The organism is Streptomyces sp. NPDC042100 (assembly GCF_055582325.1).
In genome coordinates, this window is record NZ_JBVJDK010000014.1 from 1 (window position 1) to 56,446 (window position 56,446).

At 73.6% G+C, this 56,446-nt stretch carries 49 protein-coding genes and 2 pseudogenes (1 of these 51 cut by a window edge); 26 read left to right on the forward strand and 25 right to left on the reverse strand.

What is annotated here, in order from left to right:
• Window positions 1–42: 42 nt before the first annotated feature.
• Together ACZ6J5_RS28080 and ACZ6J5_RS28085 are read right to left on the reverse strand one after the other, a co-directional pair.
• Window positions 43–1,371: an ATP-grasp domain-containing protein gene (locus ACZ6J5_RS28080; RefSeq protein WP_469396087.1), complete on the reverse strand. Its 1,329-nt coding sequence runs from the start codon at window positions 1,369–1,371 to the stop codon at window positions 43–45.
• Window positions 1,368–1,874, reverse strand: a complete 507-nt coding sequence (locus ACZ6J5_RS28085; protein ID WP_469396088.1) for a hypothetical protein — start codon at window positions 1,872–1,874, stop codon at window positions 1,368–1,370. Before ACZ6J5_RS28085 ends, ACZ6J5_RS28080 begins: the two co-directional genes overlap by 4 nt.
• A 340-nt stretch (window positions 1,875–2,214) precedes the next feature.
• Between ACZ6J5_RS28085 and ACZ6J5_RS28090 the strand changes: the two genes are divergently transcribed.
• Window positions 2,215–3,861 carry a molybdopterin-dependent oxidoreductase gene (locus ACZ6J5_RS28090; protein WP_469396090.1) on the forward strand — a complete coding sequence of 549 codons (1,647 nt, stop codon included), beginning with the start codon at window positions 2,215–2,217 and terminating at the stop codon, window positions 3,859–3,861.
• Here ACZ6J5_RS28090 and ACZ6J5_RS28095 read toward each other — a convergent pair.
• Window positions 3,785–4,873, reverse strand: coding sequence for a DmpA family aminopeptidase (locus ACZ6J5_RS28095; RefSeq protein ID WP_469396092.1), 1,089 nt, complete (start codon window positions 4,871–4,873; stop codon window positions 3,785–3,787). The genes ACZ6J5_RS28090 and ACZ6J5_RS28095 overlap by 77 nt on opposite strands.
• Before the next feature lie 63 nt (window positions 4,874–4,936).
• Between ACZ6J5_RS28095 and ACZ6J5_RS28100 the strand changes: the two genes are divergently transcribed.
• From ACZ6J5_RS28100 to ACZ6J5_RS28125, 6 genes are all read left to right on the forward strand, one after another.
• Complete coding sequence (locus ACZ6J5_RS28100) at window positions 4,937–6,082, forward strand: sulfite oxidase (RefSeq protein ID WP_469396093.1); 1,146 nt, start codon at window positions 4,937–4,939, stop codon at window positions 6,080–6,082.
• A 141-nt stretch (window positions 6,083–6,223) separates the two neighbouring features.
• A complete protein-coding gene (gene nadE, locus ACZ6J5_RS28105; protein ID WP_469396095.1) occupies window positions 6,224–7,054 on the forward strand; it encodes an ammonia-dependent NAD(+) synthetase in 831 nt (276 codons plus the stop codon).
• Between the two features lie 104 nt (window positions 7,055–7,158).
• Complete coding sequence (locus ACZ6J5_RS28110; RefSeq protein WP_469396097.1) at window positions 7,159–8,460, forward strand: alpha/beta fold hydrolase; 1,302 nt, start codon at window positions 7,159–7,161, stop codon at window positions 8,458–8,460.
• A gap of 121 nt (window positions 8,461–8,581) precedes the next feature.
• The gene (locus ACZ6J5_RS28115) at window positions 8,582–9,475 is read left to right on the forward strand and encodes an SIS domain-containing protein (RefSeq protein ID WP_469396099.1); all 894 of its coding nucleotides are present in this window, start codon (window positions 8,582–8,584) and stop codon (window positions 9,473–9,475) included.
• A 21-nt stretch (window positions 9,476–9,496) separates the two neighbouring features.
• Window positions 9,497–10,258 (forward strand): PIG-L deacetylase family protein, encoded by a 762-nt coding sequence (locus ACZ6J5_RS28120; protein ID WP_469396100.1) that lies wholly within the window; start codon window positions 9,497–9,499, stop codon window positions 10,256–10,258.
• A 74-nt stretch (window positions 10,259–10,332) separates the two neighbouring features.
• Complete coding sequence (locus tag ACZ6J5_RS28125; RefSeq protein WP_469396102.1) at window positions 10,333–11,166, forward strand: enoyl-CoA hydratase/isomerase family protein; 834 nt, start codon at window positions 10,333–10,335, stop codon at window positions 11,164–11,166.
• Window position 11,167: 1 nt separating this feature from the next.
• On the opposite strand, the gene ACZ6J5_RS28130 is transcribed toward ACZ6J5_RS28125, so the two are convergent.
• The 3 genes from ACZ6J5_RS28130 to ACZ6J5_RS28140 form a co-directional block, all read right to left on the reverse strand.
• Complete coding sequence (locus ACZ6J5_RS28130; protein WP_469396103.1) at window positions 11,168–11,947, reverse strand: VOC family protein; 780 nt, start codon at window positions 11,945–11,947, stop codon at window positions 11,168–11,170.
• 140 nt (window positions 11,948–12,087) lie between these two features.
• Complete coding sequence (locus tag ACZ6J5_RS28135; protein ID WP_469396105.1) at window positions 12,088–13,008, reverse strand: SDR family oxidoreductase; 921 nt, start codon at window positions 13,006–13,008, stop codon at window positions 12,088–12,090.
• A 153-nt stretch (window positions 13,009–13,161) separates the two neighbouring features.
• The gene (locus ACZ6J5_RS28140; RefSeq protein ID WP_469396106.1) at window positions 13,162–14,145 is read right to left on the reverse strand and encodes an NAD(P)/FAD-dependent oxidoreductase; all 984 of its coding nucleotides are present in this window, start codon (window positions 14,143–14,145) and stop codon (window positions 13,162–13,164) included.
• A gap of 64 nt (window positions 14,146–14,209) precedes the next feature.
• On the opposite strand from ACZ6J5_RS28140, the gene ACZ6J5_RS28145 reads away from it, so the two are divergent.
• The 11 genes from ACZ6J5_RS28145 (at window position 14,210) to ACZ6J5_RS28195 (ending at window position 24,583) form a co-directional block, all read left to right on the forward strand.
• Window positions 14,210–14,800: a helix-turn-helix domain-containing protein gene (locus ACZ6J5_RS28145; RefSeq protein ID WP_469396107.1), complete on the forward strand. Its 591-nt coding sequence runs from the start codon at window positions 14,210–14,212 to the stop codon at window positions 14,798–14,800.
• A 143-nt stretch (window positions 14,801–14,943) separates the two neighbouring features.
• Window positions 14,944–15,912 carry an NADPH:quinone oxidoreductase family protein gene (locus ACZ6J5_RS28150; protein WP_469396109.1) on the forward strand — a complete coding sequence of 323 codons (969 nt, stop codon included), beginning with the start codon at window positions 14,944–14,946 and terminating at the stop codon, window positions 15,910–15,912.
• Window positions 15,909–17,117, forward strand: a complete 1,209-nt coding sequence (locus ACZ6J5_RS28155) for an acyl-CoA dehydrogenase family protein (protein ID WP_469396111.1) — start codon at window positions 15,909–15,911, stop codon at window positions 17,115–17,117. The genes ACZ6J5_RS28150 and ACZ6J5_RS28155 overlap by 4 nt, the downstream gene beginning before the upstream one ends.
• A complete protein-coding gene (locus ACZ6J5_RS28160) occupies window positions 17,114–18,217 on the forward strand; it encodes an acyl-CoA dehydrogenase family protein (protein ID WP_469396113.1) in 1,104 nt (367 codons plus the stop codon). The genes ACZ6J5_RS28155 and ACZ6J5_RS28160 overlap by 4 nt, the downstream gene beginning before the upstream one ends.
• A gap of 133 nt (window positions 18,218–18,350) precedes the next feature.
• Complete coding sequence (locus ACZ6J5_RS28165; protein WP_469396114.1) at window positions 18,351–19,946, forward strand: ABC transporter substrate-binding protein; 1,596 nt, start codon at window positions 18,351–18,353, stop codon at window positions 19,944–19,946.
• Complete coding sequence (locus ACZ6J5_RS28170; protein ID WP_469396116.1) at window positions 19,943–20,935, forward strand: ABC transporter permease; 993 nt, start codon at window positions 19,943–19,945, stop codon at window positions 20,933–20,935. Before ACZ6J5_RS28165 ends, ACZ6J5_RS28170 begins: the two co-directional genes overlap by 4 nt.
• Window positions 20,928–21,824, forward strand: a complete 897-nt coding sequence (locus ACZ6J5_RS28175; protein WP_469396118.1) for an ABC transporter permease — start codon at window positions 20,928–20,930, stop codon at window positions 21,822–21,824. Before ACZ6J5_RS28170 ends, ACZ6J5_RS28175 begins: the two co-directional genes overlap by 8 nt.
• A complete protein-coding gene (locus ACZ6J5_RS28180; RefSeq protein ID WP_469396120.1) occupies window positions 21,821–22,846 on the forward strand; it encodes an ABC transporter ATP-binding protein in 1,026 nt (341 codons plus the stop codon). The genes ACZ6J5_RS28175 and ACZ6J5_RS28180 overlap by 4 nt, the downstream gene beginning before the upstream one ends.
• Window positions 22,839–23,522, forward strand: a complete 684-nt coding sequence (locus ACZ6J5_RS28185) for an ABC transporter ATP-binding protein (RefSeq protein ID WP_469396122.1) — start codon at window positions 22,839–22,841, stop codon at window positions 23,520–23,522. Before ACZ6J5_RS28180 ends, ACZ6J5_RS28185 begins: the two co-directional genes overlap by 8 nt.
• Window positions 23,519–24,184 (forward strand): hypothetical protein, encoded by a 666-nt coding sequence (locus ACZ6J5_RS28190; RefSeq protein WP_469396124.1) that lies wholly within the window; start codon window positions 23,519–23,521, stop codon window positions 24,182–24,184. Before ACZ6J5_RS28185 ends, ACZ6J5_RS28190 begins: the two co-directional genes overlap by 4 nt.
• 204 nt (window positions 24,185–24,388) lie before the next feature.
• A complete protein-coding gene (locus ACZ6J5_RS28195; protein ID WP_362469943.1) occupies window positions 24,389–24,583 on the forward strand; it encodes a hypothetical protein in 195 nt (64 codons plus the stop codon).
• Window positions 24,584–25,246: 663 nt separating this feature from the next.
• Here the strand turns inward: ACZ6J5_RS28195 and ACZ6J5_RS28200 are convergent.
• From ACZ6J5_RS28200 to ACZ6J5_RS28230, 7 genes and pseudogenes are all read right to left on the reverse strand, one after another.
• A complete protein-coding gene (locus ACZ6J5_RS28200) occupies window positions 25,247–26,275 on the reverse strand; it encodes an iron-siderophore ABC transporter substrate-binding protein (RefSeq protein WP_469396126.1) in 1,029 nt (342 codons plus the stop codon).
• A gap of 61 nt (window positions 26,276–26,336) precedes the next feature.
• Complete coding sequence (locus tag ACZ6J5_RS28205) at window positions 26,337–27,146, reverse strand: ABC transporter ATP-binding protein (RefSeq protein ID WP_469396128.1); 810 nt, start codon at window positions 27,144–27,146, stop codon at window positions 26,337–26,339.
• Window positions 27,147–27,205: 59 nt separating this feature from the next.
• Window positions 27,206–28,282, reverse strand: coding sequence for a FecCD family ABC transporter permease (locus ACZ6J5_RS28210; RefSeq protein ID WP_469396376.1), 1,077 nt, complete (start codon window positions 28,280–28,282; stop codon window positions 27,206–27,208).
• Between the two features lie 47 nt (window positions 28,283–28,329).
• Window positions 28,330–29,406 (reverse strand): FecCD family ABC transporter permease, encoded by a 1,077-nt coding sequence (locus tag ACZ6J5_RS28215; RefSeq protein ID WP_469396378.1) that lies wholly within the window; start codon window positions 29,404–29,406, stop codon window positions 28,330–28,332.
• A 748-nt stretch (window positions 29,407–30,154) separates the two neighbouring features.
• The gene (locus ACZ6J5_RS28220; RefSeq protein ID WP_469396129.1) at window positions 30,155–30,838 is read right to left on the reverse strand and encodes a trimeric intracellular cation channel family protein; all 684 of its coding nucleotides are present in this window, start codon (window positions 30,836–30,838) and stop codon (window positions 30,155–30,157) included.
• Window positions 30,839–31,043: 205 nt separating this feature from the next.
• A complete protein-coding gene (locus ACZ6J5_RS28225; protein ID WP_469396131.1) occupies window positions 31,044–32,333 on the reverse strand; it encodes a M20 metallopeptidase family protein in 1,290 nt (429 codons plus the stop codon).
• A gap of 256 nt (window positions 32,334–32,589) precedes the next feature.
• Window positions 32,590–33,483, reverse strand: a pseudogene (locus ACZ6J5_RS28230) (IS5 family transposase).
• A gap of 385 nt (window positions 33,484–33,868) precedes the next feature.
• Here ACZ6J5_RS28230 and ACZ6J5_RS28235 point away from each other — a divergent pair.
• Window positions 33,869–35,110, forward strand: coding sequence for a phospholipase D-like domain-containing protein (locus ACZ6J5_RS28235; protein ID WP_469396133.1), 1,242 nt, complete (start codon window positions 33,869–33,871; stop codon window positions 35,108–35,110).
• Here the strand turns inward: ACZ6J5_RS28235 and ACZ6J5_RS28240 are convergent.
• The 4 genes from ACZ6J5_RS28240 to ACZ6J5_RS28255 form a co-directional block, all read right to left on the reverse strand.
• Window positions 35,101–36,021: a YihY/virulence factor BrkB family protein gene (locus tag ACZ6J5_RS28240; protein WP_469396135.1), complete on the reverse strand. Its 921-nt coding sequence runs from the start codon at window positions 36,019–36,021 to the stop codon at window positions 35,101–35,103. The two genes, ACZ6J5_RS28235 and ACZ6J5_RS28240, sit on opposite strands and share 10 nt — an antisense overlap.
• Window positions 36,022–36,198: 177 nt before the next feature.
• The gene (locus tag ACZ6J5_RS28245) at window positions 36,199–38,355 is read right to left on the reverse strand and encodes an MGH1-like glycoside hydrolase domain-containing protein (protein WP_469396136.1); all 2,157 of its coding nucleotides are present in this window, start codon (window positions 38,353–38,355) and stop codon (window positions 36,199–36,201) included.
• 182 nt (window positions 38,356–38,537) lie between these two features.
• Complete coding sequence (locus ACZ6J5_RS28250; RefSeq protein WP_469396137.1) at window positions 38,538–38,930, reverse strand: STAS domain-containing protein; 393 nt, start codon at window positions 38,928–38,930, stop codon at window positions 38,538–38,540.
• A gap of 80 nt (window positions 38,931–39,010) precedes the next feature.
• Complete coding sequence (locus ACZ6J5_RS28255; RefSeq protein ID WP_469396139.1) at window positions 39,011–39,406, reverse strand: STAS domain-containing protein; 396 nt, start codon at window positions 39,404–39,406, stop codon at window positions 39,011–39,013.
• A gap of 690 nt (window positions 39,407–40,096) precedes the next feature.
• On the opposite strand from ACZ6J5_RS28255, the pseudogene ACZ6J5_RS28260 reads away from it, so the two are divergent.
• Window positions 40,097–40,210 (forward strand): annotated as a pseudogene (locus ACZ6J5_RS28260) (IS110 family transposase); the annotation flags it as partial.
• Window positions 40,211–40,311: 101 nt separating this feature from the next.
• Here the strand turns inward: ACZ6J5_RS28260 and ACZ6J5_RS28265 are convergent.
• A complete protein-coding gene (locus ACZ6J5_RS28265; RefSeq protein WP_469396141.1) occupies window positions 40,312–42,267 on the reverse strand; it encodes a beta-N-acetylhexosaminidase family protein in 1,956 nt (651 codons plus the stop codon).
• A gap of 348 nt (window positions 42,268–42,615) precedes the next feature.
• Here ACZ6J5_RS28265 and ACZ6J5_RS28270 point away from each other — a divergent pair, with 348 nt between their 5' ends.
• Window positions 42,616–42,885 (forward strand): hypothetical protein, encoded by a 270-nt coding sequence (locus ACZ6J5_RS28270; protein ID WP_469396143.1) that lies wholly within the window; start codon window positions 42,616–42,618, stop codon window positions 42,883–42,885.
• Window positions 42,886–43,262: 377 nt separating this feature from the next.
• Window positions 43,263–44,855, forward strand: coding sequence for a hypothetical protein (locus ACZ6J5_RS28275; RefSeq protein WP_469396144.1), 1,593 nt, complete (start codon window positions 43,263–43,265; stop codon window positions 44,853–44,855).
• A gap of 80 nt (window positions 44,856–44,935) precedes the next feature.
• Here ACZ6J5_RS28275 and ACZ6J5_RS28280 read toward each other — a convergent pair whose 3' ends face one another.
• The 4 genes from ACZ6J5_RS28280 to ACZ6J5_RS28295 form a co-directional block, all read right to left on the reverse strand.
• Window positions 44,936–45,733: a VOC family protein gene (locus tag ACZ6J5_RS28280; RefSeq protein ID WP_469396146.1), complete on the reverse strand. Its 798-nt coding sequence runs from the start codon at window positions 45,731–45,733 to the stop codon at window positions 44,936–44,938.
• Between the two features lie 117 nt (window positions 45,734–45,850).
• Window positions 45,851–46,720 carry a DUF6585 family protein gene (locus tag ACZ6J5_RS28285; RefSeq protein ID WP_469396148.1) on the reverse strand — a complete coding sequence of 290 codons (870 nt, stop codon included), beginning with the start codon at window positions 46,718–46,720 and terminating at the stop codon, window positions 45,851–45,853.
• A 47-nt stretch (window positions 46,721–46,767) separates the two neighbouring features.
• Window positions 46,768–47,262, reverse strand: a complete 495-nt coding sequence (locus ACZ6J5_RS28290) for a nucleotide triphosphate diphosphatase NUDT15 (protein ID WP_469396150.1) — start codon at window positions 47,260–47,262, stop codon at window positions 46,768–46,770.
• Between the two features lie 87 nt (window positions 47,263–47,349).
• On the reverse strand, window positions 47,350–48,522 hold the full coding sequence (locus ACZ6J5_RS28295; RefSeq protein ID WP_469396151.1) for a YncE family protein: 1,173 nt from the start codon (window positions 48,520–48,522) through the stop codon (window positions 47,350–47,352).
• Window positions 48,523–48,682: 160 nt separating this feature from the next.
• Here ACZ6J5_RS28295 and ACZ6J5_RS28300 point away from each other — a divergent pair, with 160 nt between their 5' ends.
• Both ACZ6J5_RS28300 and ACZ6J5_RS28305 read left to right on the forward strand, forming a co-directional pair.
• The gene (locus tag ACZ6J5_RS28300) at window positions 48,683–49,267 is read left to right on the forward strand and encodes a Type-2Aa cytolytic delta-endotoxin (RefSeq protein WP_469396153.1); all 585 of its coding nucleotides are present in this window, start codon (window positions 48,683–48,685) and stop codon (window positions 49,265–49,267) included.
• A 105-nt stretch (window positions 49,268–49,372) separates the two neighbouring features.
• Window positions 49,373–50,539 (forward strand): alpha-hydroxy-acid oxidizing protein, encoded by a 1,167-nt coding sequence (locus ACZ6J5_RS28305; protein WP_469396154.1) that lies wholly within the window; start codon window positions 49,373–49,375, stop codon window positions 50,537–50,539.
• 74 nt (window positions 50,540–50,613) lie between these two features.
• Here ACZ6J5_RS28305 and ACZ6J5_RS28310 read toward each other — a convergent pair whose 3' ends face one another.
• The 3 genes from ACZ6J5_RS28310 to ACZ6J5_RS28320 all read right to left on the reverse strand — a co-directional run bounded on the left by ACZ6J5_RS28310 (window position 50,614) and on the right by ACZ6J5_RS28320 (window position 54,054).
• Window positions 50,614–51,015, reverse strand: a complete 402-nt coding sequence (locus tag ACZ6J5_RS28310) for a GlcG/HbpS family heme-binding protein (protein WP_469396156.1) — start codon at window positions 51,013–51,015, stop codon at window positions 50,614–50,616.
• A gap of 50 nt (window positions 51,016–51,065) precedes the next feature.
• A complete protein-coding gene (locus ACZ6J5_RS28315) occupies window positions 51,066–52,292 on the reverse strand; it encodes an MFS transporter (RefSeq protein WP_469396158.1) in 1,227 nt (408 codons plus the stop codon).
• 103 nt (window positions 52,293–52,395) lie between these two features.
• Window positions 52,396–54,054, reverse strand: coding sequence for an aspartate-alanine antiporter-like transporter (locus tag ACZ6J5_RS28320; protein WP_469396160.1), 1,659 nt, complete (start codon window positions 54,052–54,054; stop codon window positions 52,396–52,398).
• Between the two features lie 301 nt (window positions 54,055–54,355).
• Here ACZ6J5_RS28320 and aspT point away from each other — a divergent pair, with 301 nt between their 5' ends.
• Window positions 54,356–56,056: an aspartate-alanine antiporter gene (gene aspT, locus ACZ6J5_RS28325; RefSeq protein WP_469396162.1), complete on the forward strand. Its 1,701-nt coding sequence runs from the start codon at window positions 54,356–54,358 to the stop codon at window positions 56,054–56,056.
• Window positions 56,057–56,142: 86 nt separating this feature from the next.
• On the forward strand, window positions 56,143–56,446 hold the 5' portion of the coding sequence (locus ACZ6J5_RS28330) for a bifunctional aspartate transaminase/aspartate 4-decarboxylase (protein WP_469396164.1). 1,343 nt of this gene lie beyond the right edge of the window; 304 of the gene's 1,647 nt are visible here — the first part of the coding sequence; its start codon is at window positions 56,143–56,145; its stop codon lies beyond the right edge, outside the window.

The following is a 56,446-nucleotide window of genomic DNA, read 5'->3' on the forward strand; positions in this document are numbered from 1 at the left end:
TGCGCGGGGCCCCGGGCCGACCGGCCCGGGGCCCCGCGCACGTCAGCCGCGCCGCTCGCGTCCTCCGGGCTCCTCGCGCTCCCCGGGCCCCGCCGCCGCGTACTCCACCCGGACCGTCCGCGCCAGCAGCGCGTGGAACCCGGCGGCGTCCTCGGGGCCGTCGTGCCGGGACAGCACGAACGCCGGATAGCCGGTGAAGTCCGGGTACGGGCGCACCACGTCGCCCGGGAACAGCATCTGCACCACGTGGTCCACCCGCGGGTCGGCCCGCACCTCGTCCAGGCCGTGGACCGCCGTGACCCTGCCGTGCCCGCCGCACGGCACGATGTAGTTGGCCGCCGCCCCGACCGGGGCCGCGAGCCCCGCCGGGCCGTCCGACTCCGGCGCCGCGCCGACCGCGATCCGCAGCGCCTCGGCCGCCAGGTCCGTCCCGCTGACGTGGGAGGCCACGTAGTGCGAGGCGCCCGAGCCGCCGATCCGGGCCCCCAGCTCCAGCAGGTACGGCGTCCGCCCGCCGCGCAGCCGCAGCTCGGTGTGGGTGGGGCCCTCGGTGACCCCGAGCGCCGCGTGCGCCGCCGTCACCTCGCGCACCATCGCCGCCCGGACCTCCGCCGGCAGGGTGTCGGGCGCCCGGTAGACGCTCTCCTCGAAGTACGGGCCGGCCGGCTCGCCCTTGTAGCCCACCGAGAGCACCCGCACCCCGCCCCCGTACGCCAGGGACTCGACGGCGAACTCCGGCCCGTCCAGGTACTCCTCGACCACCAGCGCCGCCGCCGGGTCGGCCAGCTTCTCCGCGCACACCCGGCGCACCCCGGCGACCGCCTCCCGCAGCGCGGCGGGCGAGTCGGCCCGGGTCACGCCGAGGCTGGAGTAGCCGTGCGCGGGCTTCACCACCACGGGGAAGGCCAGCCGCGCCGCCTCGGCCAGCCCCGGCTCCGGGTCCGGCCCCTCGATCCGTACGAAGCCGGGGACGTTCAGCCCCGCCTCGGCCAGCCGCTCCCGCATCAGCCGCTTGTCCTGCGCGCCCCGCGCGGTGTCCCGCCCGATGCCCGGCAGGCCGAGCAGCTCGGCCGCCTCGGCGACGAACGGCACCATCGGGTCGTACAGCGTCGTGATGCCCTGGAAGGGCCGCGCCGCGTGCCGGGCGCGCAGCGCCGCCAGCGCCCCGGCCGGGTCCCGGTCCGGCGCCAGCGGCAGCAGCTCCACGACCGAGGGCGGCAGCCGGTCGGCCCGGACCTCCTCGTCGGGCCGAGGCACCAGCACCAGGTCGATGCCGGCCCGCTCGGCGGCCTCGAAGACCCAGGGGAGCCCGGCCCGCTGGTAGACCAGGACGAGGACCGGACGGCCCGGGTCCGCTCCGGTGGCCGTCACGAGGCGGTCCCGTCGACGGCCGGGGCGGCGAAGAGGCCCGGGCGGGCGCCCGCCGCGCAGCCCGCGCTGCCCGCGACGGTCACGAGGGCGGACCGGCCGCCCGGGACACGCAGGGCGAAGAGGCAGTCGAGCCGCTCGCCCGCCGCCCCGCCCGGGGCCAGCAGGAACACCGTCTCGCCCGGGGCGGGAGCCGGGGCGGCGTCCAGGGAGCGCCAGCGGCCCGGCCGGGTGTCGAGCCCGGCGGCCAGCCAGGCGGCCACGTCCGCCTCCAGGGCCTCCGCCTGCCCGTCCAGCGCGTGCCGCCGGCACCAGGCGACGCCCTCCCGGCCGATCCGCCGCAGCAGCGCCCGGTCGGCGCCGTCGGGCCGGGCCACCGTCCCGTCCTCGCCCTGCCGGGCCCGGAACCTGTCCACCAGCGGGATCAGCGAGTCGGTGAGCACGGCGCCCTCGGCGCGCAGATGCTCCGGTACGGGCGGGAAGTCGTCCGGTCTCGTGTACGTCACCTTGCGGCGCCTCTCCGTGGGCGTGCGGCCTGTGGGGGCGCCGGCGGAGCCGCGCGCCCGCCCGGAACGCTCAAGATCCAAGCAACCCCCGCCGCCCCGGGGCAAGGCCCACGACCGCGCGTCCCGCATGACGGGACGCCGCCTGGCCGCCCACCCGCCTGGCCGCCCACCCGCCTGGGCCGCCCGCCCGCCTGCCTGGCGCCCGCCCCCCCCGGGCCGCCCGCCCGCCGGCCTGGGTGCCCGCCTGCTCGGGCCGTCTGCCCGCCCACCCGCCCGCCCGGCCGGGCCCCGCGGTGGCGGGAGGCTCAGCTCCGGGGCGCCGCCTGCCGAAACCCAGGGCATGACCTTCACGTCCGCGCCCCGGGGCCCGGTCCGCGCCCCGGCCCCCTTCGACCGCCTGCTCGCCGCCCTCGGCGGGCTCCTCGCCGGATTCGCCGGTCTCGCCGTCGCCGCGCTCGTCTCGGTCGTCGTGCGCCCCGAGGCGGCCCCGGTCGCCGCCGTCGGCGGCTTCGTCGTCGACCACACCCCGGCGGGCGTCAAGGAGTGGGCCATCCGCACCTTCGGCGAGAGCGACAAGACGGTCCTGCAGACCGGCGTCCTGATCCTGCTCGCCGTCCTCGCCGCCGTCCTCGGACTGCTCGCCCCGCGCCACCGGGCCGCCGCGCTCACCGGCGTGGGGCTGCTCGGCGCGGCGGGCGCCGTCGCCGCCGTCACCCGCCCCGACTCGGCCTCCTGGACGGACGCCCTGCCCTCGCTGGCCGGCGCCGCGACCGCCGCCGCGCTGCTGCACCTGCTGGCCCGGCGGCTCACCGGCACGCCCACGACGGCGCCCGCGCAGGCCCGCCGCCGCTTCCTCGTCGCCGGGGCGGGCACCTTCGCCGGGGCGCTCGGCGGGACCCTCCTGGCCCGCTCGGCGGGCGCCGACCTGTCCGCGAACGCCACCGCCTCCCGGGACGCCCTGCGGCTGCCCCGCCCCGCCTCGCCCGCCCCCGCCGTGCCACCGGGCGCGCAGCTCCCGGTGCCCGGGATCAGCCCGTTCCGCACGCCGAACGGGGACTTCTACCGGGTGGACACGGCCCTCGTCGTCCCCCGGATCGACGCCGACGCCTGGACGCTGCGGATCCACGGCCAGGGCGTGGCCCGCGAGCTGACGGTCACCCTGAGGGACCTGTTCCGGCGCGAGGTGATCGAGCGGGACATCACCCTCAACTGCGTGTCCAACGAGGTCGGCGGACCGTACGTGGGCAACGCCCGCTGGCTGGGCGTCCGCCTCGCCGACCTGCTGCGCGAGGCCGGGGTGCGCCCGCCCTCCGCCGGCGGGCCCGCCGACCAGCTCGTCGCCCGGTCCGTCGACGGCATGACCATCGGCAGCCCCGTGGAGACCGTCATGGACGGCCGGGACGCGCTGCTCGCCTTCGGCATGAACGGCGAGCCGCTGCCCTTCGCCCACGGCTTCCCGGTGCGGATGCTCGTGCCCGGTCTGTACGGCTACGTCTCCGCCTGCAAGTGGATCTCCTCCCTCGAACTCACCACCTTCGCCGCCTACGACGCCTACTGGGTGCCCCGAGGCTGGGCGGCGCGGGCGACCGTCAAGACCCAGTCCCGGATCGACACCCCGCGGGACGGCGGGAGCCCCCGGGCGGGCACCGTCGCCGTGGCCGGGGTCGCCTGGGCGCAGCACCGGGGCGTCTCCCGGGTCCAGGTGCGGGTCGACGACGGCCCCTGGCAGGACGCCGAGCTGGGCGCCGAGGACAGCCGCGACACCTGGCGCGAGTGGGTGTACCGCTGGCCCGCGGCGCCCGGCCGGCACACCCTGACCGCCCGGGCCACCGACGGGACCGGAGCCCCGCAGACCGAGCAGCAGGCCGGGACCATGCCCGACGGCGCCACCGGACTGCACTCCGTCACCGTCACCGTCGAAGCCGCTCCAGGGGGAGCGCCGGCACATGGTGCCCGGCCCGCCCCGACATCGGCCGGGCGGCGGTGAGCGCGTTCAGCACGGCCTCCTCGACCGCCTCCACCACCGCCGTGCAGAACGGGTCGATCCGGCCCCACGGCACGAACCGCAGCGTCTCGTAGGGGGCCGGGCCGTCCTTCTCCGCGTCGGGGAAGGTACTGGTCAGCGCCGACTCGTTGGCGGTGGAGAAGGCGAGGAACAGATCGCCGGAGAAGTGGCTGCCGGTGGTGCCCGTGCGGGCCAGCCCCAGTGGCACGCGCCGGGCCAGCGCCTTGCACTGGCCCGGCAGCAGCGGCGCGTCCGTCGCGACGACCACCACCACGGAGCCCGCGCCCGGCGGCACCCCGCCCGCCTCCGGGGCCGCCGCCGGGCCCGGCGGCAGGTCCCGGCCCACCGGGACCCCCGCCACCACCAGCTCGTGCCGGGCCCCGAAATTGGCCTGGAGGTGCACCCCGACCGTGTAGCGGGCGTCCCCGTAGGGCACGACCCGGGACGCCGTGCCCACCCCGCCCTTGAAGCCGTAGCAGCGCATCCCCGTCCCACCGCCGACACAGCCCTCCGCCACCGGGCCCGAGGCCGCCGCCTCGATCGCCTCCGCCGCGTGCTCCGGCCGCACCGCGTCGCCGTGGATGTCGTTGAGGTGCCCGTCCCAGGTCTCCGTCACCACCGGCAGCAGCCACTCGGCCGCCCCGTCCGCGCGGTGCCGGGCCAGCCAGTCGACCACCCCCCGGTGCACGGGACCGACCGCGTACGTGTTGGTGAGCAGCACCGGCACCGCGAGCGAGCCGGTCTCCTCCACCCACGTCGTACCGGTCATCTCCCCGTTGCCGTTCAGCGCGTACCAGCCCGCCGCGCACGGCACCCCGACCCCGTCGCGGCCACGCGGCAGGACCGCCGTCACCCCGGTGCGGACGTCGTCGCCCTCGATCAGGGTGACGTGGCCGACCCGGACGCCCGGCACATCGGTGATCGCGTTCCAGGGCCCCGGCTCGCCGGTCAGCGGAACGCCCAACTCGCGTACTCTCGCGCGTACTTCCGTCATGGGCCGCACCGTACCGCCCGGCGCCCGGGTGCCGGGGGCGGACGGACGGAGCACCATGGACCCATGGACGTCACGTCCGCCTCCGCCACCGCGCCCACGCTCGGCGAGGCCAGCGCCCCGGGCCGGCTCGCCGGACCCGACGAGGGCATCGGCGCCGCCGAGCTCGCGCTGGCCGCCCGCAACCACGGACTGCCCCTCGAAGCGCTGCGCTACGACACCACCCCGCCCGGGCTGCACTACGTCCTGGTCCACTACGACATCCCCGTCGTCCCCGCCGCCGACGCGGGGGAGTGGCGGCTGGACCTCGGCGGGCTGGTGCGCCGCCCGCTGCGCCTGGACCTCGCGGAGCTGCGCGCCCGCCCGGCCGTCACCCACCGGGTCACCCTGGAGTGCGCGGGCAACGGCCGGGCCCGGCTCAGCCCCCGCCCGGTCAGCCAGCCGTGGCTCGTGGAGGCCGTCGGCACCGCCGACTGGACGGGCGTCCCGCTGGCCGGCCTGCTCGCCGAGGCGCGGCCCGCCGACGGCGCCGTCGAGGCGGTCTTCACCGGCGCCGACCACGGGGTGGAGCGCGGCACCGAGCAGGACTACCGGCGCAGCCTGCCGCTCGGCCACGCGGCCGACCCGGCGCGCGGGGTCCTCGTCGCGTACGCCATGAACGGCGCCCCGCTGCCGCCCCAGCACGGGTACCCGCTGCGGCTGGTGGTGCCCGGCTGGTACGGCATGGCCTCGGTGAAGTGGCTGCGCGCGATCACCGTCACCGACACCCCCTTCACCGGCTTCCAGCAGGCCGTCGCCTACCGCTACCGGCAGGCGCCCGGCGAGCCCGGCGAGCCCGTGGACGTGATCGCCCCGCGCGCCCTGATGGTCCCGCCCGGCTTCCCCGACTTCATGTCCCGGGTCCGGGTCGTCCGCCCCGGCCCCGTCCCGCTCACCGGCCGCGCCTGGTCGGGCGCCGGGCCGGTCGCCCGGGTCCGGGTCAGCGCCGACGGCGAGCGCACCTGGAGCGACGCCGAGGTGGCCGCCGACCCCGGGCACCCCTGGGCCTGGTCCGCGTGGCACGCCTCCTGGACGGCGGTCCCGGGCCGCCACCTGCTCACCGTCCGCGCCACCGACGTGGCCGGCCGCACCCAGCCGCTGACGGCGCCGTGGAACCGGGGCGGCTTCGGGAACAACCTGGTCCAGCGGGTCGAGGTCCTCTGCGTCCCCTGAGGCGGGCAGGCGGGCAGGCGGCCCGGCCGGCGGGCGGCCGGGCCCGCCCGGGGCCGGGCGACACGCCGGGCGCCGGGCGCATAGAGTCGGACCCGGACGTCAGCGCACACCACGCGTCACCGCATCATCGAGGAGCATTCCGTGACCGACCCGGAGACCATCGCCACGCAGCAGCGGATCGCCCGTGAGCTGGAGGTCGGCGAGACCTTCGACCCGCGCGCGGAGATCGAGCGCCGGGTCGCCTTCCTCGCCGAGCGCCTCACCTCCACCGGCCTGGCCTCCCTGGTCCTCGGCATCAGCGGCGGCGTGGACTCCACCACCGCCGGACGGCTCTGCCAGCTCGCCGTCGAGCGGGCCCGCGCCGCCGGCCACGAGGCCGTCTTCTACGCCATGCGGCTGCCGTACGGCGTCCAGGCCGACGAGCGCGACGCCCAGCTGGCCCTGGACTTCATCCGCGCCGACCGGGTCCTCACCGTGGACGTCAAGGCGGCGAGCGACGCCGCCCTGGACGCGGCGATCGCCGCCGGGACCGCCTTCCGCGACCCGCACCACCAGGACTTCGTGCAGGGCAACATCAAGGCCCGGCAGCGGATGATCGCCCAGTACGCGGTCGCGGGCGCCCACAACGGCCTGGTCGTCGGCACCGACCACGCTGCTGAGGCGGTCTCCGGCTTCTTCACCAAGTACGGCGACGGCGCCGCCGACCTCGTCCCGCTGACCGGCCTCACCAAGCGCCGGGTCCGCGCCGTGGCCGCCGAGCTCGGCGCCCCCGCCGAGCTGGTCTGGAAGGTCCCGACCGCCGACCTGGAGACCCTCGACCCGGGCAAGCCCGACGAGGACGCCCTGGGCGTGACGTACGACGAGATCGACGACTTCCTGGAGGGCAAGCCGGTCGGCGAGGCCGCCTTCGCCGCGATCGTCCGCCGCTACGAGCTCACCGACCACAAGCGCCGGCTGCCGATCGCGCCCTGATCCCCCCTGCCCCGCGCGACGGCACCACCCGCACCGCCCGCACCCTCGCACCGCCCGCAGCGAACGCGTACCACCCGCACCACCGCACGAACAGGAACAGCCAGGTGTCCACCTTCCGGCAGCCCGGACTCGTCCTCACCGACCACCGCTTCAGCGTCCCCCTCGACCACGACGTCCCCGACGGCGAGCGGATCGAACTGCACGCGCGGGAGGTCGGCGCGGCCGACCGGGCCGACCGGAGCGGGTTGCCCTGGCTGCTCTACCTGGAGGGCGGGCCCGGCTTCGGCGCCCGCCGCTCGGTGGGGCCCGAGGGCTGGCTGGGCCGGGCGGTGCGGGAGTTCCGGGTGCTGCTGCTCGACCAGCGCGGCACCGGCGCCTCCACCCCCGCCAGCCGGCAGACCCTGCCCCTCCGCGGCACCCCGCGCGAACAGGCCCGCTACCTCGCCCACTTCCGCGCCGACTCCATCGTCAAGGACTGCGAGCTGATCCGCCGCGGCCTGACCGGCGGCGCCCCCTGGACCGTGCTCGGCCAGAGCTTCGGCGGCTTCTGCGCCGTCCACTACCTCTCCGCCGCGCCCGAGGGCCTGGAGACGGTGCTCATCACCGGCGGCCTGCCCTCGCTCACCGCCACCGCCGACGAGGTCTACCGGGCCGCCTACCCGCGCGTCCTGCGCAAGAACGAGGCCCACTACGCCCGTTATCCCGACGACGTCGAGCGGGCCCGCCGGATCGCCGCCCACCTCGCCGCGCACGAGGTCACGCTGCCCGGCGGCGGGACGCTGACCCCCGAGGTCTTCCAGTCCCTCGGCATCCTGCTCGGCGGCGGCGACGGCACCCACCGCCTGCACCTGCTCCTGGAGGACGCCTTCGTCCCCACCCCGGCGGGCCCCGCGCTGGCCGACGCCTTCCTCGAAGCCGTCCAGGGCACGCTCTCCTTCGCCGGGCACCCGCTCTACGCCCTCCTCCACGAGGCCATCTACGCGCAGGGCCGGGGCCCGACCGGCTGGGCCGCCGAGCGGGTCCGGGCGGAGTTCCCCGCCTTCGACGCCGCGCGCTCGCTCGCGGGCGACGGCCCGCTGCTGTTCACCGGCGAGACGATCCACCCCTGGCACTTCACCGCCGACCCGGCCCTGCGCCCGCTGCGCGAGACCGCCGGACTCCTGGCCGCCCGCGCCGACTGGGCCCCGCTCTACGACCCGGCCCGGCTCGCCGTCAACGAGGTCCCGGTCGCCGCCGCCGTCTACCACGACGACATGTACGTGGACACCGCCCACTCCCTGGAGACCGCGCGGGCCGTCCGGGGGCTGCGCACCTGGGTCACCGACGAGTTCGAGCACGACGGCGTACGGGCCGGCGGCCCGCGCGTCCTGGACCGGCTGCTCGCCCTGGCCCGCGGCGAGCTCTGAACCCCGCCACCGGGGCGGTGCGCGAGGCTGAGCGTTTACCGGCGGAACGCTCATTAAAATCCAAGTGGCGCTCACCGAATGCGCATTGCCCGCCGTCGGCTCCCACGGTAGAACAACGCGCATGACCAGCCACGTGGACATCGAGATCGCGAGCCAGCCGGACTGCTGGCGGCGCGCCGCCGAGCTCGCCGGGGAGCGGGCCGCGCTGCTGCCCCGCACCGGCGAGCGGGTCGCCGTCGTCGGCTGTGGCACCTCGTACTTCATCGCCCGCGCCTACGCGGGGCTGCGGGAGTCCCTCGGCGGCGGCGAGACCGACGCCTTCCCCGCCTCCGACCCCACCCCGCTCGGCCGAGGCTACGACCGGATCGTCGCCCTCACCCGCTCCGGCACCACCACCGAGGTCGCCGAACTCCTCGCCCGGGCCGCCGGCCGCGTCCCGACCCTGGCCCTCACCGGCGTGCCCGGCGGCCCGGCCGCGCGCCTCGCCGACGCCGTCCTCGACCTCGGCTTCGCCGACGAACGCTCCGTCGTGCAGACCCGGTTCCCCACCAGCGCCCTCCAACTCCTGCGCGCCGGACTGGGCGTCGACCTCGGCCCCTCCATCGCCGACGCCGAACTCGCCCTGTACGAGCCGCTGCCCGCGAGCTGGACCCGGCACGGCCAGTTCACCTTCCTCGGCACCGGCTGGACCGTCGGCCTCGCCGACGAGGCCGCGCTCAAGCTGCGCGGGGCGGCCCGCGCCTGGACCGAGTCGTACCCCGCGATGGAGTACCGCCACGGGCCGATCGGCATCAGCGATCCCGGCAGCCTGGTCTGGTGCCTGGGCCCCGTCCCGCCGGGCCTCGCCGACGAGGTCGCCGCCACCGGTGCGCGGTTCGTCGCCGACGCCGTCGACCCGGTCGCCGCCCTCGTGCGCGCCCAGCGGCTCGCCGTCGCCCTCGCCGACCGCCGGGGCCTCAACCCCGACCGGCCGCGCCACCTCACCCGCTCGGTGATCCTCGCCGGGGCCCGCTGACCGCCCCCGTATCCTGCGCCCATGACCGACACCGCCGGGCCCGTCCCGCCGCAGCTCGCAGAGATGCCCGCCGACTGGAGCCGCGCCCTCGCGGTCGTCGCCCACCCCGACGACCTGGAGTACGGCTGCGCCGCCGCCATCGCGGGCTGGACCGACGCCGGCAAGGAGGTCGTCTACGTGCTCGCCACCCGGGGCGAGGCGGGCATCGACGGCCTCGCGCCGGAGGTCTGCGGCCCGCTGCGCGAGCGCGAACAGCGGGACAGCGCCGCGGTGGTGGGGGTGCGGACCGTCGAGTTCCTGGACCACCGGGACGGCGTGATCGAATACGGGCTCGGGCTGCGCCGCGACATCGCCGCCGCGATCCGCCGCCACCGCCCCGAACTCGTCCTCACCCTCAACCACCGCGACACCTGGGGCCCGGAGCCCGGCGGCGCCTGGAACACCCCCGACCACCTGGCCGTCGGGCGCGCCACCCTGGACGCGGCGGCCGACGCGGGGAACCGCTGGATCTTCCCCGAGCTGACCGAGCGGGGCCTGGAGCCCTGGGGCGGGGTGCGCTGGGTCGCGGTCGCCGGTTCGAACCTGCCCACCCACGCCGTCGACGCGCGGCCGGGCCTGGAGCGCGCCACCCGCTCGCTGCTCGCCCACCGCAGCTACATCGAGGCGCTGACCGACCAGGACGCCGACACGTACTGCCGGGACTTCGTCACGATGGCCACCGGCCGCGCCGCCGACCGCTTCGGGGGCCGCCCGGCCGTGGCGTTCGAGGTGTTCCCCCGGTAGCGGCGGGGCGCTAGGCTCCGGCCCCGGACGAGAACTGACGCACAGTCAGGCCTGGAGGAAGCGGGGGCGGCCCGGTGATCGACACGCTCGACCACTCCGTCCCGGAGGGCGCGGAGCGCCTGACCCTCCGGGTCGAGGACGGCATCGCGGTGGTCACCCTGTGCCGCCCGGAGAAGCTCAACGGCTGGAGCTGGGAGGCGAGCCGCCAGCTCGGCCTGGCCGCCGACCGGATCCGCTTCGACGAGCGGGTCCGGGCCGTGCTGCTGCGCGCCGAGGGCCGGGCCTTCTGCGCGGGCATCGACGTCACCGCGCCCGGCGGGGACATCACCGGGCGCTCGGCGGCCGAACGCACCGAGAACTACGCGGAGGGCGTCCGCTGGGCCCACGAGCGCTTCGCCGCCTTCGCCCGGCTGCCGCAGCCCGTCGTCGCCGCCGTCCAGGGCTACTGCCTCGGCTTCGGCTTCGAACTCGCCCTCATGGCCGACATCCGGATCGCCGCCGACGACGCCGTCTTCGCGCTCCCGGAGACCGGCATCGGGGTCGCCGTGGACGCGGGCGGCGATCTGCGGATCGCCCGCGAGGCGGGCGCGGGCTGGGCCAAGTACCTCGCGCTCACGGGCCGTCGGATCGACGCCGCCACCGCCGAGCGGCTCGGCCTGGTCCAGCGCGTCACCGCCCCCGGCGAGCTCGCCGCGGCGGCCCGGGAGACGGCCGAGGCCATCGCCGGGCGGGCCCCGCTCGCCGTCCGGGCGGTGAAGCGCAACATCGACGCCTTCGCCGACCAGGGCCTCGCCGCCGCCCTCGACCGCACCGCGCTCGCCGCCGCGCTCACCCTCACCTCCGAGGACGCCCGCGAGGGCTACGCGGCGGGCGCGGCCCGCCGCCCGCCCCGCTTCGAGGGCCGCTGACTCAGGCCCGGGGAGCGGGCTTCAGCACCGCGAACGGGGCCCCGAAGGGGTCCGCGAGCCACGCCATCCGGCCCACGTCCGGCACATCGGCCGGCGGCATCAGCACCGAACCGCCGCTCTCCTGCACCGAGGCGGCGACGACGTCGGCGTCCTGCGTCGCGAAGTACGGGATCCAGCGCGCCCGGTCCGCGCCCGGCTGGAGCGGCGCCACCCCGCCGAATGAGGCGTCCTGCTGGTCGCCGACGGCCGTCGAGACCACCCGGTAGGTCATCCCCGGGGCCTCCATCTCCGCCCAGCGCCAGCCGAACAGCTCCCGGTAGAAGCCGAGCACCCGCTCCGGGTCGGCGACGTGCAGCTCCGCCCAGAGCAGGGTGTGCTCCGCGGAGGTGCGCTCCAGGCCCTTCACGGCGTGCGGCTCCCACACGGCGAACTCGGCGCCGCCCGGATCGGTCAGGGCGGCCATCCGCCCGGCGTCCATCACGTCCATCGGCGCCATCCGGACCCGCCCGCCCGCCTGCTCGGCCGCCCGCGCCGTGACCTCGGCGTCCGGGGTCTCGAAGTACACCGTCCAGGCGCTCTCCGCGCCCTCCTCGGTCAGCGGACCCAGCGCGGCCACGGTCTTGCCGTCCTGCTGGAAGAAGCCGTAGCCGCCGGCCTCGGGTCCGGCCGAGACGAAGTCCCAGCCGAAGACCCGGCCGTAGAACACGGCGGCGGCGCCGGTGTCGGGGCTGCCGAGGTCGAGCCAGTCGGGCGAGCCCGTGGTGAAGTCCGTACCGAGCATGGGGTGAGTCCCGTCCTTCCGGGTGGGGCGGCCGTGCGGAGCGGGCGGCCGGATCCCGGCCACCGCGCCCGATCCTCACCCGCCGCCCCGGCCCGCCGGGACCCCGCCGCCCCGGTTTCCGCCACACGGCCCAGCCCGCTTCAGCCCCCGGGCGGCGCGAACGGCCCCCGCCCGAGCTGCTCCCGCACCGGTATGACCGGCTCGTTCACCAGCGACCTGCGCTGCCAGTTGGCCCCGTCGACGACCAGCGTGTGCCCGCTGACGAACCGGGCGTACGGGGAGGCCAGGAAGGTCGCCGCCCAGCCCAGCTCGCGCGGGTGCCCGACCCGCAGCGCGGGCTGCCGGGCCCCCGGCCGCCCGGCCCGGTCCAGGGTGGCCCGGACCGCGGGGACCATGTCCTCGTGCGGCATCAGCCCCGGCACCAGGCCGTTCACCTGGATCCCGTACGGCCCCCACTCCACCGCCAGGGTCTCCGTCAGGTTCTTCACCCCGGCCTTCGCCGCCGCCGAGTGGGCGTGGCCGGGCCCGCCCGTCCAGGCGTAGGACGCGCCGACGTTGACGACCGAGGCGGGCGTCCCGGCGGCCAGGTGCCGCGCGGCGAAGGCGTGGGTGGCGAACCAGGTCCCCGAGAGCGTGATGTCCACCACCGCCCGCCAGCCGCCCGGCGACAGCTCCTCCGCCGGGACCGGGAAGTTGGCCGCCGCGCAGTTCACCAGGACCTCCGGCCGCAGGCCCAGCTCCGCCTCGCAGGCGTCCAGCGCCCCGGCGATCCGCTCCGGGTCCCGGACGTCGCAGACCGCGGTCGCCACCGGGGTCCCGGCGACCGCCGCCAGCTCCTCGCGCGCCGCCGCGAGCCGCTCGGGCGTGCGCCCGAGGACGGCCAGCCCCGCGCCGAGCCGGGCGAACTCGGCGGCGATCGCCTTGCCGAGCCCCGAGCCGCCGCCGGTCACCACGACCGCCCGGCCCGCGAAGGTGCCGGCGGGCAGCGCGCTGGCGCCCAGCGGGGGAGGGGCGGGCAGCCCCGGGGTGGCGGCGCGGTCCTCGTGCGTCATGTCCTCCATGCCGTATCGATAGCGCGCCCCGCGCGAGAACTGAAGACCCGTCAGTTCTTCTCGTCAGTTCTTCCCGTCAGTTCTCCCCGTGAGTTTTCCCCGTGAGGTCGTCCCGTCGGGTCCTTGCCGGGCCCCCGGGCACCGGGCGCCCCACCGGTCCCGTCAGGCTCCTCCGGCCGAGGCTCCGGCCGCCGCCCTCGGGTCCGGGCCGGCCGCCCTCCGGTCCAGGTCGGTGAAGAGGAGGTCGGCGTTGACGTCGGCCGCCGCCCGGTAGCCGCTGCTCGCCGCGTGCACCAGCTGCTCGTGCGGGCCCGTCGCGTTGCCCGCCGCCCAGACACCCGGGACGCTGGTGCGCCCGGTCTCGTCCACGGCGGTGAAGGCGCCGAAGGGCGTCTGGCGGGTCGCCGCGCCCAGCGCGGTGAGCAGCCCGTCGCGGGGCACCGGGCGCGGGCCGGTGAACAGCACCTCGCGCGCCACGGTCCGCCCGTCGGCCAGCCGTACGCCGGTCAGCCGGTCGTCCTCGACCACCAGCCCCGCCACCTCGCCCGCCACCACGGTCACACCGGCCGCCGCCAGGCGCGCGGCGTCCTGCCCGGCGGGGGCCGGGGCGGTGTGCAGGAAGAGGGTGACGTCGGCGGACCACTGGGAGACCATCAGGGCCTGGTGCGCGGGGAGCTCGGGGTGGGCGAGCACACCGAAGGCCCGGTCGCGGACCTCCCAGCCGTGGCAGTACGGGCAGTGGAGCACGTCCCGGCCCCAGCGCGCGGCCAGCCCGGGCACCTCCGGCAGCTCGTCCACCAAACCGGTGGTCACGATCAGCCGCCGGGCCCGCGGGCGCCGACCGTCCGCGAGGGTGAGCGCGAAGCCCCCGTCCCCGTCCGGCGCCGCCGAGGTGACCAGCCCCTCGGTCAGCTCCACCCCGTAGCCGGCGACCTCCCGCCGCCCCGCCGCCAGGAAGCCGGCCGGGCTCATCCCGTCCCGGGTCAGATAGCCCTGGAGGTGTGCGGCGGGCGCGTTGCGGGGCTCGCCCGCGTCGACCAGCAGGGTCCGGCGCCGGGCCCGCCCGAGCACCAGGGCCGCGCTCAGCCCCGCCGCGCCGCCGCCGACCACCACGGCCTCGTACGTCTCGTGCTTGTTGTCGTCCATGCCGCGAGGGTCACGCGGGCCGTGCGGACTTGACAAATCAACTTGCCGTTTCTGCAATGAACCCATGACCGCAGAAGACGACGACCGCATCGAGGCCGTGCTGACCGGGGTGGGCCCCCGGCTGCGCCGGATCCGCCGCGACCGGGGAGCCACCCTCGCCGAGCTCTCCGCCTCCACCGGCATCTCCGTGAGCACCCTCTCCCGCCTGGAGTCCGGGCAGCGCAAGCCCAGCCTGGAGCTGCTGCTGCCGATCGCCCGTGCCCACCAGGTGCCGCTCGACGAGCTGGTCGGCGCCCCGCAGGGCGGCGACCCCCGGGTGCGGGCCAAGCCGATCGTGCGGCACGGGCGCACGATGTACCCGCTGACCCGCCAGCCCGGCGGGCTCCAGGCGTACAAGATCGTCCAAGAGCCGGTGGCGGAGCCGGGCGAGCCCCGGGTCCACGAGGGGTACGAGTGGCTGTACGTGCTCTCCGGCAGCCTGCGGCTGGTGCTCGGCGAGCACGACGTGGTGCTCGGCGCGGGCGAGGCGGCCGAGTTCGACACCCGGGTGCCGCACTGGTTCGGGCCCGCCGGGGACCGTCCGGTGGAGTTCCTGAGCCTGTACGGGCCACAGGGGGAGCGGATGCACGTGAGGGCACGCCCGAAGAAGTCCTGACCGCCTGGTTCCGCCAAGCCAAGCGACCGCTTAGTATGCCGATCGGCGGGCGGTGCCTCGACGTGTCCCGACGTACCCCCGATGTATCCCCGACGTACCCCCGACGTACCGCGCAGGACCGACGACGGCTGCTGGAGGCCCGGATGCAGGCATGGCGAGTGCACGAGAACGGCGAGCCGGGCGAGGTGATGCAGCGCGACGAGGTCGCGGTCCCCGAGCCCGCCGCCGGGCAGGTGCTGCTCAAGGTCCGCGCCACCGGGATCAACTTCCCCGACGCGCTGCTGTGCCGGGGCCAGTACCAGGTGCGGCCCCCGCTGCCCTTCACGCCCGGCGTGGAGGTCTGCGCCGAGACCGAGGACGGGCGCCGGGTCATCGCCACCCCGGCCCTGCCGTACGGCGGGCTCGCCGGGTACGCGGTGGCCGACGCCGCCGCCCTGCTGCCCGCCCCCGAGGCGCTGGACGACGCCGAGGCCGCCGCCCTGCACATCGGCTACCAGACCGGGTGGTTCGGCCTGCACCGCCGGGCCGCCCTCAAGGAAGGCGAGACGCTGCTGGTGCACGCCGCCGCGGGCGGCGTCGGCAGCGCCGCCGTCCAGCTCGGCAAGGCCGCCGGGGCCACCGTCATCGGCGTCGTCGGCGGCGCCGACAAGGCCGCCGCCGCCCGCGCGCTCGGCTGCGACGCCGTCGTCGACCGGCACGCCGAGGACGTCGTCGCCGCCGTCAAGGAGGCCACCGGCGGCCGGGGCGCCGACGTGGTCTACGACCCGGTCGGCGGCGCCGCCTACCAGCAGTCGGCCAAGCTCGTCGCCTTCGAGGGCCGGATCGTCGTCGTCGGCTTCGCGAGCGGCACCGTCCCCGCGCCCGCCCTCAACCACGCCCTGGTGAAGAACTACGCGATCCTCGGCCTGCACTGGGGCCTCTACAACCTCAAGGACCCGGCCGCCGTGCTGCGCTGCCACGAGACCCTCACCGAGCTCGCCGCCAAGGGCCTGATCAAGCCGTACGTCAGCGAGCGCGTCCCTTTCGAGGGCGCCGCCGACGCCGTGCAGCGGGTCTCCGAGGGCGTCACCACCGGTCGCCTCGTCGTCCTCCCGGCGGGAGCCCGCGCATGACGGACACGCCCACCGGAGCCGCCGCGCCCGGCGCCGCCGAGCTGACCGAGCGCACCCGGCGGCTGCTCGCCGCCCACCCGCCCGCCGCCACCGCCCGCGCCGACTTCCTGCGGGCCCGTTTCGACGCCGGCCTCGCCTGGGTGCACTACCCGGTGGGCCTCGGCGGGCTCGGCGCCCCGCGCGCCCTCCAGGCCGTCGTGGACGCCGGGCTCGCCGCCGCCGGCGCCCCCGACAACGACCCCCGCCGGATCGGCATCGGCCTCGGCATGGCCGCCCCCACCCTCCTCGCCTACGGCTCCCAGGAGGTCAAGGAGCGCTTCCTCAAGCCGCTCTGGGTCGGCGACGAGGTCTGGTGCCAGCTCTTCAGCGAGCCCGGCGCGGGCTCCGACCTCGCCGCCCTCGGCACCCGGGCCGTCCGGGACGGCGACGGCTGGGTGGTCACCGGCCAGAAGGTATGGACCTCCAGCGCCCACCTGGCCCGCTGGGCCATCCTCATCGCCCGCACCGACCCCGAGGCGCCCAAGCACCGGGGCATCACCTACTTCGTCTGCGACATGACCGACCCCGGCGTCGAGGTCCGGCCGCTGCGGCAGATCACCGGCGAGGCCGAGTTCAACGAGGTCTTCCTGACCGGGGTGCGGATCCCCGACGCCCACCGGCTCGGCGAGGTCGGCGACGGCTGGCGGGTCGCCCGCACCACCCTCATGAACGAACGCGTCTCCATCGGCGGCGCCCGCCTCCCGCGCGAGGGCGGCATGATCGGCAAGGCCGCCGCCACCTGGCGCGCCCGCCCGGAGCTCCGCACCCACGCGCTGCACCGGCGGCTGCTGGAGCTCTGGGTGGACGCCGAGGTCGCCCGGCTCGCCGGCGAGCGGCTGCGGCAGGGCCTCGCGGCCGGCCAGCCCGGCCCCGAGGGCAGCGCCATGAAGCTCCTCTTCGCCCGGCTCAACCAGGAGATCAGCGGCCTGGAGGTGGACCTCCTGGGCGACGAGGGCCTCGGGTACGGGGACTGGGAGATGGTCCGGCCCGAGCTCGTCGACTTCACCGGGCGCGACGCGGGCTACCGCTATCTGCGCTCGAAGGGCAACTCGATCGAGGGCGGCACCAGCGAGGTGCTGCTCAACATCGTGGCCGAGCGGGTCCTCGGGCTGCCCGCCGAGCCCCGCGACGACAAGGACGTCCCCTGGAAGGACCTGGCGCGATGAGCGACCTGCTGTACTCCGAGGCCGAGGACGACCTGCGCGCCGCCGTCCGCGCGCTGCTGGCCGACCGGGCGGACCCGCGCACCGTGCTCGCCCGGATCGAGACCCCGGACCCCTGCCCGCCGGGCCTGTGGGCCGCGCTCGCGGGCGGCATCGGCGCCGCCGGGCTGCTGGTGCCCGAGAAGCTCGGCGGACAGGGCGCCGGGCCGCGCGAGGCGGCCGTGGTCCTGGAGGAGCTGGGCCGGGCGGTGACCCCGGCCCCGTATCTGACGAGCGCGGTGGTGGCGACCGCGACGCTGCTCGCGCTCGCGGCGGAGAGCGCCCCGGCGGCCGAGCTGCTGGGCGCGCTGGCGTCCGGCGAGCGGACCGCCGTCCTGGCCGTGCCCTTCTCCACCGCCCCCGACGGGCGTCCGGCGGGAGCCGTGTCCGGGCCGCCCGGGGATGTCGCCGCCCCCGTCCCCGCCGTGGCCGACGCGGGCGCGGCCGACGTCCTGCTGGTGCCGCGCCCGGACGGGCTGTACGCGGTGGCGGCGGCGGACTCGGTGATCATCCGCACCTCCTCGCTCGACCTGACCCGGCCGCTGGCCACCGTGGACGCGAGCGGCGCGGCGGGCACCCGGCTCGCCGGTGCCGACGCGGCGGCCGGGGCGGTCCGGCACGGGCTGCTCACCGGCGCGGGACTGCTCGCCTCCGAGCAGCTCGGGCTCGCCGAGTGGTGCCTGGAGGAGACCGTGCGGCACACCCGCGAGCGGCACCAGTTCAACCGCCCGATCGGCTCCTTCCAGGCGCTGAAGCACCGGATGGCCCAGCTGTGGCTGGAGCTGGTGGGGGCCCGGGCGGCCGCCCGCGCCGCCGCCGACGCGCTGGCGACCGGTGCCGGGGACGCGGCCCTGACGGTGGCCGTCGCCCAGGCGTACTGCTCGAAGGCGGCGGTGCGCGCGGCCGAGGAGTGCGTACAACTGCACGGCGGCATCGGCATGACCTGGGAGCACCCGGCCCACCTGGCCCTGAAGCGGGCCAAGTCCGCCTCGGTCGCACTGGGTTCGGCCGGGCGGCACCAGGACGCGATCGCGGCCCTGGCGGACCTGCCGGCCCCCGTGTGAGGTCCCGGGCGGGCCGGGCGGGGAGCCGAACCGGCCATCCGTAGGGAGCCCGCTTTGTCCGCACCCCTTTGCCTGCTGTTTAATTGCGAGTTGTTCGCAATAACAGTTGATCTTCAAAAGGGGTGTGGGCACCATGACCGCCCGATCCATACGCGGCGCCGCCGCCGCGACGCTGGCCGGCACCCTGGCCCTCACCGCGGCGGCCTGCTCGACCCCCGGCGGCGGCGCGGGCAAGGGCGGCGCCACGGATTCCGCGGTCGTCGGCATCGCCTACGAGCCCGAATCGCTCAGCCCCCTCCTCGGCTACGGCAAGGACGGCAACTCCAAGATCTTCGACGGGCTGCTCACCCTCGACGCCGACATGAAGCTGCGGCCCGCCCTCGCCACCGCGCTGCCGACGGTCAGCGCCGACGGCCTCACCTACACGTACCGGCTGCGCCAGGGCGTGAAGTTCAGCGACGGCAAGCCCTTCACCGCCAAGGACGTCGTCTTCACCTACCGCACGGTGCTCGACCCGAAGACCAACAACCCCTCGCGGACCGAGCTCGACGCCCTCAAGGACGTCAAGGCCGAGGGCGACGACACCGTCGTCTTCACCCTCAAGTACCCCTACGCGCCCTTCGCCCAGCGCACCGTGCTCGCCATCGCCCCCGAGCACGTCGCCGGCCGCCAGGACGTCAACACCGGCCCCTTCACCACCCGGCCCATCGGCACCGGACCGTACGTCCTCACCGGCTGGTCCAAGGGCGAGAAGCTCACCTTCAAGGCCAACCCCGGCTACTGGGGCGGCGAGCCCGCCGTGAAGAAGTTCACCATGGCGGTCATCAAGGACGACGACGTCCGCGCCACCCGGCTGCGCGCCGGCGACCTCGACGGCGCCATCCTGCCGCCCGCCCTCGCCGCCGGATTCAAGCGGGACGAGGACAAGAAGACCTACGCGGCCACCACCTACGACTACCGCACGGTCACCCTCCCCACCCACCACCCGGTGACCGGCGACACCGCCGTCCGCCGCGCCCTCGACATCGCCGTCGACCGCCAGGCCATGGTCGACAAGATCCTCGAAGGCGCCGGCAAGCCCGCCTACGGCCCCGTCCCCACCGACAGCCCCTGGTTCGCCAAGGGCACCGAGCGCCGTCACGACCTCGCCGGAGCCGGGAAGATCCTCGACGAGGCCGGCTGGAAGCCCGGCCCCGACGGCGTCCGCGTCAAGAACGGCGTCCGCGCCTCCTTCCCGCTCTGGTACCTCTCCGGCGACAAGATCCGCCAGGACCACGCCCTCGCCTACGCCTCCGACGCCAAGAAGGCCGGCATCGAGATCAAGGCCCAGGCCGGCACCTGGGAGGTCATCGAGCCCCGCATGAAGACCGACGCCGTCCTGGCCGGCGGCGGCTCGCCCGGCGACCCCGACTTCGACCAGTACCTGCTGCTCACCTCCTCCCTCGGCGGCGACGGCTTCAACAACATGGCCTGGTACGACAACAAGACCGTCGACAAGGCCCTGGAGGACGGCCGCCGCACGAACGACCCGGCCGCCCGCCGCGCCGCCTACGACACCGTCCAGCGCGAACTGGTGAAGAACCCCGGCTACACCTTCCTCACCCACATCGACCACCTGTACGTCGTCGACAAGCGCTTCGGCGCGCTCAGCACCCAGGTCGAGCCGCACGACCACGGCCTCGCCTCCGGCCCCTGGTGGAACGTCGAGAGCTGGAAGCCGAAGCCGTGAGCCGCCGCCTCCCCTGGGGGGCCATGGCCCGCATGACCGGACGGCGCGCCCTGGCCGCCGTCCCGGTCCTGCTCGGCGTCACCCTCGCCGTCTTCGCCGTCGCCGAAGCCTCCCCCTTCGACCCCGTCAAGGCCTACGCCGGCACCGCTGGACTCACCGCCTCCCAGGAGAACCTGGACCAGCTCCGCGCCAACCTCGGCGTCGACCGGCCCCTCCTCACCCGCTGGTGGGAATGGCTCGGCGGCGCCGTCACCGGCGACCTCGGCCAGTCCGGCACCATGCGCCAGCCCGTCGCCGACGTCATCGCCGAACGCCTCGGCTGGTCCGTGCTCCTCGCCGCCACCGCCTTCCTCGTCGCCGTCGCCCTCGGCACCGCCCTCGGCGTCCTCGCCGGCCGCCGCCGAGGCGGCTTCCTCGACCGGGCGGTCAGCTCCGCCGCGTACACCCTGGAAGCCGCCCCCGCCTTCTGGCTCGGCCTCCTCGCCATCTGGTTCTTCGCGCTGCGGCTCGGCGTCCTGCCCGCCGGCGGGCTCACCGACACCGGCAGCGACACCGTCACCGCCGGACAGGTCGCGAGCCACCTCGTGCTCCCCGCCCTCGTCCTGGGCGTCTCCCAGCTCCCCTGGTTCTTCCTGTACGTGCGCCAGGGCGTCGGCGACGCCCTGGAAGAGGACCCGGTGCGCGGCGCCCGCGCCCGCGGCCTCGCCGAACGCACCGTGCTCACCGGCCACGCCCTGCGCTCCGGGATGCTGCCCATGCTCACCCTGATCGGCTCCCGGGTCCCCGAGCTCATCACCGGCGCCCTGCTCGTCGAGACCGTCTTCAGCTGGCCCGGCATCGCCGCCGCCACCGTCCAGGCCGCCGTCTCCGTCGACTTCCCGCTCCTCGCCGCGCTCACCGTGCTGGCCACCGCCGCCGTGCTGCTCGGCAACCTCCTCTCCGACCTGCTCTACGGACTCGCCGACCCCCGGGTGGGATTCGATGGCTGACACCGCGCTCACCCCCCGCCCGACGCCCCGCCCGGCCCGCCGCCGCGCCGCCGCCCCCGCCGACCGCACCCGGCGGCTGCGGCTGTGGAGCTCCGCCCTCGTCACCGGCGCCGTCGTCCTCGCCGTCCTCCTCGTCCCGCCGCTCGTCCAGCTCGACGAACAGGCCGTCGACCTGGGCAGCAAACTGCTCCCGCCGTCCTGGCAGCACCCCTTCGGCACCGACGACCTCGGCCGCGACCTGCTCCTGCGCTGCGTCTACGGCCTGCGGATCTCGCTCCTCGTCGGCCTGGTCGCCGCCCTCGTCGCCACCGTCATCGGCACCGCCGTCGGCGCCACGGCGGGCGCCCTCGGCGGACGCTTCGACCGCTTCGCCATGCGCGTCGTCGACGCCTTCTCCTCCGTACCGCACCTGCTGCTCGGCATCTTCATCGTCGCCATGTTCCGGCCCGGCGTCTGGCCCGTGATCGTCTCCGTGGCGCTCACCCACTGGCTCTCCACCGCCCGGATCGTGCGCTCCGAAGTCCTCTCGCTGCGCTCCCGCCCCTTCGTGGACGCCGCGATCTCCGGCGGCGCCTCCCGGTGGCGGGTCGCCGTCCGGCACCTGCTCCCCGCCGTCCTGCCGCAGGCCGGACTCGCCGCCGTCCTCATGGTCCCGCACGCCATGTGGCACGAGTCGGCCCTCTCCTTCCTCGGCCTCGGCCTGCCCAGCCACCAGGCCAGCCTCGGCAACCTCGTCCAGACCGCCCGCTCCTCGCTGCTCGCCGGCGCCTGGTGGCCGACGCTCTTCCCTGGCCTGCTGCTCATCGTGCCGACCCTCGCCATCGCCGGACTCGCCGGGATCTGGCGCGACCGGCTCAACCCGCGCCGCCGATCGGAGCTGAGCCTGTGACCGCCGAGCCCGCGCCGCCCGGCGCCGTCGCCCCCCGGCTCGCCCGCGCCCTCGCCGCCGTCGACGCCGAACGGGCCGAGACCGCCGTCCTCAGCGTCCGAGGCCTCACCGTCCGCTTCCGGCTGCGCGGCGGCCGGCACGTCGCCGCCGTCACCGGCGCCGACTTCGACCTCGCGGCGGGGGAGTGCCTCGCCCTCGTCGGCGAGAGCGGCTGCGGGAAGTCCGTCCTCGCCTCCGCCCTCCTCGGCCTCCTGCCCGGCAACGCCGAGACCGAGGGCAGCGCCCTCCTCGACGGCACCGACCTGCTCGCCGCCGGCGAACGCACCCTCGCCCGCACCGTACGGGGCCGCCTCGTCGGTCTCGTCCCGCAGAGCCCCGCCGCCCACCTCACCCCGGTCCGCACCGTCCGCGCGCACCTGGAGGAGACCGTCCGGGCCCTCACCGGCACCCCGAGGCGCGCCCGGCGAGCCGCCGCCGAGGCCGCCGCCGACCGGGCCGCCTTCCCCGCCGGGCACCTCGACCGCTATCCCCACGAGCTCTCCGGCGGCCTCGCCCAGCGCGCCGCCACCGCCCTCGCCCTCATCGGCGACGCGCCCCTGCTGCTCGCCGACGAACCCACCACCGGACTCGACCGCGCACTGGTCGACCGCACCGCCGACGAACTGCGCCGCCACGCCGACGAGGGCAAGGCCCTCCTGCTCATCACCCACGACCTGGCCGCCGCCCGCCGGGTCGCCGACCGGGTCGCCGTCATGTACGCCGGACGGATCGTGGAGATCGCCCCCGCCGCCCGCTTCTTCGGGACGCCCGGACCCCGCCACCCGTACGCCCGGGGCCTGCTCGACGCGCTCCCGGAGCGGGAGTTCACCCCGATCCCCGGGATGCCGCCCGAGCTGTCGAACCTGCCCGAGGGCTGCGCCTTCGCCCCGCGCTGCGCCCGCGCCACCGCCGCCTGCGCCGTCCGGCCGGAGCCGCTCGCGGGCACCGCCTGCCACCACCCGTGGGGAGCCCAGGATGCTTGAGCTGCACGGCGTCACCGCAGGCTACGAGCGCCGCGCCCCGGTCTTCCGGGACGCCTCGCTCACCGTGGCCCCCGGCGAGGCCCTCGGCCTGCTCGGCCCCAGCGGCTGCGGCAAGTCCACCCTGGCCCGGGTCGCCGCCCTGCTGCACCGCCCCGACGCGGGCACGGTCCGCGTCGACGGCACGGAGATACGGGCCTGGCGGCACCGCGCCCCGCGCGACCTGCGCACCGCGATCGGCGTCGTCTTCCAGCAGCCCCGGCTCTCCGCCGACCCCCGGCTGCGGCTCGCCGACCTCATCGCCGAACCGCTGCGCGCCACCGGGCGGCGCGCCCTGGCCGCCGAGCGGCTGGCCGAGCTCGCCCCCGCCGTCGGGCTCACCGAGGACCTGCTGGGCCGCCGCCCGCACGAGGTCAGCGACGGACAACTGCAACGCGCCTGCCTGGCCCGCGCCCTGGTGCTGCGGCCGCGCTGGCTGATCTGCGACGAGATGACCGCGATGCTCGACGCCTCCACGACCGCCGCCCTGGTGCACGCCGTCGAGGCGTACCGGGCCCGGACCGGCGCGGGGCTGCTCGCCGTCGGCCACGACCGGGTGCTCCTGGAGCGCTGGTGCGACCGCACGGTGGAGTGGGCGGACTGTCTGGCGGGGGGTGCCCCGGGGGAGAATGCGGCATGACCCCCGCGAGCCCCTGGACCCCGCTGCCGGACTCCGACCCGCTCGGCGGACTGCGCGCCGCCGTCGAGGCGCCCGACGGGGTGCTCGGCCACGAGCCGGGGGGCGGCTACGAGGACCGCTGCTGGGTGCTGCACACCATCCGGACCGGCACCCGGCGGCTGCGCTGGCGCGAGGTGCTGGCCGGGGCCGGGCGGCGCCTGGAGGAGTGGCCGGGGACCCCCTCGTACCTGCTCTTCCAGGGTGTCGAGGGGCGGGACGAGCACGAGGGCCCGTCCGACGGGGAGATCGACCGCGAGTGCCTCGTCCGGCTCGTCGAGCTGCTGGCCCGGCACGGTGGCGGGGTCCCCGGCGGTGCGGACACCCCGGTGTACGCGGCCCAGGCACCGATCGAGGACCTGCTCGACGCGGTCCCGGCGCGCGGCGGGCGGCTCGCCGACGCCCCCGCCCACCACGACCGCTGCTCGGGGCGCAGCGGCGAGACCTGGGTGCAGTTCCCGGCCAACTGGTGGGCGGCGGACGGCTCCTGGTTCGTGCTGACCGACTGGGACCTGTGCGCCACCGAGGTCTTCGGCAGCGCGGAGCTGGTCGCGGCGCTGCTGGCCGACGAGGAGCTGGAGGCCGTGCGCCACCCGAGCATCGCCGAGTCCCTGGGCCGGGGCTGAGGAACGGCGGGAGACGGGCCGGGGAACGGGCCTGGGAACGGTCGGCGGCGGCTGCGGGGAACGGCCGGGGCCGGCGCCGGGGAACGGCCCGGCGCGCGATGTCACCCGGATGGGCGCGCCGCCATACCGCCGTCCGGATCGCCCGGTCCGACACACTGTCCGCCGGACGCCGCGATTCCGGTGCGGCGCGAGGAGGTCTGTGCCATGGCCGTTTCCGTATCCGTCCTGCTGCTCCTGGTGGTGATCGCCGTGATCTTCCTGCGCACGGGCGGTCTGAAGTTCTCGCACGCGCTGGTCTGCGCGCTGCTCGGCTTCTTCCTGGCGAGCACGAGCATGGCCCCGACCATCCAGAACGGGGTGGCCGCGACGGCCGACGTGGTGTCCAGCCTGCGGCCCTGAACTCCCCCGGCGGAACCCCAGCGCCACTCGGAGTTCGTCCGTTGCAGGGCGTCAGCTCCCCGCGGGAGGAGGCCGCGGGCCCGACATGATCGGGTCCCGTGGACATACCCCCAGATCCAGCCGTTCTGTATCCCGATATCGCGGCGCACGGCAGCCTCAGCGCGGCGCTCAGGGCCGTGGCGGAAGGCCGTCTTGACGGCGTTCTGATGACGCACCCGGAACTCGCTCCGCTGCGTGGTGTCAGGGTCGGCTCCGTGATACCGCACCGGAGTTCTCTCAAGGTCAGCGCACGGCACCATGTACGGCAGTGGTCCATCGAGGGCAGCGACTCATTTGCCGGCATGGCACTCATCGACGGCACGACGGACGATCTGGCGGAGATCGCCAGGGCGGCACGGGCTGCTCACTCGAGATGACAGTCATGGACGAGGACTCAACTCGATTCGCCACGGCACGCGAAGCGGTGGCACCGGCCACGAGGGGCCACCGTCACCATCGGCCTCAATGGCCCGCGCCTGCTGCGCGAGACCGCTTGGCGCCGTCTCAACGAAGACACCGCGTGAACGGACGCGCCCGCCGTACGGCCCCCTCCCCGGGGGCCGCACGTACCACCGGCACCGTCTGGGGCGCCGACTCAGGCCCTTGCCACCTGTCTGGATGGAGCTACTTCAGGACCTTGGCGAACTCGGGTACGACCTGGTCGAGGGCGTACGAGACGGAGAGCACCGAGTCCGTGGCGAACGCGAGGCTGAGGGTGGACTCGGGCTCGAACACGACGTCGCGCCCGTCCTTGACCGCCGGAAGCCCCTGGTAGAGGGCGTCGCCGGTCACCTGGGCGGCAGGGACACCGATGGGGCCGACGACGACGAGGTCAGCGTCGAGGATGCCGATGTTCTCTCGCGAGACGGGGATGAAGAAGTTGGAGCCGGCACGCTTCTGGACCTGGGGGTTGTTCGTGAAGCCGAGACGCTCCAGGAAGTCGACGCGGCCGCTGCCGTGCACGTAGGCGCCGTAGCCCTCACTGGTCCGGGAACCCGAGGTGACGGTCTTCCCCTTGAATTCGGGGTGCGCCTTGGCCGCGGCGGCGAACTTCTTCTCGGTGTCCGCGATCAGCTGCCGGCCCTTGTCATGCAGGCCGAGAGCGTCAGAGATCATCTCTGTCTGCGTCTCCCAGTTGGTGAGGTAGGCGTCACCGCCCTTGGGTACGCCGATCGTCGGTGCGATCTTGCTCAGCGTGTCGTAGCGCTTCTGGTCACCGCTGGACTTCGTGTCGAGGATGAGGTCGGGCTGGAGCGAGGCGATCTTCTCGTACTCGGGCTCCATGGTGCCGATGAGCGTCGGGGCCTTCTTGTAGAGGCCCTTGGCCCACGGGCCCACTCCTTCGCCGCCGAAGGCGAGCCAGTCGCTGGCGCCGACGGGCTGCACGCCGAGAGCCAGCGCGGTCTCCGCGTCGCCCCAACCGAGGGCGACGATCCGCTTGGGCTGCTCCTTGACCGAGACGTCGCCGAACTTGGTGGCGACCTTCACGGGGAACCCGGCCGCAGCGGGGCTCGTGGTGTCCTCGTCGTTCGACGAGGAAGCGCCGCAAGCGGTGAGGGCCGCGAGGGAGAGGGCGGCGACACCGACACCGAGAAGGCGGCCCGCGCGGGAGGCGCGGTGGGACGTTGTGACCTTGGTCGAGCGCTTGAACATGAGGGGAAGTCGGCCTAACTGTGGGTGATTGGAGTGGGTGAATTCCGGTGATCCGGATGGCTCAGACGTCTGCTCCGATGCGGTGTCGGCCGATCGGCACGATCATGGGGGTGCCGGACACGGGATCCGGCACCAGCGTGCAATTCATGCCGAACGCCTGATGGACCAGGTCCTGGGTGACGACCTTCCCGGGCGGGCCTTCGGCGAGGACTCGGCCGTCGCGCATGGCGATGAGGTGGTCGGCGTACCGGCACGCGAGGTTGAGGTCGTGCAGCACGACGACGACGGTGGTTCCGTGCTCCTGGTTCAGATCGACCAAGAGGTCCAGCACGTCGAGCTGGTGGCTGACGTCGAGGTAGGTCGTGGGCTCGTCAAGGAGGAGGATGTCGGTGCGCTGAGCCAGAGCCATGGCGATCCATACCCGCTGTCGCTGGCCGCCCGACAACTGATCCACCTGGCGGCCCGCGAGCTCCACGATGTCGGTGGCGACCAGGGCGTCGGCGACGGCTTCCTTGTCCTCCGCTGTCCAGCGGGGGAACCATCCCTGGTGCGCGTGGCGGCCGCGGCCGACGAGGTCGCTGACGGTGATGCCCTCGGGGGCTGTAGGGCTCTGGGGCAGTACGCCGAGCAGAGCGGCGACCTCGCGCGTGGGCATGCGGTGGATGGCCTGGCCATCCAGGAGGGCGGCTCCCGACTGAGGGGGCAGCAGGCGGGCCATGGCCCGCAGAAGGGTGGACTTCCCGCAGGCGTTGGGCCCGACGATCATGGTGATCTTTCCCGGTGGGAGGTTCACCGTGAGGCCGTTGACCACTTCGCGGCCGTCGTAGCCGAGGCGGATGTCGCGCGTGCCGAGTGTGTGAGCAGCGCTCATGGGACGTGTCCTTTGGCGATGGGTTCGGGACGGAATTCGGGCGGCCGCGGCCAGAACGTTCAGCCTGCTCCGCCGGCGCGGTTGGTGCGTGCCAGCAGCCACAGGAGGTAGGGAGCACCGATGAGACCGGTCACGACTCCGACGGGGAACTGGCTGGACCACAGCAGGTGCTGGCCGATGAAGTCGGCCACGACCATCAGCACCGCGCCGACGAGCGCCGCGGGAAGGATCGCCGCACCGGCGGCAGGGGCAAGCCGGCGGGCGACCGGCGCGGCGATGAGAGCGACGAAGGCGACGGGGCCCGCCGCAGCGGTGGCCACTCCCGCGAGGGCCACCGCGCATCCGAGGAGGGCGAGGCGACCTCGGTTGACCGGGACACCGAGGCCGGCCGCGGTGTCGTCGCCGAGTTCGAGCGCGCCGAGGTGGCGATGTGCCATCGCGGTCACAGGCAGCAGGACTGCGAGGGCTACCAGGAGTGGCCACACCTGGTCCAGGGCGCTGCCGTTGAGGCTTCCGGTGAGCCAGACCAGAGCGTCCTGCGCGCGCGTGACGTCCGCGCTGGTCAGAAGGTAGGACACGACGCTGGAAAGGGCTGCTGCCACTCCGATTCCGATGAGCACGAATCGTTGCCCGGAGACACCTCGGCGCCAGGCGAGCGCGTAGATGACTGTGGCACTGAGGAGTGCGCCCGCCAATGCGGCGACGGAGATGCCCAGGCCGCTGATGCCGAGTCCTACGCTGGCAACGACTGCCGCAGCGCTGGCGCCCTGGCTGACGCCGATGACGTCGGGGCTGGCAAGGGGATTGCGCAGCAGGGCTTGGCACAGGGCACCGGAGATTCCGAAGGCGCAGCCCACGAGGAGGGCGAGCAGGGCCCTGGGGAGCCGCAGTTCGACGACGACGAACCGGGTTCCTCCGCTCGCCTCGCCGGTCAGGGCGCGTACGACGTCGCTGAGAGGGGTGGGAACGTCTCCGACGCACAGCGAGGCGGCGAAGGCGGCGAGGAGAGCGGCTGAAAGGAGCAGGCACACGAGCGTGGTGCGTCGCCGCCGCGTGCGGCGGGCGGCGGTGATGAGGCGGAGCGCCTCGTATCTCCGTCCCTCGGCCCGCGAGGGGGCGTGAGCGGGGGATGTCATCGCTTGGTCCTCCTGCGCGCTGCCGGCGCCAATCCTTCGGATGGTGGTCACGTCGAGACTGTCTTGCGCCCGCGTACCAACAGGACGAAGGGGATGGCCCCGATCGCGGCGGTGATGATGCCGGCCTGAACCTCACCGGGCGGGGCGATCACGCGGCCGACGACGTCGGCGACCAGAAGCAGGGTGGGGGCGAGCAACGCGCTCAACGGCAGCAGCCAGCGGTGATCCGGACCGGCGACGAGACGGACAGCGTGGGGTACGACGAGGCCGACGAACGCGATGGGGCCCGCCACGACGGTTGCGGCGCCGCACAGAAGGACCACGACCGCGCCGGCACCAGCGCGGGCCATGCCGGTGCGCTGGCCGAGCCCTCGGGCAACGTCATCGCCGAGAGCGAGCGTGTTGAGCTGGGAGCTGAGGGTGAAGGCGAGGAGCGTGCCGACAGCGATGAAGGGGAGCGCCGTCCAGAGGACATCGTTGTCTTTTCCGGTCAGCGATCCGACCTGCCACAGGCGGTACTGATCGTAGGAGCGGGTGTCCTTGAGGAGCATCGCCGTGGTCAGGGAGAGCAGGGCCGCGTTGGCGGCAGCTCCGGCGAGGGCGATCTTGACCGGCGTGGCGCCCTCCCTGCCGAGGGCTCCGATGCCATAGACGACCAGTGCGGCAACGAGAGCGCCGATGAAGCCGAACCACACGTACTGCCCAGGGGCCGTCAAGCCGAGGACGCTCAGGGCGAACACCACTGCGGCGGAGGCGCCGGCGTTGATGCCGAGCAGTCCGGGGTCGGCCAGCGGGTTGCGGGCCACCCCCTGCATGATGGCTCCGGCCAGCCCGAGCGCGACACCGGCCATGAGACCGGCAGCCGTGCGCGGAATCCGGATCTCCCGGAGGATCAGCTGCCCCTTGTCGGCGAGGTCCGGGCTGAAGACGCCGGGAAGGACGTCAGCGGCGTCGACCGGTCCGGCCCCGACGGCGAGGCTGAGCCACAGCGCGCCGATGAGTGCGCCCACAAGGGCAAGCCCGAAGGTAAGGCTCCGAGCCCTACGGGTGCTCTTCTGCCGTGACTGCGAGGCGACTGCCTCGCCCTCCGCTGCCTGGCTCGGCGTCGATGATCTTTCGACTATCGGCAGCCGCGAGTCCCACTCCACTAGGTCTCCTCTTGAACCCCAGGAAGGAATCCTCCCTTGGCGCGACCCCCGCAAGTAAGGTGACCCTAACATTTCGCCGCCAGTAGCCGGAATCATAGGCTCCGCATCGCCTGCGGGGGCTGACCGCGCGGGGTTCGAGCAGCTTTGGGCAAGTCCATACGCAGCGCCCGTGACCCCTTTTCAGGGCGCTGCTTGAGGAGGATCGTCCGCCACGTCTTGGGATGGAGCCCGCTCAGGAAGACAGGGGCTGCCTTACGCGGGCTGTAGCTCTGAGGCGGGTCCGCTGCCGGTGATCCGGCCGGATTCGAGGACGTGGACGGTGTCGGTGTACCGGGTGACGAGCTCTTGCGAGCTCGCCCGCGCGACCGGCAACGTCTTCAACTTCTGAGCCCTGCCCGCCCGGCTCCCTTCGCTCCGCTCCACACCGGGCAGAGCCGAGGGAGCTCTGGGTCACCCGTGACGGTGGACCGCCCGCCCGCCTCACCCGCCCTCCGCGATCGTGGAACCCATGCACCCCGCCGCAGCGCCCCTGCCGTCCTCAGCGCTCTGCTGCTGGCCCTGACCGGCTGTGTCTCCGCCCCCCGGCATCCCCACCAGCCGAACGGCCCCCCGCACAGCTAGGGCGTGTATCGAAAGTGAGTCTGCAGCGGTGAACGATCTTGGTTTCGGTGGCCGGGGACACGGGTGCTCTGCTCCGAAGGCGGCATGGTCCCTCAGTGCCCCGTCACCGCCCGGGTCTGCGGAGGGTTTTCGCGACGGCGACGGTGGTGTGCCAGTGGAAGCGCAGGGCCAGCAGGCGGACGGAGATCGCGATGAGGAACGCGGCTGCGCCGGTGAGGGTGTTGTAGCTGTCGAAGTGGAGCAGGAGTGCGCTGATGGTGGCGCCGATGATGGCGGGGACGGCGTAGAGGTCCTGGTCGGGGCGCAGGACCGGAGGGGTGCGGTTGGCGAGCAGGTCGCGGATGATGCCGCCCCCGATGGCGGTGAGGATGCCCAGCAGGGCGGACGGGACGGCGGCCAGGCCGTTGCGGTAGGCGGTGAGGGTGCCGGTGACGCAGAACAGGGCCAGGCCGACGGCGTCGGCCACGTTCAGTGGCCAGTGGGTGAGGCGGGCGGGCGGATCGATGACGAAGATGATCACGGCGGCGGCCAGGGAGACCCACACGTACTGCAGGTCGACGAAGGCGACAGGTACTCCCTTGTTGATGATGACGTCCCGGATGACGCCGCCGCCGAAGGCCGTCGCGAAGGCCAGGACGCTCAGGCCGATGAAGTCGTATCCCTTGCGCACGGCCAGCAGAGCGCCGGAGACCCCGAAGGCGAAGGTGGCCACCAGGTCGGCGATCTGCTGAGCGGTGCCGATGACGGCGGCTCCGTCCGGTGACGCGAACTGGACCAGGGCATTCACCGGCGGCGCCCCGGGGCAGGGCGAATGCGACGGCGGGCGGGCCGGGTCATGCTCGGACTCCTCCTGGGTGCCGGTCGGTGGTGTGCCGACGCCCCTCTGGGTTCGTTTGCCGAGCCGACGTGCCGCAGCGGCCCGAACAGAGGCAGACCGGCCTGCCGCCGCCCCCTCGGAGGCAGGCCGAGCTGCTGCCCGCTCTTGGGCATCGCTACTCGGCAGGAGTGATGGTGCCGTTCAAGTGGTCGTAGGCGACGTTGCAGTGGAGGCGTACGCCTTGCGTGAGGGCGTCGTCGTTGACGTAGAAGCGCGGGCTGTGGTTGGGGACGAGGCCGCGCCCGCCAGAGGTGGGCACCACGGCGCCGTCATCCGTCAGCTCGCAGTCCTGCGCGCCGAGCATCAGGTATACGCCACCGTACTTGTTGACGAACTCGGAGACGTCGTCGTACGCGAGGGTCGGCGTGGTGACGAAGACTTTCTCGGCGCCGACGACGCTCTTGACGGTGGGCAGGACCGCGTCCGTCCACTTCTTGAGGTTGTGCACCGCCGGCACGTCCTGGAGATAGGTGACCTCGGCGGTGCAGCCGTACGCTGCGGCCGTCTGCTCGGCCAGGGTGGTGAGCCGCTTCTGGACGTCGGCCATGTCCTTCTCGACCGAGCAGCGGATGGTGCCCCACAGGGTGACTGTCTCGGGCACGATGTTGAAGCGGCCGACGTCCTCGACGTGCCCGATGGTCACGGTGATCGGGTCGAAGGCGGACACCTGCCGGTAGAGCTGTCCGACGCCGACCGTGATCGCGCCGGCCGCGGGCATGGGGTCGATGCCCATCCACGGGGTGGAGCCGTGGACCTGCTGCCCGGTGAGCACGATCTTGATCATGCTGGAGGCGCCGAACTGGTTGCCGACCCGGTAGCCGACGTATCCGGTGGGCAGCGGCCCCAGATGCATGCCGAACGCCATCGTGGGCGCGGGGTCGTCGCACGCCCCTTCGTCGATCATCTGCTTCGCCCCGGAGGACTCTCCGGCCGGTGCGCCTTCCTCGGCGGGCTGGAAGACGAACAGCACGGTGCCGGGCAGCTGCTCGCGGACTCCGGCCAGGACGGTGGCGGCTCCCAGCAGCATGGCGGTGTGCCCGTCGTGGCCGCAGGCGTGCGCGACCGGGAAGGGACCTCCGGGATAGTCCTGGTCCACGGCCGTGGAGGCGAAGCTCTCGCCGCTGTCCTCCTTCACCGGCAGCGCGTCGATGTCGGCACGCAGTGCGACGACCCGGTCGCCGGGCTTGCCGCCCCTGAGTACGCCGACGACACCGTGTCCCGAGATGCCGGTACGGACCTCGTCGAAATTCAGAGAGGTGAGGTGGTCCGTGATCAGCTTGGCCGTGTCGACCTCACGGTTGGACAGTTCCGGGTTCTGGTGGAGGTGGTGTCGCCACTCGATGACCTGCTGCTCGACACCCTCGGCTTGTCTGTCGAGCTCGGCGTGGATCGGATCACCGCTCATGGTCCAGCTCCTCGAAGTCGATCCGGCTGACATCCGGAAGCTATGGGCCGCCCCACCGCGCCGCCATCGCTCGTAGGACGAACGGGTGACGGCACGGTGAGGGCTGCATACCGGAAGTGGATCTTCATCCGTGAGGCGCTGCGGTGACCGGGCTCGAGTACCGCCGCTTCCGGCCGCAATTCGGGCGCCGCAAAGACGGGCGGTTATGCAACGGAAGACCGGGAGTCCCCCTTGCATGCCCGTCCGGATCCCTCGGTCACAGCCACTCAGCTATGGCCGCGAGGAGGACGGTCGCCTCGTAGCGGACCGCGAGCTTGTCGAAGCGCGTGGCGACAGCTCGGTGTCTCTTGAGGCGGTTGATCCCACACTCCACCGCGTGCCGCTTGCGGTAGTCAACTGGGTCGAAGCGCGGCGGCCGGCCGCCGCGGGAGCCCAGCCTTTGGCGGTTGCGTGCCTGGTCGGCCTTGTCGGGAATGGAGCAGCGGATCCCGCGGCGGCGCAGGTAGGTGCGGTTCTCGCGGGAGGCGTATGCCTTGTCCGCGCGAACCCGGTTGGGGCGCACGCGTGGTCGACCCGGACCGAGGCGGGGCACGCGGACCTTTGCCAGGACGAGTTCGAACTGCGGCGAGTCCCCGCGCTGCCCGGCGGTCACCACGATCGCCATGGGCTTTTGGCTCTGCTCGACGGCCAGGTGCAGCTTGGTGGTGAACCCTCCGCGCGAGCGTCCCAGTCCGCGGTCTCCGGGCTCTATGCAGACACCGCCTGGTGGTTCCTTCTGCAGGTCGCCCTGTCTTCTGCAGGTCGCCCTGCCTTCGCGCGCCAGCCGCGTGCTGATGGGCTCGGCAGACCGTGGAGTCGACGCTCAGGTCCCACGTGATCGCCCCCTTCGCGTCGGCTAGAGACTGGAGCCGGGTGAGGATTCGGTGCCAAGCGCCACTGCGCTGCCACCGACGAAACAGGTCGTAGACCCGGCTCCACGGCCCGTATTCAGCGGGCACGTCCCGCCACGGAACACCAGTCCGGACCCGGAACCGTATGCCGCCGATCAGCTGCCTCCGTGGCCAGACCGGCGGCGCCCAGTCTTCGTCCCCCTCGGCAGCAACGGCTCAAGCGTTGCCCACTGCTCGTCTGTGAGATCTCCTCGACCCATGAGCCGTCATCATTCACAGCCCAAGATCCACTTTCGATACACCCCCTAGCCCTCGCCGCTGACCGCCCGCCCGCCCCGCTCCCGCGCGACTGGGCGGCACCGATCCAGGACACCCCCCTCGAACCCTCGCCGACACGGGCGGCGGCGCCACCCCGCCAACGCCCGAGGCGGACGCCGGCCCGCTGCCCGGGCGCCGTAGTTCGTACATCTCGGCGTTCACGGAGAAGCTGTACGGGAAGAAGGCCGTCCGCACCCCGTGACCCCGTGACCCCGTGACCCCGTGACCCCGTGACCCCGTGACACCTCGGCGCGGCCGCCCCCGTGACGGCCGGGCCGCCTGACCGAGGGGGGGAGGAATCGCCGTCGGATAAGGTCCTGGTCGCCGATGGCCCGACCGAGGGGGACTGGGATGTCTGACAGAGAGCGACCGGAGGGTGGCGTGACCGCCGTCTCCGGCGACCGCCGCGCCGTGGACCAGCGGATCCGGCGCATACGCCGGCGGCTGGAGCGGCTCATCGGCGTCGCCGCGACCGAGGGCAACGCCGTACGCCCGCTGCGCAACGGCGACGAGATCTTCGCCGCGATGCTGGACGCGATCGGCAGCGCGCGTCACACCGTCGACATGATGACCTTCGTCTACTGGCGGGGCGACATCGCCCGGCGTTTCGCCGAAGCCCTGACCGACCGGGCGCGCGCGGGGGTGAGGGTGCGGCTGCTTCTCGACGGCTTCGGCAGCCGCCTGATCGAGAAGGACCTGCTGGACCGGATGAGCACGGCCGGAGTCGAGGTCGCGTGGTTCCGCAAGCCCCTCCACCTCTCGCCGCTCAAGCAGAACCACCGCTGCCACCGCAAGGTCCTCGTGGTCGACGAGCTGACCGCCTTCACCGGAGGCGTCGGGATCGCCGAGGAATGGTGTGGCGACGCCCGCGATCCCGGCGAGTGGCGGGACACCCACGTCGAGGTCCGGGGCCCGGCCGTGGACGGCGTCGCCGCCGCCTTCGCCCAGAACTGGGCCGAATGCCACACGGAGCTCTTCGACGAGCGCGACCGGTTCGTCGACCATCCCCCGAGCGGGAGCGCCATCGTGCAGGTGGTCCGCGGTTCAGCCAGCGTCGGCTGGCAGGACATGCAGACCCTGATACGGGTGATCCTCGAATCGGCGGAGGAGCGGATCCGTCTGGCGACCGCCTACTTCGCTCCGGACGACTACTTCGTCGACCTGCTCCGCGCCACGGCCCGCCGCGGCGTGGAGGTCGAGATCCTGCTGCCCGGTCCCCACACGGACAAGCGGGTGTGCCAGCTGGCGGGGCAGCACCACTACGAGGCGCTGATCGCCGACGGGGTGCGCATCCACCAGTACCAGCCGACGATGATGCACGCGAAGGTCATCACCATGGACGGCGTCGTGTCCCTGGTCGGCTCCACGAACTTCAACCGCCGCTCCCTCGACCATGACGAAGAGGTCATGCTCGCCGTCATGGACTCCGAGTTCACCGCCGCCCTCGACGCGCACTACGACGAGGACCTCGATGTGAGCGAGCTGATCCGCCCGGGCCGCTGGATGCGGCGGTCGCTCCTCCAGCGGGCCCGGGAGACGGCGGTACTGCCCATCCGCCGCTACCTGTAGGCGGCGGCCTCGACTTCCCGCGGCTCGTCGTCGGACCGTCCCGCCGGCCGCGCGGGCACCGCGTTGAACTGCGCGCCGGTGAGCAGGGCCAGATTGCCGACCCACAGCCACACGAGGAAGACGATGATCCCCGCCAGCGAACCGTAGAGGCGGCTGTAGGTCCCGAACTGGGTGTAGAGGGTGAAGAGCGCCGAGGCCCCGAGCCACAGGAAGGCCGCGAGTGCGCCACCCGGGAACCCCCGGCGCAGGCCACGGGCCTGGACCGGCCCCGTCCGGTAGAGGACCAGGATCAGCGCCGTGACGATCACCAGCAGCACCGGCCACCTCAGCAGGGCCATGACGTCCGTGCCCGGGCGGCCCGCGGCCGCCGCGAGCCGCCGGGCCACCGGGCCGGTCGCGACGAGGCTCGCGGCGCCCGTGACGAGCAGCGCCAGCAGCGCGCCCGAGGTGAGCAGGAGGACGTGGGCGGCCCGCAGGGGCCGACGCGTGTCGGGCAGACGGTGCATCGCGTGCAGGGCGCGCCGGAAGACCGACAGGTAACTGGAGGCCGACCACAGGGCGCTCAGGACGCCGCTGACGAGCAGCGGCCACAGCGAGGAGGGCGAGGAGGTGACGCCCTCCAGGGCCTCCCGGAGCACCGGGGCCGACTGGGGCGGAGCGTACGAGGTGAGGTCGCGGATCAGATGCTCGCGCGTCTCGGCCCCGGCCAGTCCCACCAGGGAGACGGCGACGAGCAGGGCGGGCACCAGGGCCAGTACCGCGTAGTACGTGAGGGCCGCCGCGTAGTCGGCGACGTTGCCCTCCCACAGCCGCACGGCGGTGGTCCACAGGCGGGTGCGGACGCGTTCGAGGAGCTCGGAGGGCCGGCTCCCGGGAGTGCTCCGATGGGTGCGGGGACTGTTCGACGTCACGGAGGTCTCCTGCCCCGCGTGATCGCCCCCACCCCTCTGCCGCGCGGTCGATCACGGGCGGCTGAGGGGTGGGGACGGGGGAGCGGGGTAGGGGGGACGCCGGTATCACATCTGGTTGCGTCCCCTCAGATGCGGTAACTCCGCGTACGGCTTGTGGTGATGAGCCCCCTCACCGCTTCAGTGGCTGAGCAGGTCGAGTATCAGCGCTGAGGACCAGCTGAAGTTCGGGGCGTTCAGCCGGTCCCCGGTCAGGGGGTTGTAGTTCTCCTGGATCGGGCCGTCGCCGGACAGTCCTGAGGCGTTGGCCAGCAGCTTGTGCTTCAGCGTGCGCGCGTCCTTCTTGTAGCCGTAGTTCTCCAGGCCGTTGAGCGCGTAGTACGCCTGGTCCAGCCAGACCGGGCCTCGCCAGTAGCGCGTCGCGCTGAAGTACGGTGAGCTCTTCGACACGGTCGGGAACGGCACTGTGGTGTTGAACTCCGCCGCGTCCAGCAGCTTCGCCCGGACCGCTGCGGCCTGTTTCTTCGATGCGGTCCCAGTCCACAGGGGGACCGCGCCCTCGATGCCGCGACCGCGCTCGGTCAGCAGCCTGTCGCTGCCCAGCGCCTTGTCGTAGAACCAGCCCGTCGACCGGTCGTACATCTGCTCCCGGACGGCCCGGTGGGTCGCCTCGGCCTTCGCCGCCCACTTCGCCGCGCCGTCGCGCTTCTTCAGCGCCTTCGCCATCCGCGCGAGATAGCCCTGGTCAGCGGCCATGTACGAGTTGAGGTCCACGGACTCCTGATTGACGGAGTAGCCGACGACCCTGCCGTTCCCGTCCTTGTTGGGCAGGGCCTTGGTGCCCAGGTCCTTGTCATAGCGCGGCGCGTTGTCCATGCCGCTCTCCCATGCCGCCGCGAGCCGCTGGTCCTCGGCGGTGGCGTTCAGCGGGTCGACCGTGGCACCGTACTCGACCAGTCCGTTCCGGTCGTGGTCACGGGTGCGGTACCACCAGGCCTGGTACGCCTCCAGTTTCGGGTACATCTCGCGCAGGAAGTCGCGGTCGCCCGTCTTCTGGAACACCTCCCACACCGCCCAAGCGGCAAGCGGAGGCTTGGAGTTGCGCTCGTTCCAGTTGCCCCCGCCCTGCGAGGGGTCGTTGTAGTAGATGACGTCCGGGATCATGCCGGCGTCCTGCGGACGAACCGTGGAATCGGGCCGGATCTGGTAGTCGAACATCGACCGGATCTGACTTTTCGCCAGGTCCGGCGCGAACTTCACCGTTCCCACCGCCTGCTTCCAGGTATCCCAGGCCCACAGGCCACCGGTGAAGCCCTTGTACGAGATCGACGGGCTGATGCCGTCGTGCTTGATCCGGCCGGCGGCGCTGCGCCAGTTGCCTATCAGCGTCTCGACCGCCTTCACGGCCGTACGCCGGTCCTTGGCCGGTACGCCCCGGGTGGCCGACTTGACGTAGCGGTCCCACCGCTCGTCCGCGGCGGCGGCCGTGGCCCCGGGCCGGGCGAGCGCGGCCCGTACGGCGGGTGCTTCCCGTTCGCGCTCGGCCTCGGTGAAGGTGAACGACTCGGTCCAGTCGAGGGCTTGACGGTGTCCGGGCCGCAGGGTGAGGGGCGAGGCCGCCTCGGAACGGTAGGTGTCTCCCGCTACGCTCGTCCGCACCGGGTCCTTGTGGACGACCTCGAACCGCTCGGTGCCGTCGGTCATGTAGTCCCAGGTCTCCCGCACCTTGGCGAAGTCGACTCGTACACCGCCCTTGGTTCCCCGGAGCCGCGGCGCGTCCTTCATCGGAGCCTTCTCGGGCCGCAGCAGCGACCCGGTCCAGGCCACGTCGAGCGTGCGGGTCTTGCGTCCGGTGTTGCGCACCTCGGCGTGCACGAGCGCGGTCCGCCGCGAGGAGAAGCGCAGCTCCAGTTCCAGGCTCAGCCCGTCTCCGAGGTCGTAGGACTGGAGCAGCCTGCCCGGCTCCGAGGTGAAGTGGGGCTTCCCGCCGGCCGTCAGGTCCAGCACCTCGCCGGACTCGGTGAGCTGCATCCGGCTGAACGTCTTGCTCAGCCACCAGGGGTACTCCTGCGCGATGTACAGGGGGCCGGTGAACCCGCCGTACGTGGAGGCGTTCCCCGGTTCAGGAAGAGCGTAGGCGTGCCATGCGCCCCTGTCGGCGAACACGTTGATGGGGTTGTTGTCGCCCCCGACGCCGGGATCAGCACTCGTGGGAGAGCCCGTCCGGTCCACGATGTCCGCGTACGTGCTCTTCTGGCTTCCCTTGTTGCCGTGACCATGATGGCCGAGCGGTTCGACCGATGGGGGCGGGGTGGCGGCGGCCGGGGCGGCCGTCATTCCGACGAGAAGTGTGCCGGAAACAAGGGCGACCGCTAGCGCGCGGCAGCGAGAACTCATGGCGTATCCCATCTCTGCAGGTGCTGAATGACTTTGAAGCAAGGTCAATACCCGGTCCGGAGAACAGAAACCGAGCGATCTTCGTACTGGGCGGAGAGTTGCCCGGTGAGCGATCGTCGCGGTCAGGGGCCGGGCCTCTGGTCGAAGACGCGGTTGGCCTCAGTGATGTGGAACATGCGCTCCAGCTGGTGAGGCAGGGGCCCTGTGAGGACGAGACGGGCCCGTTTGTCGTGGTGGGCGATCAGGAGGGTGTCGAGGAGGGCGGAGTCCCCGAATCCGACCCCGCTGAGGTCGAGGAAGAGGAGGATGGCGCCCTCGGCGCGGGCGTCGGCGAGCGCCTGTGCCAGGCAGGGCACGGCTTGCAGGTCGAACTCGCCGGTGGCGTGGAGCCGGCAGGTGGCGTCTGGGTGTAAGGGCTCCCGGTGGACGCTCGCGTTGCGCGGGGCGCTGTAGAAGGAGTGTCCGTCGCACGTGACGGTGTGGATGACCTGGTCGGATGGGTCGCCGCTGGGCATGGCGCCTCACCTCTTCAGGAAGGACGGCCGCGGCGGGCGCGCGCCCAGCAGCTGGCGCCCACGCTCGTCGTGGCGGCCGGTCACGGTTCGGGGGCGTGGTCGAAGACACGGTCGGTGCCGGCCAGCAGCTCGAACAACTGCTTTAGCTGGAGGGGTAGGGGGCCGGTGAGGACGAGGCGGGTCCGTGGGTCGTTGTGGGCCCGTAGGAGGACGTTCAGGAAGGTGGAATCGCCGAAGGTCACGCCGCCGAGGTCGAGGAAGAGCAGGGTGGCGCCCTCGCCGCCGGCGTCGGCGAGCGCCGCTTCCAGATACGGTGCGGCCTCCAGGCCGAACTCGCCGACCGCCTGGATCAGGGCCGTGCCGTCGGCGCGTACGGGTTCGCGGTGGATGTGCGCGTCGCGACGGGCGCTGTAGAGGTAGTGACCGTCGGACGAGACGGTGTAGGTGATCTGGTCGGCCCGGTCGCTGCTGTTCATGGCGGTTCGCCTCCCTCAGGGGTACGGCCGAGGAAGGCGCCCGCCCGGCAGGAGCTGACAGCTGCACTCTGTCCGGCGAGCCGGGCGTGTCGCCCGTGCCCGGCTGGTGCGGCGGCGGCGGGCGCGGAACGGCGGCCTCTGGTGACGTCGCGATCAGCCGGGAGCCCCCGGGCGCGGTGACGACCGTCCCGTGGGTGTGGCGCTTCTCCGGCGTGTCAAGATCAACATCCTGAACGTCTCCCATTCTCATGCGGCCGCGCCCGGCCGCTGGCGGCTGAAAGGCCTGTTCGGCAAGGACTTTGGACCCAGAGGTCCGCCCGCACCATGCCCGACGCGTGCGTGCCTTTCAGGCCCTGACCGAAGTCGGCTACGTGGGTGTCCCCGAGGAAGTACTGGAGGGCGTCCCCGAAGATCCGACGTGCGGCACTACAGCGCGGCCCGCGTGGCGGACGCGGTTCTTCGGCACCCGCTGGTCCGTCCGCGCGGGCCGACGGTGCCCGGCGCGGCCGCGCCGGCGCGGCGGGCGCGGGACGTCGGGGTGGCGGGCCTCGCGGGTGGGATGCCGCATCCCGCCGTGCTGGCCACCCTCCAGCGGACGGCTGGAAACGCGGCCGTGACGCGTTGGGTGCAGAGTCAGGAGGACGAGCCCGACGGCCACGGCGACCAGGAGCCACGGCCCTGCTGCTGGCCCTGCTGGCCCTGCTGGCCGCCCATGGCCGGCAGGCCGTCTACGTGCCCGGCCGTACGGTCAACCGCATGTCCGGGGCTTACCGGGGAGAGGCGGAGAACGATGCCCGGGACGCCGAAAGGGAATCCCGCCCGCTCCTTACCAGGAACGGGCGGGGTCTCGCGGCGCGCGGAGCGGGACGGGTCCTTGCCCGTGCGTCACCCGGGCGGGCGGCGCGTCACATCGTCGGTGCCTCCTCGATGAAGGTGTCGAGGACTCCGTCGGCGACCTTGACCGGGCCCTGGGGCCGGGTGGTGCCGGGGATCGTCCTGATGGCCGCGGCTTCCTTCGCCAGCCGGGCCGCCTTGTCGAAGTCGGCCCGGCCGCGGCCGGGGCGGTGCAGTTCGGCACGCATGCCGTCCAGGGAGCTCCGGAACGAGGCACCCCACAGGTCGAGGGCGTCCAGCCAGGGCTTCGTCTCGGCCAGGAACGCCGGGTTGTGCTTCATCCCCGTACGGATCTGCCGGGGCGCGTCGGCGAGCTGGTCGGCGTACGCGCCGAGGGTGCTCAGGGCCGTCGCGCGCCCGGTGCGGCCGCCGCCGTCCCACGTCTTCTTGAAGGCGGCGATCCTGGCGGCGAGTTCGGGCGCCTGAGGCTGCCAGGCGGTGGGGCCGAACGTCGGTGCCAGGTGTTCGGTGTCGAAGAACGCCAGCAGGGCCCGCGCCGTGCGCTGGTCACCGCCGGCCAGGTGGTCGGCGGCCGCTCGCCACGTACGAGCCGGGTCGTAGTCGTTGTCGTTCCAGGCGAAGGACGCGCCGCCCATGAGCGCGACCTTGCTGGGCTGGGCCTGGTTCATCGGGTTGAGCACGATGCCGTTCAGTGCTTCGTGCAGACCTGCTTCGCGCTTGTCGTAGGGGGCCATCAGGAGCCGGCCTTCGGTCTGGCCGAAGTCGTTGACGGGGTAGTTGTCCCAGAGGAACACCTTGCGGCCCCACACCTTGGCCGCCGCGTCGGCGTCGGCCTTCGAGATCGAGGGGGGCACGACGTCCGTGCCGGTCCACTGGACGATGACCTTCTGGTCGAGCTGTTCGCGCAGCACCTTCTTGTACGCGGAGTCCGCCGTGTCGGAGTACTCCGTGGGTACGAACTGGAGCGGCTCGGCGCCCTTGTGGGTGTCGATGAACTCGCGCTGGACCGCGTTGAGCAGGTCGGTCTGCGCCTTGCCTGCGGCGGCCCGGCCCGGGGCGCCGTACTTGGCCTCGTCGCCGGCGCAGTTCCACTTGGTGTAGCTGATGTCGTCGAGTGCCACGTAGAAGCTGCGGGCGCCTTGCTCGTACAGGGCGCCCATCTTGTTCTTCATGGCGTCGAGGTCGCCCGGGTCGCTGTAGCAGATCGACAGGCCCGGGGACAGGGCGTAGGTGAAACCGACGTGGTGCTTGCCGGCCTCCTGGATCAGCTCGCGCAGGGAGGCGAGCTTGTCGGCGGGGTAGGGCTCACGCCACTGGTCCCGCAGGTACTTGTCGTCCTTCGGCGTGTAGATGTAGGTGTTGGCCTTGATCTCACCGTAGAAGGCGAGTTGGTCGAGGCGGTCGCTGTGGGACCAGGGGGCGCCGTAGAAGCCCTCGATGCTGCCGCGCAGCGGCATGCTCGGGTGGTCGGTGATCGACACGGACGCGATGGTGCGCTTGCCGGTGACCAATTGGCGCAGGGTCTGGGCCGCGTAGTACACGCCGTCGCCGTCGTTGCCCGCGAGGACGACGCGGTCGCCGCCCGGCGCCTTCTTCGTGACGAGTGAGTAGCCCTCGGGTACCAGGGTGTGGGGCACCGTGCCGCCGACGTCCCGCAGCGCGGAGGCGACGTCAGGGTCCTTGATAGAGCCGACGACGACGCTCAGCGCGCCGTGGGCGGGCGGCTTCTGGGCGTCCTGTCCGGCCTTCGTCGTCGTGATGTGGCGGACGCCCGCCGAGGAGAGGGCGCGTTCGACGACGGCCGTGGTGGCGGCGTCGACGTCCTCACCGACGACGATGTTCGCCCGCCCCCTGGCGTGGATCTCCTTGCCGGCCGCCGTCATCCGCTGAGGAGTCGGGGTGACGACGGGCAGTGTGCCGCGCTTCGCGGCAGCCGCCCGCTCCCCGGCAGCCGGGGCCGGGCCGTCGAGCGCGTGGGCGGGGGCGGCGAACGCGCCCAGGGCCATGGTCAGCGCGGTACCGACGGACAGTAGTCGGAACGGGCGGGGGCGGCGGACGGGAGGACGAACGGGGTCCTGCTCGACGGGTCGTTGGCGAGCGGGGGCCGGGCGCGAGGGACGTTGGTAAGCAGACATCGGTAGTGTGCCTCCACGACGTTGTGGATCGTCGCCCGTCAGCGACGAATAAGGTCTAGACCACCACCAGGGTGCGTTTTAAGTCAACTTGCCACTTAAGCACTAAAGTTCAGTGACTTAATCGCCTGGCTCATGAGTGGGCGTCAGTAGTATTCGGCCGCGTACGGGCTGTCGCCGCCGGTCCCCTCCAGCGCCAGGGCGAGGTGGCGGTCGTGGCTCTTGAAGCTGCGGGAGCCCGGACAACGCTGGAAGGCGTCCCGCAAGGACGGCTTCCACGTACTGCGCCACACCTACGCCTCGACCATCCTCGTCGAGGCCGGGGAATCCGTCGTCACCCTCGCCCGCTGGTTGCGCCACTCCAGCCCGACCATCACCCTTGACCACTGCGCTCACTTCATGCCTGAGGCCGGTGGAAAGGGGCGCGCTGAGGTCGACGCACTGCTCGGCGTGATGCCTGAACCAACCCCAGAAGTCCTCACCCTCACCTGAGAGAAGGGCTGGCACGGCAGGTACTGTGCCACCCGTTCTCGTTGTACGGACTGCGCGACATCGAGGAGCCGCATGGCAGCCCGGCCAGCACTCTGAGTGACGGGTGCGGTAGTAGACGGGCTTCCGTCTGGTCGTGCGGGGGGGTGGAGCCGCAGGCCGGGCAGCCGGCTGTCCGCTCCACGGGGTCGTGCGTTCTCCCCGGATTCTCCCCAGGGCTCCGGAGCGCCGCATTTCGAGGAGTTCTCCAGCCTCCGACTGTGATCGTTTCATCGTCGTGAACTGCCCGTGAAACGCAGAGCGGTGCCATGTACATTTCACGTACTCGGGCCTAGCGTCGGCCGCCGGCGCGACACGAGACAGGACCCCGAGGAGCCCCTTTGACCACCCCACCGCCCCGCGGGCGAGCACGCGCTCTCGCGCTGGTCGCCGCGCTCGCGGCGACCCTCCTGGCGGGCTTCGCGCCCGTCGCCCTCGCCGACGACATACCGCTCGCCCCCGGGCACCGCCTCGTCGAGCACTACGAGGGGGCGCCCGCCACCGCCCGCCCCGTCCCCGCCGAGGCGCCGCCCCAGCATCCGTACCTCGCCCCCAACGGGCGCGGCGGGATGCATGCCGACGCCGCCGGCAGCGGCACCTACCCCTGGTCCGGGCCGCTCGGCCGTGACCCGAAGGTGGCCAGCGAGAAGATCGCCGCGCTCGGCGGCGAGTGCGCCACCGTGACCTTCGACGCGGGCGGTCGGCTCGTCACCGTCTGCGGCACCTTCAACGGCTTCCTGCTGAAACTGCTCGATCCGCGCACCCTGGCCACCCTCGCCGAGTACCAGCTCCCGCAGCGCTCCTCCACCGTCGAGGCCATCACCCGCCTCGACTTCGAGAAGATCTTCAAGGACACCTCCGGTGGCGCCTACTTCTACCTGGACGACCGCGACCGGGTCGTCCTGGCCGACTCCCGCCAGCACATCCTGCGCCTGGCTCACCGTCAGAAGGCGGACGGGGCCTGGGAGTTCACCGTCGAGAACGACTGGGACCTGACCTCCCTCGTCCCGCACGACTGCGTCGGCTGGACCAATCTCTTCCCCAGCGGCGTCTGCGACCCGGTCACCTCCGTGATGCCCGACTGGGACGGCCGGATCTGGTGGGTCACGCGGCTCGGCCGCGTCGGCACCGTCGATCCCGCCACCGGCGCCCCGCGCGCGATCCGGCTGGACGGCGAGGAGATCCAGAACTCCTTCTCGGTCGCCGAGGACGGCGTCTCCATCGTCTCCGACCACGCCCTCTACAGCTTCCGCGCCGACCCCGACGGCACCCCGCGGATCCAGTGGCGCCAGACCTACGACCGGGGCACCGGCACCAAGCCCGGCTCGGTCAACCAGGGCTCCGGCACCACCCCCGACCTCTTCGGCCAGAACGGCGCGCGGTACGTCGCCATCACCGACAACGCCGACGACCGGATGAACGTCCTGGTCTACCGGCGCGGCACCGACGTGCCCGCCGCCGACCGGCTCGTCTGCACGGTCCCGGTCTTCGGCTCCGGCGCCTCCACCACCGACAACTCGCTGATCAGCTGGGGTAACAGCCTCGTCGTCGAGAACAACTACGGCTACGAGAACATCACCTCGCTCACCTTCGGCCGCAGCGTCGTCGGCGGCGCCACCCGCGTCGACGTCCGCCCCGACGGCAGCGGCTGCGACACCGTCTGGGAGAGCGACGTCCGCTCTCCCTCCACCGTGCCCAAGCTCTCCACCGCCAACGGCCTGCTCTACTTCTACGAGAAGCGCCCCAACGTCCTCGGCATCGACGCCTGGTACCTCACCGCCGTCGACTTCCGCACCGGCAAGCGCGCCTGGTCCCGCCTGACCGGCACCGGCCCCGCCTACGACAACAACTGGGCACCGATCACCATCGGGCCCGACGGGACGGCCTACGTCGGCGTCTTCAACGGCATCGTCGCCGTCCGCGACGGCGCCTGACCCGCCCCGTGCGCGCGGCTGCCCGGGACCCACGAGGGTCCCGGGCAGCCGCGCGCCCCGCCCGTCCCGGCGGGGTCCGCTCACTCCATCTCGGGCATCTCGCCGACCGTCGTCTTCGAGTCGATCACCGCGAACGCGGCCCCCTGCGGGTCCACGATCGCCGCGAACCGCCCGAAGGGGCTGTCCATCGGCCCGAACACCTTCCGCCCGCCGGCCCGCTCGGCCGCCTCGACGGCCTTGTCGCAGTTGTCGACGGCGAAGTAGATCTGGATGTACGAGGGGATCTCCGGCGGGAAGTCGTCCGCGCTCATCTCCATCCGGCCCAGCACCGGCTCGGCCCCCAGGTCGAAGACCCGGTAGTCCATGTGCTGGTCCTTGATCTTCTTCGAGCCGTAGTCGAAGACCGCGGTGAAGAAGGCGTCGGACGCCCCCGTGTCCCGGGTGAACACCTCCGACCAGGCGTACGAGCCCGACTCGCCCTCCAGCTCGAAGCCCTCGTGGGCACCGCCCTGCCACAGCCCGAACACCACGCCCGCAGGGTCCCGGGCCAGGGCCATCGAGCCGAAGTCGCCCACCCGCATCGGCTCCATCAGCAGCGTGCCGCCCGCCGCCTTGACCTTCTCCGCCGTCGTCTCGACGTCGGGCGAGGCGAAGTACAGACACCAGGCCGACTGCGGCTCGCCGTCCTGGCCGGGCATCGGCGGGACGACCGCCGCGACCGCCTTGCCGTTCTTGTACGCCTGGGTGTAGTTCCCGAACTCCGAGGCGGACTCGCCGAAGGTCCAGCCGAGCACGTCCGCGTAGAACGCCTTCGCCCCCTCGATGTCCGTGAACATGGCGTCGGTCCAGACCGGTGTGCCTTCCGTGGGTGAAGCCATGACGGGACTCTCTTCCGATCGGTGAACGAATGCGTGTCTACGGCCACGCTATCCACGTCCGCCGCACCCCGCCTGGTGACGCACGGTGACCGCTAGGGGTGGGGGAGCGGGCCCCCGTCACCGCCGGTGTTCGCGGGCGGCCGGCGCCAGCTCCTTGACCAGCGCCCAGAACACCGGGAAGTCGGGGATCTCCTTCGACTCCCGCGCCCACCGGCCGCCCCCGGACGTCCGCACCACGAGCAGCCCGTCCCCGCGCAGCTCGCAGCGGCGCACCCGCTCCCACGCGGAGCGCCCCGACGGCAGCGTGATGCCCCGCCCGTCCAGCGCCACCTCGCCGAAGGCGACGCTGCCGCCCTCCTCCAGCGCCGACACCGCCCGGGGCAGGGCACGCCGCACGGTCTCGTCCAGGACGATCTGGGCCAGCTCCCGGATCTGCGAGTCGCTCGGCTTCGGCACCGTCTCCTCGTTGACGAAGCCGTCCACCGTCACCGCCCGCCGCCCGCCGGTGGACAGCCGGTACGCGTAGCGCGTCCCCGCGTACCCCCCGTGCACATACGTCCGCGTGACGTCCTGGTGCATCGCCGTCACCCCCGCCCACGGCACCGCCCGCGTGCGCCCGTCCCGGCCCGGGAAGAGCAGCCCGCGCTCGTAGAGGTAGACGTACTCGTCGGGCCGGAGCGAGGCGTTCGGCAGCCGTCCGTACGCCCACACCAGGCGCCCCAGCGCGCCGAACGGCAGCACCAGCAGCGGCACCCCCGCCCACGCGCCCACCAGCCGCGTGGCCAGCACCGGCAGCCACAGGGCCGCCACCACCAGGAGCAGCAGCGCGGCGGGCGGCACGCCCCGGCGCCGCTCGCCCTCCCGGTGGTGCGCCCGGAACCCCCGCAGATACATCCCGAGCCCGGCCGCGCGCGCGGTCCGCGTGGCCTCCTCGCCCGGCGGCGGCACCGTCACCCGGTCGCTCGTCGCCCGGCCGCCCGTCCTCACGTCGCCCGTCCCCACGGAGCACCCCCCTCCCCCTCCTCCCGATGATGTCAGGGGCGCCCCGGCGGGGCCAGACGCTCGACGGCATAGCGCGGGAACGGGCCCTCGTCGAGGGGGAGTTCGGGCCGCCACAGCTTCAGCACCTGGGCCGAGGGCAGGAACAGCGCGGCCGGCAGCCGGTCGAGCGCCGTCCACTCCCAGCGCTCGATCTTGTCGGGCTCGGCGACGGCCGGGGTGCCGCCGTGGGCGCCGACGACCGTCGCGGCGGTGAGCCGCGTGAGCTCCGCGGAGGTCGCGGTGTCCAGGATGAGCCCGATCACCCGCGCGTCGGCCTCGGCGGCCGTCAGCGTCGTCTCCTCGGCCAGCTCCCGCACCGCCGCCCGCTCGATCGACTCGCCGGGATCCACCTTGCCGCCCGGCAGCTCCCACACGCCCGAGCGGTGCAGGCCGAGCAGCACCCGCCCGGCCGGGTCGGTGACCACCACGCCGGTCCCGAGGGACGCCTGGGCGGGCGGGGGCTGGGTGTTGCGGTGGGCGACGGGCATGGACGCTCCTCGGGCCGGGGCCGCTGACTCCTCCCAGCCAACACCACGGCACCGACAGCCGACGCCGGCGCGGCGGGGCGGTGCCCCTCACAGCACCGCGACGCCCAGCGGGCGCGAGCCCGCCGCCAGCCGCCGGGAGGAGCCGTCGGCCAGGTCCACGACGGTCAGCCCGTCCCAGTACCCGTCGCGGGTGAAGCCGCCGGTGACGTACGCGGTGCGCCCGTCGGCCGAGACGGCCACGTCCTCGTGCGGGCCGTCCAGCGGGTAGACCCGCTCGGTGCCGTCCGGCGCCCGCACGGTGAGCGAGGGACCCCGGTCGGCGGACGGGTCGATCGGCCCGGTGCCGACCGCGAGCAGGGTGCCGTCGGGGGTGACGGTCACGCCGTGCTGGTGGGTGTTCGCCGTCATCCGCTCGATCGTGGAGCGCCCGGTGCGCGGGTCCAGCACCACCAGCCGCTCGCCCTCGAACGGCAGCAGCAGCCGCCCGTCCGAGGGGCGCACCGCCGCGTAGTGCGGCTTCAGCCAGGAGCCGAGCCCGCCCTCCGTGCCGTACGGGGCCACCTCCATCCGGCGCGGCCGCAGGGTGTCGGCGCGGACCGCCGTCACGTCGAAGGAGTCGTGGTCCGTCGCGTAGACCTCGGAGCCGTCGCGGGCCACGTCCACGTCGAAGGGGCGGCGGCCGACCGGTACGGCGGCGGTGACCTTCAGGGCCGCCGTGTCGATCACCTCCAGGGTGCCGTTCCCGCCCGGCACGTTGACGCCCACGTACGCCCGTCGCCCGTCGGGGGAGAGCGCGATGCCCATGCCGCCGCCCCGGTACTCGCCGGTGGTGACCGGGCCGGTCCGTGTCCGGTACGGGACCAGCGCCAGGCGCGCGCGGGCGGCCGTGTCCACGACGGCCACGCCCTCGGCGGTCGCGACCCAGGCCCGCCCGTCCGCGCCGACCGCGAGCCCGTACGGCGCGGTGCCGACCCGGACCGAGCCGAGCGGGCCGCGCGCGGGGTCCACGAAGGTGACCGTGTCCGCGCCGAAGTCGGCGAGGAGCAGGGTGCCCGCGGGGGTGGGTGTGGCGGCCGGGGCCGGAGGGGCGTCCGGCGTCCGGGCGGGGGAGGGCGTGACGACGGCGGTGCGGGGGGCGCCCGTACCGTCCGCCGCGGCGGACCCCGTGCCGCCCTGGGCGCAGCCCGCCAGCAGGACGGCGGCGACGGCCGTGGCGGTGGTGACGGCGGCGAGTCCGGCGGGGGTGCGGGGACGGCGCATCGGCGGGACTCCTCGGGAGGGGCGGATCGGGTGCTTCCTCCATGCTCCGGCCGCGCCGGGGCGGACCGGGTCAACCGATCGGCTGACCCTCCCGTTCCGGCCGGCGGCGGCTGGGTCATACTGACCCCGTTTCATTCAACAGATTGTTTAAGGAGGACTCTTGGCCGCCAGTTTCAAGACGGTCGTCGAGGTGGGCCCCGCCCACCTCGGCCAGGCGACGGCCCTCGCCCAGGCGTTCCAGGACGCCATCGCACCCGCCACCGTCAACTACGACTTCGAGCACATCCGCGCCGCCGCCGAGGCCATCCCCGACAGCGACGTCGTCCGCGTGGTCCGAGGCTGGGGGCTCCAGGAACACGCCCCCGTCCTGGTCATGGTGCTCTCCCTCAAGGAGGCAGTCCGCCAGGCCCTGCCGCCCGAGTCGGCCCAGGCGTCCTTCTGGGACACCGTCGAGCGCGAGCTGGTCGACGCCTTCACCGGACTCGCCGCCCAGGAGGGCCTGCCCGGACTCTCGTACTACGAGGAGGGCGCCGACCGCACCCGCTACTACCGGGACCTCTTCTTCGCCCTCCAGGACGAGGAGACCGGCGCGCACATGTACGCCATCGCCTTCTGTATCGACGTCACCATCGGCCTCGACAAGGCCGCCGTCGGCACCCTGACGATGACCGACGCCGTCCCGTTCGCGCTCCGGCTCAACGCGATCGTGCTGCGCCAGGAGCTCGCCCCGGCCCTCGCCGGCTGAGCCCCGCACCCCGTCACGGCCCGCCGTCCCGGGCCATGGCCCGTCGCCGGTACCGAGCGGTAACGTCGCCGCACCGCACAGACCGGCACGAGGACGGGACACCCGATGACCCAGAGGTTCGGCGACTACCAGAACGAGATCTACTTCGCGGGGCTCTTCGGCACCCTGCCCACCCTGCCCATGACCTTCGCCGAGCTCGCCGAGCGGGCCCGGGCCGCCCTCCCGCCGTCCGTCTGGTCGTACGTGGCCGGGGGCGCGGGCGAGGAGCACACCCAGCGCGCCAACACCGAGGCCTTCCGGCACTGGGGCCTGGTGCCGCGGATGATGGTCGGCGCCGCCGAACGCGACCTCACCGTCGACCTGTTCGGGATGCGGCTGCCCGCACCGCTGCTCATGGCCCCGGTCGGCGTCATCGGCCTGTGCGCCCAGGACGGCCACGGCGACCTCGCCGCCGCGCGCGCCGCCGCATGCACCGGTGTCCCGATGATCGCCTCCACCCTGAGCGTGGATCCGCTGGAGACCGTCGCCGCCGCGTTCGGCGACACCCCGGGCCTCTTCCAGCTCTACACCCCCACCGACCGCGCCCTCGCCGAGAGCCTGGTGCGCCGCGCCGAGACCGCCGGCTACCGGGGCATCGTCATCACCCTGGACACCTGGGTCACCGGCTGGCGCCCCCGTGACCTCGCCACCGGCAACTTCCCCCAGCTGCGCGGTCACTGCCTCGCCAACTACACCTCCGACCCGGTCTTCCGCGCCCGCCTCGCCAAGCCGCCGGAGGAGGACCCGCAGGCCGCCGTCCTGGAGTGGACCGGACTCTTCGGCAACCCGCTGACCTGGGACGACCTGCCCTGGCTGCGCTCCCTGACCGAGCTGCCGATCATCCTCAAGGGGCTGTGCCACCCGGAGGACGTCCGGCGGGCCAGGGACGGCGGCGTGGACGGGATCTACTGCTCCAACCACGGCGGCCGGCAGGCCGACGGGGGCCTGCCCGCCCTCGACGCGCTGCCCGGCGTGGTCGCCGCCGCCGAGGGGCTGCCGGTGCTCTTCGACTCCGGCGTCCGCACCGGCGCCGACGTCGTCAAGGCCCTCGCGCTCGGCGCCACCGCCGTCGCCGTCGGCCGCCCGTACGCCTACGGGGCGGCCCTCGGCGGCACCGACGGCATCGTCCACGTGCTCCGCGCCCTGCTCGCCGAGGCCGACCTGATCATGGCCGTCGACGGCTACCCGACCCTGGCCGACCTCCGCGCGGAGGGCGCCCTGCGCCGGGTCTGACGGAGCGGGGCCGGACGCCGCCGACCCCCGGCCGCGCGGTGCGGCCGGGGGTCGGTGACGGCTGTCGCCCGGTGTCAGCCGAGCTCGGCCACGGCGGCGACGGCGAAGGCGTGGTCCTGCTCGGGGGCCCCGCCGCCGATGCCGACGGCGCCGACGAGCCGCCCGTCGCGGTGGACCGGCACGCCGCCGCCGATGAAGAGCAGCGGCCGGTCGAGCGCGGTGGGCAGCGAGTGGAACGGTCCGTCCGGCTTGACCAGGTCGACGAGTTCGGCGGTCGGCGCGTCGAGCTGGAGCGCGGTGTACGCCTTGCGGGTGCTGGTCTCGCCGGAGATCAGCACGGCCCGGTCGTCCCGCCGGAAGGCGAGCAGGTGCCCGCCGGCGTCGAGGACGGTGACGCTGACGGTGACCCCGGCGGCATCGGCGGCGCGGCCGGCGGCGGCGATGACGGTGTCGGCGTCGTGAAGGGTGAGGCTCATGGGATCGCTTTCGTGAGGGAGGGAGGAGGGGGAGGAAGGGGGAGGAAGGGTCAGTGGTGTACGGGGACGGGGACGGCGTTCCCGGTCGCGCTCGCGCTCGTGCTCCCAGTCCCGGTCCCGGTCGCCCTCGCCGGGGCGCGGCGCTCCAGGGCGGCGGACCAGAAGGCGAGGCCGAGGGCCGAGGCGGCGAGGGCGGCGCCGACCCAGTTGGGGGCCGTGAGGCCGAAGCCGCGGGCGATGACGAGCCCGCCGAGCCAGGCGGCGAGCGCGTTGCCGAGGTTGAAGGCGCCGATGTTGACGGCGGAGGCCAGGGTCGGGGCGCCGTGGGCCTGGTCGAGGACGCGCTTCTGGAGCGGCGGCACGGTGGCGAAGCCGAGGGCCCCGATCAGGAGGATCGCGACGGCGGCGAGGACCTTGTGGCCGGCGACCAGGGTGAAGGCGGCGAGGACGGTCGCGAGCCCGCCGAGGGTCACGTAGAGCAGCGGCATGAGGGCGCGGTCGGCGAACCGGCCGCCGATCAGGTTGCCGGTGAACATGCCGACGCCGAAGAGGACGAGCAGCCAGGTGACGGCGCCCTCGGAGTAGCCGGCGACCTCGGTCATCATCGGCGCGATGTAGGTGATCGCGGCGAACACGCCGCCGAAGCCGAGCACCGTCATGGCCATGGCGAGCAGCACCTGCGGGTTGCGGAAGGCCCTGACCTCCCGGCCCAGCCGGGCGCCCTCCGGGCGCGGCATCGCGGGGACGAGCCGGGCGATGCCGAGCAGTCCGACGACGCCGAGCGCGGCGACGATCGCGAAGGTGACGCGCCAGCCCGCGGCCTGGCCGATGAAGGTGCCGAGGGGGACGCCGACGATGTTGGCGACGGTCAGACCGGTGAACATGGTGGCGATGGCGCCGGCCTTCTTCTCCGGCGCGACCAGTCCGGCGGCGACCACGGACCCGATCCCGAAGAACGAGCCGTGGGCGAGCGAGGCGACGACCCGGCCGGTCAGCATCAGGCCGAAGCTCGGGGCCAGGGCGGAGACCAGGTTGCCGATCACGAACAGCCCCATGAGGAGCATGAGCATCCGCTTCCGGCTGACCTTGTTCCCGAGCACCGTCAGCACCGGCGCGCCGACGACGACGCCGAGCGCGTAGCCGGTGACCAGCAGTCCGGCAGTGGGGATGGACACGCCGAAGTCTCCGGCGACCTGGGGCAGCACGCCCATGATCACGAACTCGGTGGTCCCGATCCCGAAGGCCCCGATGGCCAGCGCGAGGAGTGCGAGCGGCATGGCTCCACCCTTCCGTATTGCTTGAGTGAGCTCTTTACGTGCATCCACAATAATTGCAGACGCGCGTTAATTGCAAACGCAGGCAATTGGCGTCAGCGCCCCGCTAGGCCAGCAGCCCGATCAGCACCGGCCCGCACAACGGGAGCAGGAAGCTGGAGAACACGTACGTCACCGTGTACCCGATCAACGGGGTCGAGCTGCCCGTCATCGCCGTCACCGCGCTGATCGCCGGCGTGCTGCACTGCTGCCCCGCGATCGCGCCGAGCAGCACCGGGGGCTCGATCCGCAGGAACCGGCGCCCCAACCACAGCGAGAGCAGCGCCGGGACCAGCACCATGAGGACGCCCATCGAGGGCAGCAGCACCGGGTGGCGGGCCAGCAGGTCGAAGGCGTCACTGCCCACCGAGAGGCCGACGCAGGCGATGAACACGGCGAGCCCCAGGTCCTTGGCAAGCCGCGCGGCCGGCGCCGGGAACTCGCCCCAGGTCGGCCGCGACGCCCGGAGCTTGCCCAGCAGCAGCCCCGTGACCAGACAGCCGCCGCCGGTGCCGAGCGACACCGGGACCGAGCCCAGCGGCACCTTCACCATCCCGAGCAGGACGCCCGCCGCGAGACCGAAGCCGAGCAGTACGAAGTCGGTGCCGCCGGTCTCCGCCACGGCCTTGCCCAGCCGCCGGCCGATCGAGCGCACCTGCGCGGGCGACCCGCTCAGTTCGACCACGTCACCGGTGCGCAGCGCGGTCCCCTCGGAGACGGCCAGCTCCTTGCCGCCGCGCGCCAGCGAGGCGAGCCGGACCCCGTGGCCCGACTCCGGGAGCCGCTCCCGCAGCCGGGGCAGCGCCAGCCCGTCCAGCGCGCGTTCCGTCACCACGATCCTGGCCGTGCTCCACTCGGGCTGCGGCACTCCCTCGGGCAGCACCTCCTCCCGCCCCAGCGCGGGACCGACCCGCAGCACCGCCCTGCGCGGTCCGACCACCACCGCCAGATCGTCCCGGAGCAGCGCCGTCCCGGGCACGGTCTCCCGCCAGACCCCGTCCCGCAGCAGGTGCGAGACCGTCGCCCGGCCACGGCCCGGGGCCTCCGCCCCGCTCACGGTCAGCCCCGCCGCCGTACCGCCGACGCGGTAGCAGCGCCCCACGACGGCGGGCAGCGCGGCGGCGCCGTCGGCCGTCCCGGCGGAGCGCTCGCCGGTGTCCGGCCGGTAGCGCATCAGCAGCGGAGCCACCTGGCTGGTGAAGAGCACGATGGTGATCAGCCCGAACAGATAGCAGACCGTGTAGGCGGTCGCGACGTGGCCGACCAGGACCGAGGTGTGGTCCGCGCCGAGTCCCAGCCCCTCGATGGCCTGGCTCGCCGTGCCGACCACGGCGGACTCCGTCGCCGAGCCGGCCAGCATGCCGCCCGCGGTGCCGAGGTCGAGGTGGGCCGCCTTGCTGACGGTGACCGCGATCACCATCACCGTGACCGTCTCGATCAGCGACAGCACGGCGAACCGGGCGCCCCGCCGGTTGAGGTTCCCGAAGAAGGCCGGTCCGCCCGAGTAGCCGAGGGCGAAGATGAACAGGGCGAAGCAGAGGTTCTTCAGCTCCGCGCTGACCGGCACGCCGAGCTGGCCGATCACGAGGGCCGCGACCAGGGTGCCGCACACCCCGCCGAGTCTCACCGGCCCCACCCGTAGCCGCCCTATCAGCATGCCCACGGCGATGGAGACGAACACCGCCGTCTCCGGCGCCCGGTCCAGGACGTTGTGCAGCCACTGCATGCGCATCTGCTTTCCCGCGTGATGACCCGCGTGGTTCCCGTGTGGCCCCGCCTCCCGCCCGGATCCCCGGACAGCGGCGTGCGGGCGGCCCGCGCCGCCCGCACGAAAGCTAGGAAAGCCGCCTTCAGGACCCCTTCAAGACGGCTTCAAACGCGCCGGGCCCCGGGCCCTCGTCCCTTGAAGCCGGGCCCAAGGCGCCCGGCGGAGAGTGGTTCTCGGCCCGGGGTCTCGGAGGCACCGGGCCGTTCAGGGGCTTCGCCGCGGAGCTGCGCGCCGGGCCCGTCGTTCCGTCACAAGGTGAATGAACGTGCACGCCATCACATCAACGTTCGAGCAATATCCGGAATTGCTCGTCTTCCTCACCCTCGCCGTGGGCTTCTTCATCGGCAAGGCGCACTGGAAGACCATCGCCCTGGGGTCCGTGACCGGAACCCTGGTCGCCGGACTCGTCCTCGGCCAGATCGGCGTCGAGGTGAACGGCCCGCTGAAGGCCTTCGCCTTCCTCGCCTTCCTCTTCGCCCTCGGTTACCGGGTCGGTCCGGTGTTCTTCCGCGGCCTCAAGCGCGACGGCCTGCCGCAGGTCGGCCTGGCCCTGATCGTCTGCGTCACCGGCCTCGGCGTCTGCTACCTGTTCGCGAAGATCGCCGGTTACGACCCCGGTCTCGGCGCGGGCATGCTCGGCGGCGCGCTCACCCAGTCCGCGGTCATCGGCGTCGCCCAGGACGCCATCGGACAGCTCCCCGGCCTCTCCGACGCGGCCCGCACCGACATGGCGAACATCGTGCCGGTCGCCTACGCCGTCACGTACGTCCTCGGCACCATCCTCTGCGCCCTGTTCCTCGCCAACGTGGCACCCCGCCTGCTCGGCGTGGACCTCGCCGAGGAGAGCCGCCGGCTGGAGCAGAAGATGAAGGTCGAGGCCGCCAACGCCGACCTCTCCAGCGCCTACTACGACGTCGTGCTCCGCTCGTACGAGCTGGCCGTCGACGCCTTCGACGGACGGACCGTCGCCGAGGCCGAGAAGCTGCTCGCCGCGCACGGCGGCCCCAAGTACATCACCCGGGTCCGCACCCCCCAGGGCGTCACGGGCGCCGTCGCGGACACGGTCCTGCACAAGGGTGACGTCGTCGCCCTCACCTGCCGCCGCGAGAACCTCCTCGAACTGGAGCGGGGCGAGGTCTTCGGACCCGAGACCGTCGACCGCGAGCTCCTCGACTACGCCAACGAGAGCCTCGACGTCATCATCAGCCGCAAGGGCGGCGCCGGCCGCACCATCGGCGAGCTGCGCACCTCGGCCGCCTACCGGGCCGTCTACCTGGAGAAGGTCGTCCGCCAGGGCGAGTCGCTGCCGCTCGGCCACGACGTGAAGCTCCAGCCCGGCGACACCATCACCCTGTCCGGTCCCGAGGACCTGGTCGAGCGGGTCGCCAAGGAACAGGGCACCCCGGCCCGCACCTCGGAGACCGCCGACGTCTCCTTCATGACCCTCGGCGTCTTCCTCGGCGGCCTGATCGGCATCCCCGCCCTGCACTTCGCGGGCGTTCCGCTCGCCCTGTCCACCAGCGGCGGCGCGCTGATCATGGGTCTGGTCTTCGGCTGGCTGCACGGCCGCAACCCGCGCCTCGGCCACTGCCCCAAGCCCACCCTGTGGCTGCTGGACACCGGCGGTCTGTGCCTCTTCGTCGGCGTGGTCGGCCTCAACGCCGGTCCGAGCTTCGTGTCGGGTCTGAAGCAGGCCGGTGTCGGACTCTTCCTCTGGGGCGCGATCGCCACCATGGTCCCGCTGATCGTGGGCCTCTACGTCGGCCGGTACGTCTTCAAGATGGAGGTCCCCATCCTCCTCGGCGTGCTCGCCGGGGCGCAGACCACCACCGCCGCGATCGGCGCGATCACCGAATCCGCCAAGAGCCGCGTCCCGGTCCTCGGCTACACCGTCCCGTACGCCGTCGGCAACGTGCTGCTCACCCTCTGGGGCGTGCTCATGGTCGCCCTGCTGCACTGACCGGCCCCGCCCTTCCCTCCCGCCTCCCCCTTCCTCCCACCTCCTTCCCCACCCCCTTCCCTCACGTAGAACAACGGAGTCGTGCCATGACCGAATGCAGCGTTTCCCGCGAAGAGATGCGCCGGCTGAGCAAGCTGAGCCCCTTCGAGCTCAAGGGCGAGCTGATCGCCCTCGCCGCCCGCAGCGGCGACGGGCACTCCCGCTCGATGCTGAACGCCGGGCGCGGCAACCCGAACTGGATCGCCACCGGCCCCCGCGAGGCGTTCTTCGCCCTCGGCGCCTTCGCGATCGAGGAGTCCCGCCGGGTGTGGACCGCCGACAACCTCGGCGGAATGCCCGCCCGGTCCGGCATCGCGGACCGCTTCCGGACCTTCGTGCAGCGCAATCCGG

Excerpts from the sequence above, each read along its gene's own strand:
- ACZ6J5_RS28090 (WP_469396090.1), top strand. The coding sequence starts at position 2,215 with ATGACCTTCACGTCCGCGCCCCGGGGCCCGGTCCGCGCCCCGGCCCCC.
- ACZ6J5_RS28095 (WP_469396092.1), bottom strand. The coding sequence starts at position 4,873 with ATGACGGAAGTACGCGCGAGAGTACGCGAGTTGGGCGTTCCGCTGACC.
- ACZ6J5_RS28100 (WP_469396093.1), top strand. The coding sequence starts at position 4,937 with ATGGACGTCACGTCCGCCTCCGCCACCGCGCCCACGCTCGGCGAGGCC.
- ACZ6J5_RS28115 (WP_469396099.1), top strand. The coding sequence starts at position 8,582 with ATGACCAGCCACGTGGACATCGAGATCGCGAGCCAGCCGGACTGCTGG.
- ACZ6J5_RS28120 (WP_469396100.1), top strand. The coding sequence starts at position 9,497 with ATGACCGACACCGCCGGGCCCGTCCCGCCGCAGCTCGCAGAGATGCCC.
- ACZ6J5_RS28130 (WP_469396103.1), bottom strand. The coding sequence starts at position 11,947 with ATGCTCGGTACGGACTTCACCACGGGCTCGCCCGACTGGCTCGACCTC.
- ACZ6J5_RS28135 (WP_469396105.1), bottom strand. The coding sequence starts at position 13,008 with ATGGAGGACATGACGCACGAGGACCGCGCCGCCACCCCGGGGCTGCCC.
- ACZ6J5_RS28140 (WP_469396106.1), bottom strand. The coding sequence starts at position 14,145 with ATGGACGACAACAAGCACGAGACGTACGAGGCCGTGGTGGTCGGCGGC.
- ACZ6J5_RS28145 (WP_469396107.1), top strand. The coding sequence starts at position 14,210 with ATGACCGCAGAAGACGACGACCGCATCGAGGCCGTGCTGACCGGGGTG.
- ACZ6J5_RS28150 (WP_469396109.1), top strand. The coding sequence starts at position 14,944 with ATGCAGGCATGGCGAGTGCACGAGAACGGCGAGCCGGGCGAGGTGATG.
- ACZ6J5_RS28155 (WP_469396111.1), top strand. The coding sequence starts at position 15,909 with ATGACGGACACGCCCACCGGAGCCGCCGCGCCCGGCGCCGCCGAGCTG.
- ACZ6J5_RS28160 (WP_469396113.1), top strand. The coding sequence starts at position 17,114 with ATGAGCGACCTGCTGTACTCCGAGGCCGAGGACGACCTGCGCGCCGCC.
- ACZ6J5_RS28165 (WP_469396114.1), top strand. The coding sequence starts at position 18,351 with ATGACCGCCCGATCCATACGCGGCGCCGCCGCCGCGACGCTGGCCGGC.
- ACZ6J5_RS28175 (WP_469396118.1), top strand. The coding sequence starts at position 20,928 with ATGGCTGACACCGCGCTCACCCCCCGCCCGACGCCCCGCCCGGCCCGC.
- ACZ6J5_RS28185 (WP_469396122.1), top strand. The coding sequence starts at position 22,839 with ATGCTTGAGCTGCACGGCGTCACCGCAGGCTACGAGCGCCGCGCCCCG.
- ACZ6J5_RS28190 (WP_469396124.1), top strand. The coding sequence starts at position 23,519 with ATGACCCCCGCGAGCCCCTGGACCCCGCTGCCGGACTCCGACCCGCTC.
- ACZ6J5_RS28195 (WP_362469943.1), top strand. The coding sequence starts at position 24,389 with ATGGCCGTTTCCGTATCCGTCCTGCTGCTCCTGGTGGTGATCGCCGTG.
- ACZ6J5_RS28200 (WP_469396126.1), bottom strand. The coding sequence starts at position 26,275 with ATGTTCAAGCGCTCGACCAAGGTCACAACGTCCCACCGCGCCTCCCGC.
- ACZ6J5_RS28205 (WP_469396128.1), bottom strand. The coding sequence starts at position 27,146 with ATGAGCGCTGCTCACACACTCGGCACGCGCGACATCCGCCTCGGCTAC.
- ACZ6J5_RS28210 (WP_469396376.1), bottom strand. The coding sequence starts at position 28,282 with ATGACATCCCCCGCTCACGCCCCCTCGCGGGCCGAGGGACGGAGATAC.
- ACZ6J5_RS28225 (WP_469396131.1), bottom strand. The coding sequence starts at position 32,333 with ATGAGCGGTGATCCGATCCACGCCGAGCTCGACAGACAAGCCGAGGGT.
- ACZ6J5_RS28235 (WP_469396133.1), top strand. The coding sequence starts at position 33,869 with ATGGCCCGACCGAGGGGGACTGGGATGTCTGACAGAGAGCGACCGGAG.
- ACZ6J5_RS28245 (WP_469396136.1), bottom strand. The coding sequence starts at position 38,355 with ATGACGGCCGCCCCGGCCGCCGCCACCCCGCCCCCATCGGTCGAACCG.
- ACZ6J5_RS28250 (WP_469396137.1), bottom strand. The coding sequence starts at position 38,930 with ATGCCCAGCGGCGACCCATCCGACCAGGTCATCCACACCGTCACGTGC.
- ACZ6J5_RS28255 (WP_469396139.1), bottom strand. The coding sequence starts at position 39,406 with ATGAACAGCAGCGACCGGGCCGACCAGATCACCTACACCGTCTCGTCC.
- ACZ6J5_RS28265 (WP_469396141.1), bottom strand. The coding sequence starts at position 42,267 with ATGGCCCTGGGCGCGTTCGCCGCCCCCGCCCACGCGCTCGACGGCCCG.
- ACZ6J5_RS28280 (WP_469396146.1), bottom strand. The coding sequence starts at position 45,733 with ATGGCTTCACCCACGGAAGGCACACCGGTCTGGACCGACGCCATGTTC.
- ACZ6J5_RS28290 (WP_469396150.1), bottom strand. The coding sequence starts at position 47,262 with ATGCCCGTCGCCCACCGCAACACCCAGCCCCCGCCCGCCCAGGCGTCC.
- ACZ6J5_RS28295 (WP_469396151.1), bottom strand. The coding sequence starts at position 48,522 with ATGCGCCGTCCCCGCACCCCCGCCGGACTCGCCGCCGTCACCACCGCC.
- ACZ6J5_RS28305 (WP_469396154.1), top strand. The coding sequence starts at position 49,373 with ATGACCCAGAGGTTCGGCGACTACCAGAACGAGATCTACTTCGCGGGG.
- ACZ6J5_RS28310 (WP_469396156.1), bottom strand. The coding sequence starts at position 51,015 with ATGAGCCTCACCCTTCACGACGCCGACACCGTCATCGCCGCCGCCGGC.
- ACZ6J5_RS28315 (WP_469396158.1), bottom strand. The coding sequence starts at position 52,292 with ATGCCGCTCGCACTCCTCGCGCTGGCCATCGGGGCCTTCGGGATCGGG.
- ACZ6J5_RS28320 (WP_469396160.1), bottom strand. The coding sequence starts at position 54,054 with ATGCAGTGGCTGCACAACGTCCTGGACCGGGCGCCGGAGACGGCGGTG.
- aspT (WP_469396162.1), top strand. The coding sequence starts at position 54,356 with ATGAACGTGCACGCCATCACATCAACGTTCGAGCAATATCCGGAATTG.